General features: G+C 63.3%; 45 protein-coding genes and 1 riboswitch (1 of these 46 cut by a window edge). Of the genes, 20 read left to right on the top strand and 25 right to left on the bottom strand.

The genetic code is table 11. The features are described from left to right. Positions 1–106: 106 nt before the first annotated feature. Positions 107–322, bottom strand: a complete 216-nt coding sequence (locus ACF8GF_RS07015; protein WP_020193229.1) for a DUF2970 domain-containing protein — start codon at positions 320–322, stop codon at positions 107–109. A gap of 111 nt (positions 323–433) precedes the next feature. Further along, positions 434–4,141 carry a methionine synthase gene (metH, locus tag ACF8GF_RS07010; protein WP_010953333.1) on the bottom strand — a complete coding sequence of 1,236 codons (3,708 nt, stop codon included), beginning with the start codon at positions 4,139–4,141 and terminating at the stop codon, positions 434–436. Positions 4,142–4,323: 182 nt separating this feature from the next. On the opposite strand from metH, the gene ACF8GF_RS07005 reads away from it, so the two are divergent. The 5 genes from ACF8GF_RS07005 to ACF8GF_RS06985 all read left to right on the top strand — a co-directional run bounded on the left by ACF8GF_RS07005 (position 4,324) and on the right by ACF8GF_RS06985 (position 9,784). Then, a complete protein-coding gene (locus ACF8GF_RS07005) occupies positions 4,324–6,624 on the top strand; it encodes a fatty acid cis/trans isomerase (RefSeq protein ID WP_176683988.1) in 2,301 nt (766 codons plus the stop codon). 194 nt (positions 6,625–6,818) lie between these two features. After that, a complete protein-coding gene (locus ACF8GF_RS07000; protein ID WP_209964938.1) occupies positions 6,819–7,853 on the top strand; it encodes an acyltransferase in 1,035 nt (344 codons plus the stop codon). A 58-nt stretch (positions 7,854–7,911) separates the two neighbouring features. Continuing rightward, positions 7,912–8,496: a Fe-S biogenesis protein NfuA gene (gene nfuA, locus ACF8GF_RS06995; RefSeq protein ID WP_003250416.1), complete on the top strand. Its 585-nt coding sequence runs from the start codon at positions 7,912–7,914 to the stop codon at positions 8,494–8,496. 196 nt (positions 8,497–8,692) lie between these two features. After that, positions 8,693–9,301, top strand: coding sequence for an SCO family protein (locus ACF8GF_RS06990; RefSeq protein WP_176683900.1), 609 nt, complete (start codon positions 8,693–8,695; stop codon positions 9,299–9,301). Continuing rightward, the gene (locus ACF8GF_RS06985; protein ID WP_209964943.1) at positions 9,302–9,784 is read left to right on the top strand and encodes a copper chaperone PCu(A)C; all 483 of its coding nucleotides are present in this window, start codon (positions 9,302–9,304) and stop codon (positions 9,782–9,784) included. A 50-nt stretch (positions 9,785–9,834) separates the two neighbouring features. On the opposite strand, the gene ACF8GF_RS06980 is transcribed toward ACF8GF_RS06985, so the two are convergent. From ACF8GF_RS06980 to ACF8GF_RS06945, 8 genes are all read right to left on the bottom strand, one after another. Beyond that, a complete protein-coding gene (locus ACF8GF_RS06980; RefSeq protein WP_016393610.1) occupies positions 9,835–10,062 on the bottom strand; it encodes a hypothetical protein in 228 nt (75 codons plus the stop codon). A gap of 267 nt (positions 10,063–10,329) precedes the next feature. Beyond that, positions 10,330–11,175 carry an AraC family transcriptional regulator gene (locus tag ACF8GF_RS06975; protein ID WP_176683898.1) on the bottom strand — a complete coding sequence of 282 codons (846 nt, stop codon included), beginning with the start codon at positions 11,173–11,175 and terminating at the stop codon, positions 10,330–10,332. After that, positions 11,172–11,486, bottom strand: coding sequence for an AzlD domain-containing protein (locus tag ACF8GF_RS06970; protein ID WP_020193370.1), 315 nt, complete (start codon positions 11,484–11,486; stop codon positions 11,172–11,174). Before ACF8GF_RS06970 ends, ACF8GF_RS06975 begins: the two co-directional genes overlap by 4 nt. Then, positions 11,483–12,175: an AzlC family ABC transporter permease gene (locus ACF8GF_RS06965; protein ID WP_176683897.1), complete on the bottom strand. Its 693-nt coding sequence runs from the start codon at positions 12,173–12,175 to the stop codon at positions 11,483–11,485. The genes ACF8GF_RS06970 and ACF8GF_RS06965 overlap by 4 nt, the downstream gene beginning before the upstream one ends. A gap of 147 nt (positions 12,176–12,322) precedes the next feature. Beyond that, positions 12,323–13,018, bottom strand: coding sequence for a sel1 repeat family protein (locus ACF8GF_RS06960; RefSeq protein ID WP_176683896.1), 696 nt, complete (start codon positions 13,016–13,018; stop codon positions 12,323–12,325). 138 nt (positions 13,019–13,156) lie between these two features. After that, positions 13,157–14,239: a hypothetical protein gene (locus ACF8GF_RS06955; protein WP_176683895.1), complete on the bottom strand. Its 1,083-nt coding sequence runs from the start codon at positions 14,237–14,239 to the stop codon at positions 13,157–13,159. Between the two features lie 39 nt (positions 14,240–14,278). Continuing rightward, positions 14,279–14,905 (bottom strand): LysE family translocator, encoded by a 627-nt coding sequence (locus ACF8GF_RS06950; RefSeq protein ID WP_209964947.1) that lies wholly within the window; start codon positions 14,903–14,905, stop codon positions 14,279–14,281. Between the two features lie 2 nt (positions 14,906–14,907). Further along, a complete protein-coding gene (locus ACF8GF_RS06945) occupies positions 14,908–15,696 on the bottom strand; it encodes a YqcI/YcgG family protein (RefSeq protein WP_176683893.1) in 789 nt (262 codons plus the stop codon). A gap of 160 nt (positions 15,697–15,856) precedes the next feature. On the opposite strand from ACF8GF_RS06945, the gene ACF8GF_RS06940 reads away from it, so the two are divergent. Continuing rightward, the gene (locus ACF8GF_RS06940; protein ID WP_176683892.1) at positions 15,857–16,777 is read left to right on the top strand and encodes a LysR substrate-binding domain-containing protein; all 921 of its coding nucleotides are present in this window, start codon (positions 15,857–15,859) and stop codon (positions 16,775–16,777) included. Here the strand turns inward: ACF8GF_RS06940 and ACF8GF_RS06935 are convergent. Then, positions 16,758–17,654, bottom strand: a complete 897-nt coding sequence (locus tag ACF8GF_RS06935) for a LysR family transcriptional regulator (protein WP_176683987.1) — start codon at positions 17,652–17,654, stop codon at positions 16,758–16,760. The two genes, ACF8GF_RS06940 and ACF8GF_RS06935, sit on opposite strands and share 20 nt — an antisense overlap. Before the next feature lie 117 nt (positions 17,655–17,771). Here ACF8GF_RS06935 and ACF8GF_RS06930 point away from each other — a divergent pair, with 117 nt between their 5' ends. The 8 genes from ACF8GF_RS06930 (at position 17,772) to ACF8GF_RS06895 (ending at position 33,512) form a co-directional block, all read left to right on the top strand. Further along, the gene (locus ACF8GF_RS06930; RefSeq protein ID WP_176683891.1) at positions 17,772–18,962 is read left to right on the top strand and encodes an MFS transporter; all 1,191 of its coding nucleotides are present in this window, start codon (positions 17,772–17,774) and stop codon (positions 18,960–18,962) included. A 66-nt stretch (positions 18,963–19,028) separates the two neighbouring features. Then, the gene (locus tag ACF8GF_RS06925) at positions 19,029–21,389 is read left to right on the top strand and encodes a DNA polymerase II (RefSeq protein ID WP_392488667.1); all 2,361 of its coding nucleotides are present in this window, start codon (positions 19,029–19,031) and stop codon (positions 21,387–21,389) included. Positions 21,390–21,467: 78 nt separating this feature from the next. Next, a complete protein-coding gene (locus tag ACF8GF_RS06920; RefSeq protein WP_392488666.1) occupies positions 21,468–25,889 on the top strand; it encodes an NEL-type E3 ubiquitin ligase domain-containing protein in 4,422 nt (1,473 codons plus the stop codon). Between the two features lie 97 nt (positions 25,890–25,986). Beyond that, positions 25,987–30,480, top strand: a complete 4,494-nt coding sequence (locus ACF8GF_RS06915) for an NEL-type E3 ubiquitin ligase domain-containing protein (protein ID WP_176683888.1) — start codon at positions 25,987–25,989, stop codon at positions 30,478–30,480. A gap of 227 nt (positions 30,481–30,707) precedes the next feature. Beyond that, positions 30,708–31,250 (top strand): DUF4174 domain-containing protein, encoded by a 543-nt coding sequence (locus tag ACF8GF_RS06910; protein ID WP_176683887.1) that lies wholly within the window; start codon positions 30,708–30,710, stop codon positions 31,248–31,250. A gap of 174 nt (positions 31,251–31,424) precedes the next feature. Continuing rightward, positions 31,425–31,916: an EF-hand domain-containing protein gene (locus ACF8GF_RS06905; protein WP_233690510.1), complete on the top strand. Its 492-nt coding sequence runs from the start codon at positions 31,425–31,427 to the stop codon at positions 31,914–31,916. 74 nt (positions 31,917–31,990) lie between these two features. Beyond that, a complete protein-coding gene (locus tag ACF8GF_RS06900; protein ID WP_392488665.1) occupies positions 31,991–32,824 on the top strand; it encodes a DUF692 domain-containing protein in 834 nt (277 codons plus the stop codon). Continuing rightward, positions 32,817–33,512, top strand: coding sequence for a DUF2063 domain-containing protein (locus ACF8GF_RS06895; RefSeq protein ID WP_176683884.1), 696 nt, complete (start codon positions 32,817–32,819; stop codon positions 33,510–33,512). The genes ACF8GF_RS06900 and ACF8GF_RS06895 overlap by 8 nt, the downstream gene beginning before the upstream one ends. A 33-nt stretch (positions 33,513–33,545) precedes the next feature. Here ACF8GF_RS06895 and ACF8GF_RS06890 read toward each other — a convergent pair whose 3' ends face one another. The 4 genes from ACF8GF_RS06890 to ACF8GF_RS06875 form a co-directional block, all read right to left on the bottom strand. Further along, the gene (locus ACF8GF_RS06890) at positions 33,546–34,034 is read right to left on the bottom strand and encodes a DoxX family protein (RefSeq protein ID WP_176683883.1); all 489 of its coding nucleotides are present in this window, start codon (positions 34,032–34,034) and stop codon (positions 33,546–33,548) included. 14 nt (positions 34,035–34,048) lie between these two features. Further along, on the bottom strand, positions 34,049–34,666 hold the full coding sequence (locus ACF8GF_RS06885) for a ferric reductase-like transmembrane domain-containing protein (RefSeq protein ID WP_176683882.1): 618 nt from the start codon (positions 34,664–34,666) through the stop codon (positions 34,049–34,051). 169 nt (positions 34,667–34,835) lie between these two features. Beyond that, a complete protein-coding gene (locus tag ACF8GF_RS06880; RefSeq protein ID WP_392488664.1) occupies positions 34,836–36,122 on the bottom strand; it encodes an ATP-binding protein in 1,287 nt (428 codons plus the stop codon). Continuing rightward, positions 36,119–36,859: a response regulator gene (locus ACF8GF_RS06875; protein ID WP_003250463.1), complete on the bottom strand. Its 741-nt coding sequence runs from the start codon at positions 36,857–36,859 to the stop codon at positions 36,119–36,121. The genes ACF8GF_RS06880 and ACF8GF_RS06875 overlap by 4 nt, the downstream gene beginning before the upstream one ends. Positions 36,860–37,078: 219 nt before the next feature. Here ACF8GF_RS06875 and ACF8GF_RS06870 point away from each other — a divergent pair, with 219 nt between their 5' ends. Beyond that, positions 37,079–37,354, top strand: a complete 276-nt coding sequence (locus ACF8GF_RS06870; RefSeq protein ID WP_392488663.1) for a DUF2790 domain-containing protein — start codon at positions 37,079–37,081, stop codon at positions 37,352–37,354. 10 nt (positions 37,355–37,364) lie between these two features. After that, on the top strand, positions 37,365–37,880 hold the full coding sequence (locus ACF8GF_RS06865) for a thioredoxin family protein (RefSeq protein WP_176683986.1): 516 nt from the start codon (positions 37,365–37,367) through the stop codon (positions 37,878–37,880). Positions 37,881–37,998: 118 nt separating this feature from the next. Here the strand turns inward: ACF8GF_RS06865 and ACF8GF_RS06860 are convergent, their stop codons facing one another. Both ACF8GF_RS06860 and aroQ read right to left on the bottom strand, forming a co-directional pair. Then, positions 37,999–38,847, bottom strand: a complete 849-nt coding sequence (locus ACF8GF_RS06860; protein WP_209964964.1) for a shikimate dehydrogenase — start codon at positions 38,845–38,847, stop codon at positions 37,999–38,001. Then, entirely contained in the window at positions 38,844–39,293 is a 450-nt protein-coding gene (gene aroQ, locus ACF8GF_RS06855) for a type II 3-dehydroquinate dehydratase (RefSeq protein WP_014591603.1), read from the bottom strand. The genes ACF8GF_RS06860 and aroQ overlap by 4 nt, the downstream gene beginning before the upstream one ends. Positions 39,294–39,556: 263 nt before the next feature. On the opposite strand from aroQ, the gene ACF8GF_RS06850 reads away from it, so the two are divergent. From ACF8GF_RS06850 to ACF8GF_RS06840, 3 genes are read left to right on the top strand one after another with little or no spacing between them, the layout of a single operon-like run. Then, positions 39,557–40,810, top strand: coding sequence for a TolC family protein (locus tag ACF8GF_RS06850; RefSeq protein ID WP_176683879.1), 1,254 nt, complete (start codon positions 39,557–39,559; stop codon positions 40,808–40,810). Beyond that, positions 40,803–42,017: an efflux RND transporter periplasmic adaptor subunit gene (locus ACF8GF_RS06845; protein ID WP_392461804.1), complete on the top strand. Its 1,215-nt coding sequence runs from the start codon at positions 40,803–40,805 to the stop codon at positions 42,015–42,017. Before ACF8GF_RS06850 ends, ACF8GF_RS06845 begins: the two co-directional genes overlap by 8 nt. A gap of 16 nt (positions 42,018–42,033) precedes the next feature. Then, complete coding sequence (locus ACF8GF_RS06840) at positions 42,034–45,180, top strand: efflux RND transporter permease subunit (RefSeq protein WP_392488662.1); 3,147 nt, start codon at positions 42,034–42,036, stop codon at positions 45,178–45,180. 32 nt (positions 45,181–45,212) lie between these two features. Here ACF8GF_RS06840 and ACF8GF_RS06835 read toward each other — a convergent pair whose 3' ends face one another. From ACF8GF_RS06835 to ACF8GF_RS06820, 4 genes are all read right to left on the bottom strand, one after another. Next, on the bottom strand, positions 45,213–46,550 hold the full coding sequence (locus ACF8GF_RS06835) for an MFS transporter (RefSeq protein ID WP_392488661.1): 1,338 nt from the start codon (positions 46,548–46,550) through the stop codon (positions 45,213–45,215). A gap of 179 nt (positions 46,551–46,729) precedes the next feature. Continuing rightward, positions 46,730–47,506 carry a ParA family protein gene (locus tag ACF8GF_RS06830; RefSeq protein ID WP_176683875.1) on the bottom strand — a complete coding sequence of 259 codons (777 nt, stop codon included), beginning with the start codon at positions 47,504–47,506 and terminating at the stop codon, positions 46,730–46,732. Positions 47,507–47,666: 160 nt separating this feature from the next. Then, complete coding sequence (locus ACF8GF_RS06825) at positions 47,667–49,238, bottom strand: sensor domain-containing diguanylate cyclase (protein WP_176683874.1); 1,572 nt, start codon at positions 49,236–49,238, stop codon at positions 47,667–47,669. A 58-nt stretch (positions 49,239–49,296) separates the two neighbouring features. Then, positions 49,297–49,776 (bottom strand): hypothetical protein, encoded by a 480-nt coding sequence (locus tag ACF8GF_RS06820; protein WP_176683873.1) that lies wholly within the window; start codon positions 49,774–49,776, stop codon positions 49,297–49,299. A gap of 133 nt (positions 49,777–49,909) precedes the next feature. On the opposite strand from ACF8GF_RS06820, the gene ACF8GF_RS06815 reads away from it, so the two are divergent. Next, entirely contained in the window at positions 49,910–50,407 is a 498-nt protein-coding gene (locus tag ACF8GF_RS06815) for a GNAT family N-acetyltransferase (RefSeq protein WP_176683872.1), read from the top strand. 156 nt (positions 50,408–50,563) lie between these two features. Here ACF8GF_RS06815 and ACF8GF_RS06810 read toward each other — a convergent pair whose 3' ends face one another. From ACF8GF_RS06810 to ACF8GF_RS06795, 4 genes are read right to left on the bottom strand one after another with little or no spacing between them, the layout of a single operon-like run. Next, positions 50,564–50,998, bottom strand: a complete 435-nt coding sequence (locus tag ACF8GF_RS06810; protein ID WP_176683871.1) for a pseudoazurin — start codon at positions 50,996–50,998, stop codon at positions 50,564–50,566. A gap of 17 nt (positions 50,999–51,015) precedes the next feature. Continuing rightward, positions 51,016–51,804, bottom strand: a complete 789-nt coding sequence (locus tag ACF8GF_RS06805) for an ABC transporter ATP-binding protein (protein WP_176683985.1) — start codon at positions 51,802–51,804, stop codon at positions 51,016–51,018. 5 nt (positions 51,805–51,809) lie between these two features. Beyond that, positions 51,810–52,826: an iron ABC transporter permease gene (locus ACF8GF_RS06800; protein WP_176683870.1), complete on the bottom strand. Its 1,017-nt coding sequence runs from the start codon at positions 52,824–52,826 to the stop codon at positions 51,810–51,812. Beyond that, positions 52,826–53,836, bottom strand: coding sequence for an ABC transporter substrate-binding protein (locus tag ACF8GF_RS06795; RefSeq protein WP_392488660.1), 1,011 nt, complete (start codon positions 53,834–53,836; stop codon positions 52,826–52,828). Before ACF8GF_RS06795 ends, ACF8GF_RS06800 begins: the two co-directional genes overlap by 1 nt. A gap of 111 nt (positions 53,837–53,947) precedes the next feature. Next, a riboswitch (cobalamin riboswitch) is annotated at positions 53,948–54,034 on the bottom strand (it continues 112 nt past the right edge of the window).

Genomic DNA, 54,034 nt, shown 5'->3' with positions numbered 1-54,034 from the left:
TGGACACGCATCGGGGGTTGGACAGCGGATCGGTGATGGACACAGGTCGGTGGTTGGACACAGGCCGTCGTAGGAGCGGGTTTACCCGCGAAGAGGCCGGCACAGGTTAGCGGGTCAGGTGCAGGGCCAACTGCACCAGCCCGATCAATACCGCAATGAACACCAGGGTGAACAGCCCCCCCAGCGCAATGAAATGGCTGGCCTTGCCGTGGGTGAAGTCGCGTGCGCGGTTTTTGCCGCTTTGCACGCCGAAGGCGGCAGCGAGGATGCTGTGCAGCATCTGCCAGAAGGTCGGGGGTTTGCCCTGGCTGGAATCGTCCATGGTGGCTCCTGGGGAAATCAGAGGCAATCAGGGACAGTGTAGGCAATGGTTGCGAGGTTGCCTGTGCCGGCCTCTTCACGGGTATACCCGCGAAGAAGCCAGCGCAGTCGTTTAGCTGTCATACCCCAGGTTAGGCGCCAGCCAGCGCTCGCTCACGCTGATGTCCTGGCCTTTGCGCGCGCTGTAACGTTCGATCTGGTCCTTGTCGACCTTGCCGACGGCAAAATACTTCGCCTGCGGGTGGGCGAAGTACCAGCCGCTGACCGCCGCCGCCGGGAACATCGCGAAGTGCTCGGTGAGGTATACCCCGCTCGGCCCGGTTTCACCGATGGCAGTGCCATCGAGCAGGCGGAACAGGGTTTCCTTTTCGGTGTGGTCGGGGCAGGCCGGGTAGCCCGGAGCAGGGCGGATGCCGCTGTACTGTTCCTTGATCAGCGCCTCGTTGTCCAGGTGCTCGTCGCGGGCATAGCCCCAGTGCTCTTTACGCACCTGCTCGTGCAGCCATTCGGCACAGGCTTCGGCCAGGCGGTCGGCCAGGGCCTTGACCATGATCGAGCTGTAGTCGTCGCCCTTGTCCTGGTAAGCCTTGGCCACTTCCTCGGCACCGATGCCGGCGGTGGTGATGAAACCACCTACGTAGTCGGTAACGCCGCTGTCTTTCGGTGCGACGAAATCGGCCAGCGACCAGTTGGGCTTGCCGTCCGGCTTGATGGTCTGCTGGCGCAGGTGGTGCAGGGTGGCCAGTGCCTGGCCGTCTTCGCCGTAGACTTCGATGTCGTCATCGTCCACCTGGTTGGCCGGCCAGAAGCCGAATACCGCGCGGGCGCTGATCAGCTTCTCGTCGATCAGTTTGTCGAGCATCTCGCGGGCATCCTTGTACAGCGCCGTAGCGGCCTCGCCAACCACCTCGTCGGTGAGGATGCGCGGGAACTTGCCGGCCAGGTCCCAGGAGATGAAGAACGGGGTCCAGTCGATGTACTCGGCCAGGGTGCGTAAATCGATGTCCTCCAGCACCTTGACGCCGGTGAAGGAGGGCGCCGTTGGCTGGTAGCCGGCCCAGTCGTACTGCGGCTTGGCGGCGATCGCCTGGGCGTAGCTGAGGCGCTCGGTACGGGCGCTGCGGTTGGCGGTACGCTCGCGCACGTCCACATATTCCAGGCGGGTCTTCTCGACAAAGCCCGGCTTCAGTTCTTTGGACAGCAATTGGGTGGCCACGCCGACCGCGCGCGAAGCGTCGGTGACGTAGATGACTGCGTCGTTGCTGTACTTGGGCTCGATCTTGACCGCCGTGTGCGCCTTGGAGGTGGTGGCGCCACCGATCATCAGCGGCAGTTCGAAGCCCTGGCGCTGCATTTCGCGGGCAACGTGGACCATTTCGTCCAGCGACGGGGTAATCAGGCCGGACAGGCCGATGATGTCGCACTTCTGCTCGCGGGCCGTCTGCAGGATCTTCTCCGCCGGCACCATCACGCCAAGGTCGACGATGTCGTATCCGTTACAACCCAGCACCACGCCGACAATGTTCTTGCCGATGTCGTGCACGTCGCCTTTTACCGTGGCCATCAGGATCTTGCCCTTGGCTTCCGGTTTGTCGCCTTTCTCGGCTTCGATGAACGGGATCAGGTGAGCAACGGCCTGTTTCATCACCCGGGCTGACTTGACCACCTGCGGCAGGAACATCTTGCCCGCACCGAACAGGTCGCCGACCACGTTCATGCCGTTCATCAGCGGGCCTTCGATCACTTCGATGGGGCGCGCGCACTGCTGGCGGCATGCTTCGGTGTCTTCGACGATGAACGCGGTAATGCCTTTTACCAGCGCGTGCTCCAGGCGTTTCTCCACCGGCAGCGAGCGCCACTCTTCGTTTTCCACTTCCTTGGTTGCGCCGCCGCCCTTGTAGTCGTCGGCGATGGCCAGCAGTGCATCGGTGCCATGCGGGGTGCGGTTGAGCACCACATCCTCGACCTTCTCACGCAGCTGGGCCGGGATCTCGTCGTAGATCTCCAGCTGGCCGGCGTTGACGATACCCATGGTCAGGCCGTTCTGGATCGCGTGATACAGGAACACCGAGTGGATCGCCTCACGCACCGGGTTGTTACCACGGAACGAGAACGACACGTTGGACACACCGCCCGAGCTCAGGGCGTGGGGCAGGTGGTCGCGGATATAGGCACAGGCTTCGATGAAGTCGACGGCGTAGTTGTTGTGTTCTTCGATACCGGTGGCGACGGCGAAGATGTTCGGGTCGAAGATGATGTCTTCTGGCGGGAAGCCCACTTCGTTGACCAGGATGTCATAGCTGCGCTGGCAGATTTCCTTCTTGCGCGCTGCAGTGTCGGCCTGGCCGACTTCGTCGAAGGCCATGACCACCACGGCAGCACCATAGCGCTTGCACAGGCGGGCGTGGTGCTTGAACTGCTCGACGCCTTCCTTCATGGAAATGGAGTTGACGATGCCCTTGCCCTGGATGCACTTGAGACCGGCTTCGATCACTTCCCACTTGGACGAGTCGATCATGATCGGTACACGCGAGATGTCCGGTTCACCCGCGATCAGGTTGAGGAACCGGACCATGGCCGCCTGGGAGTCGAGCATCCCTTCGTCCATGTTGATGTCGATTACCTGGGCGCCGGCCTCGACCTGTTGCAGGGCGACTTCCAGGGCTTCGGTATAGTTCTCTTCGCGGATCAGCCGGGCGAACTTGGCGGAACCGGTGATATTGGTGCGCTCACCGACGTTGACGAACAGCGACTGGCGGTCGATGGTGAACGGCTCCAGGCCCGACAGGCGGCAGGCCTTGGCGATTTCCGGAATCTCGCGCGGCTTGTACTTGGCCACGGCTTCGGCAATGGCCTGGATATGCCCCGGCGTGGTACCGCAGCAGCCGCCAATGATGTTGAGGAAGCCGCTGGCAGCGAATTCCTCGACCACCGCAGCCATCTCGGCCGGGGTTTCGTCATACTCGCCAAAGGCGTTCGGCAGGCCGGCATTGGGGTGGGCGGACACATGGGTATCGGCCTTGGTCGCCAGCTCTTCCAGGTACGGGCGCAGGTCCTTGGCGCCCAGGGCGCAGTTCAGGCCCACGGAAATCGGCTTGGCGTGACGCACCGAGTTCCAGAACGCTTCGGTGGTCTGGCCCGACAGGGTACGGCCGGAGGCGTCGGTGATGGTACCGGAGATCATGATCGGCAGTTCGACGTTGTCGTCCTCGAACACTTGCTGCACGGCGAAGATCGCCGCCTTGGCGTTGAGGGTGTCGAAGATGGTCTCGATCAGGATCAGGTCGGCGCCGCCCTCGATCAGGCCGCGGGTGGCCTCGATGTAGTTTTCTACCAACTCGTCGAAGGTGACGTTGCGGAACCCGGGGTCATTGACGTCCGGGGAAATCGAGCAGGTCCGGCTGGTAGGGCCGAGCACGCCGGCGACGAAGCGCGGCTTGTCCGGCGTCTCCAGGGTCTTGGCATCGGCAACCTGGCGAGCGATGCGCGCGCCTTCGACGTTCAGTTCGTAAACCAGTGACTCCATGCCGTAGTCGGCCTGGGAAATCTGCGTGGCGTTGAAGGTGTTGGTTTCGAGAATATCGGCACCGGCATCCAGGTAGGCCTTCTCGATGGCGGCGATCACGTCCGGGCGGCTGAGCAGTAAAAGGTCGTTGTTTCCCTTCACATCGCTTGGCCAATCGGCAAAACGCGTGCCACGATAGTCGTGTTCCTCTAGACGGTAGCTTTGGATCATAGTACCCATGCCGCCGTCGAGGATCAGGATGCGCTCTTTGAGTGCGTTCTGGAGTGCTTGAAGACGAGCGCTGCGGTCGGACATAGGAACTACCTGGTCGGGCGAATAACAGAAGGTGCCGAATCATAACAAAGCTGCGCGGTTTTTAGGCATGTCGCCCATTTGCATGAAAACTGCTCATGTTGGACGGGCGCTGACAGCGCAAAGCACCCAGGATGACCAGGCAACAAATCGTGATGGCTTTCAAGAACCAGGACTTTCCGCACATGGTGCATCGTATCCTTGCCGGCGCCTTTGCCCTGCTCATCAGCGGCGCGGCATTCGGGCAGGCCCCCCAGTCGAGCCCGGCTATCTCCTACACCCGGGACATTCAACCGATCTTTACCGAGAAGTGCGTGGCCTGCCACGCCTGCAACGACGCCGCCTGCCAGCTGAAGCTGGAAAGCCCTGAAGGCGCTGTACGCGGGGCCAGCAAGGTCCCGGTGTACCAGGGCGAGCGGAGCAAGGCGGTGCCCACCACGCGGCTTTTCTACGACGCACACAGCGAAGAGCAATGGCGCAAGAAAGGCTTCTACTCGGTGCTCGACAACCAGGGCGGTCAGGCCGCGCTGATGGCGCGCATGCTGGAGTTGGGCCACAAGACCCCGCTTACGCCCAACGCCAAGCTGCCCGAAGAGATCGTCCTGGGCCTGAGCCGCAACAATATGTGCCCGTTGCCCCATGAGTTCGACGCCTATGCCGGCGCACATCCCAAGGAGGGCATGCCGCTGGCGGTGACCGGGCTGACCGACGACGAATACGCCACCATGCGCCGCTGGCTGGCGGCCGGTGCGCCGGTGGAGTATCAGCCGATCCAGCCGAGCGCGGCCGAAGCCAGGCAAATCGCAGAGTGGGAAGAACTGCTCAACCGCCCGGGTTCCACCGAGGCGCTGGTGGGTCGCTGGCTGTACGAGCACCTGTTCCTGGCGCACATCTACTTCGTTGGCGGCGAGCAGGGCCACTTCTTCCAGTGGGTGCGCTCGCGCACGCCAAGTGGCAAGCCGGTCGATATCATTGCCACCCGCCGCCCCAACGACCCACCGGGCACGGACTTCTACTACCGGTTGATCCCGGTGCAGGGTGTGATCGTGCACAAGACGCATATCACCTACCCGATGGGGCCTCAGAAACTCAAGCGCGTGAAGCAGCTGTTCTACGCCGGCGACTGGCATGCCACCGCGCTTCCGGGTTACGGCCCGCGCCACCGGTCCAACCCGTTTGAAACCTTCGAAGCGATCCCGGCAGTGGCGCGTTACCAGTTCATGCTGGATAACGCCGAGTACTTCGTGCGCACCTTCATCCGTGGCCCGGTGTGCCGCGGGCAGATTGCCACTGACGTGATCCGCGACAACTTCTGGGCGCTGTTCCAGGAGCCGGCCTTCGATCGCTACATCACCGATGCCGAGTACCGGGGCGAGGCCACGCCGTTGCTGGCCATGCCTGGCCAGATCGATGACGTGGGCAGTGTGCTGAGCCTGTGGCACGCCTATCGGGACAAGCGCAACGACTACGAGAAACTGCGCCGTGAAGCCTATGCCGAAATGCCGGCACCGAGATGGTCGACGCTGTGGGCCGGTAACGACAATGCGCTGCTGAGCATCTTCCGCCACTTCGACAGCGCATCGGTGACCAAGGGCCTGGTGGGTGATGTGCCGCTGACCGTGTGGCTGTTCGACTACCCGTTGTTCGAGCGCACGTATTACCAGTTGGCGGTCAACTTCGATGTGTATGGCAACGTTTCGCACCAGTTGCAGACGCGCCTGTACTTCGACCTGATCCGCAATGGTGCCGAGGTCAACTTCCTGCGCCTGATGCCGGCCGACCAGCGCAAGGCGATCCTTGGTGACTGGTACCAGAACAGTGGCAAGGTGAAAATGTGGATGGATTATGAAGACATCGACACCGACACCCCGAGTGGCATCAAGCTCGACCCGCGCAACCCCAAACGCGACTTTGGCCTGAAGCTGCTGCAGCGCACCGGCAGCCTGAATGCCGCGCCGGACCCGATCAATCGCTGCCAGGGCGCGTTCTGCTCACGGCCGCAGATCAGCGAAGAGTTCCGCAATGCCGAGCAGTCGCTCAGCCGGCTGGTGTCGCGCCCGGCGGCCGGGCTGAAGGTGATCAACCAGTTGCCCGAGGCGACCATGCTGCGTATCGAAGGGCAGGACGGCCAGCGTCAGGTGTACAGCCTGCTGCGCAACCGCGCGCACAGCAACGTGGCGTTCCTGCTGGGTGAGGCTTACCGCTACCAGCCGGGGCTGGATACCCTGACCCTGTACCCCGGTGTGCTCACCAGCTACCCGAACTTCATCTTCAACATCCCGACCAAGGATGTGCCGGAGTTCGTCGAGGACATGGAGTATGCGAAAGATGACGCGGCGAAGTTCGAGCGCATTGTCATGCGCTGGGGTGTGCGCCGCAGTCACCCAGCGTTCTGGCACTACTTCCACGATCTGAACAGCTATATCAAGGAGACCGAACCGGTCGAAGCGGGCGTGCTGGACATGAACCGCTACGAGAACCTCTGATCGGGTTGGCTGACTTTTCCGAGTACCTTGCGGTCGGAACGGGTGGGTGGTCTTGATCGATTGCAAAGGGGGCTGCTTTGCAGCCCTTCGCGGGTGAACCCGCTCCTACAACAGGTACGGCGCTGCCATCAAGGCTGGCGCCGGCTTCTGCACTCGATACGGGCCTCAATGCACCGCCAAGCGCAGGGTATTCCATGCTGTATTCGCTTCAGGCACTGCGGGCGTTCGCCGCCTGGGTGGTGGTCTGCCACCATTTCATGCAGATCTTCTTCGACTTCCACGCCACCGGCCCCATCGGCCAACTGCTTGCAGACCGCGGCGCCGTAGGTGTCGACATCTTCTTCGTCATCAGCGGGCTGGTCATCTACCTGTCGACCCGCGACAAAGCCATCGAACCGCGCCAGTTCCTGCTCAATCGGGCGCTGCGCATCGTCCCGGCCTACTGGTTCTACACCGCCCTGATGGCCATGTTGCTGCTGGCATTCAGCCAATGGATGCCACATCAGGCGTTTGCCTGGCCGCACCTGTTCCTGTCGCTGCTGTTCATTCCGGCGGAAAACCCCGGTGGTTATGGCCTGTACCCAACCCTGAACGTGGGCTGGACGCTGAACTTCGAGATGTTCTTCTACCTGCTGTTCGGCCTGGCCTTCCTGGTACGCCAACGGCATCACCTGCTGTTGGTGACTGCCGCACTGTTGCTGGTCAGTGAGGGGCTGGGGCGCATGGGCGTGGTCAGCCGCTTCTACAACAACGACATCATCTACGAGTTTCTGCTGGGCATCGGTGTGGGCGTACTGTATCGCCGCGGACTGATCCGGCAGGGCAGGGTGTTGCCGCTGGCGTTGTTGGGGATGGCGGGCCTGGCGATCTACTATCTGGACGCGTCCCAGCGCTTGCTGTACTGGGGGGTGCCGAGCGCGATGATCGTCCTGGCCTTCGTGGCCATGGAGCCGCTGTTCCAGGGCAATCGGCTGCTCAAGGCCCTTGGCGACTGTTCGTACTCGGTGTACCTGATTCATGTGCTGGTGCTGTATGCCGGTTGGTTCGCCACCCAGCGGCTACAGCTGAACCCGTTCCTGACATTTGCCCTGTGCGTGCCGTCCATTGGACTAATGTCGTGGTTCAGCTACCAGTGGCTGGAGCGTGGCCTGTACCGGCGAATGCAGGCCTGGCTGACGGCGCAACGGGGGCCGGCCCCGGAATATGCGCTTTCCCGAGTCAATTGCTAGGACTTTGTTCAAAGGCCGGGTTGGCGTACACTTGGCCGCAAGTCTGTGAGGAACCTACATGAGCGCTATAACCATTACCGACGCCGCCCATGACTACCTGGCCGATCTGCTCTCCAAGCAGAATACGCCCGGCATCGGCATTCGCATTTTCATCACCCAGCCGGGCACCCAGTACGCCGAAACGTGCATCGCCTACTGCAAGCCGGGCGAAGAGAAGCCTGACGACACCGCCGTGGGTCTGAAAAGCTTCACCGCGTACCTGGATGCAGTCAGCGTGCCGTTCCTGGAAGACGCGCTGGTCGACTACGCCACCGACCGCATGGGCGGCCAGCTGACCATCAAGGCGCCAAACGCCAAGGTGCCGATGGTCAACGAAGACAGCCCGATCAACGAGCGTATCAACTACTACCTGCAGACCGAGATCAACCCCGGCCTGGCCAGCCATGGTGGCCAGGTGAGCCTGGTGGACGTGGTCGATGACGGCATTGCCGTGCTGCAGTTCGGTGGGGGCTGCCAGGGTTGCGGTCAGGCCGATGTCACCCTGAAGGAAGGTATCGAGCGCACCCTGCTCGAGCGTATTCCGGAGCTGAAGGGCGTGCGCGACGTGACTGACCACAGCCAGAAAGAAAACGCCTACTACTGAGTTGAAGGCGGCTCCCTTAGCAACAAAGTGTTACGGTTTCAACCCCTGCGACAACAGGCCGCAGCCCGTATTCAAAGGGCTGCAGGCCATCCCCGCGTTGGTCGGGTAGAACCCCTCTGGGTGTCATGCCAGAATGCCCCGGTTTTTCGACCGGCCCGTCCCGAGGGCCGGCACCTTCCCTGTAAAGGATGGTTTCATGAATGATCTTTTGACCCGGCGTTCGGTTGTCGCCGGCATGGGCGTTCTCGGGCTTGGCCTGCTGGCAGGCTGCAGCCCGGCCCGGGGGCTCGAGTTCAAGTACGGCAAGAACATGAGCAACGAAATCCTCGGGCGCAAGTTCAGCCTCAAAGACCCGCAAGGTAACGTGCGCACCCTGTCGAGCTTCTACGGCAGCATGCCGATGGTCTTCTTCGGCTTCACCCAGTGCCCGGCCGTCTGCCCGACCACGCTGGCGCGTGCGGCGCAGATTCGCAAGCTGCTGAGGGGCCGCGACCGCGACCTGTTCCAGGTGGTGTTCATCACCCTGGACCCGGAGCGCGACACGCCCGAGGTGCTCGATGCCTACCTCAAGGCCTTCGACCCGACGTTCACCGCGCTGACCGGCACCCCCGAGGAAATTGCCGCCGTGGCCAAGGAGTTCAAGGTGTTCTACGAGAAGGTTCCGGCCGGAGACACCTACACCATTTCTCACTCGTCCACCAGCTACGTCTACGATACACGTGGCACCCTGCGCCTGAGCCTGGGCCATTCCTTGAACGCCAAGGAATGCGCCGAAGATCTGGTCACCCTGATGGAGATCTGCTGAATGTCGATGCAACCGATCAAACGCGGTTTGACTGCCCTGGTACTGATGGGGCTGGCGCTGCCGGCCCTGGCCCAGACCACCGTGAGTGATGCCTGGGTGCGTGCCAGCGTGCCGCACCAGCAGTCTACCGGTGCTTTCATGGTCCTGACTGCCAGCAGCGACAGCAAGCTGGTGGGCGTGGCTTCGCCCGTGGCCAAGACCGTGCAGGTGCACGAGATGACCATGAACGGTGACGTGATGGGCATGCGTGAGGTCAAGGCTGTCGAGTTGCCAGCCGGCAAGGCAGTGACCCTGGACCCGAATGGCCTGCATGTCATGCTGATGGGCCTGCACAATCAGGTGAAGGAAGGGGAGAAAGTGCCACTGACCCTGACCATCGAGGATGCCAAGGGCGCCAAGGAAACCCTGGAAGTTCAGGCACAAGTGCGTGCACTCAACGCCGAAGCGGGTGGTGGGCATGATCACATGCACATGAACCACTGACAGATCAAAGGGCCGCGTTCAGCGGCCCTTTTCTTTTTCAACTGTGCCTTTCAGCTACGAAAGCGCGGCAGCGGTCTGTCGAGGGTCAGCGACGTCAGGGTCTTTCGAACCTGGGCCTCATCGGCCTCCAGTGCCTTCAGGCTAGCGCGGATCTTGCCGGCGGCGGGCACATCGCCCTGCCGGTCGATCCAGTCGGCAATCTCCTTGCAGGCACTGCTCAGACAGGCCTGGCGCTGGGTCATCAGCGACAGAAGGGTGGTGAGCTCTCTTTCGGACATGGCAGGATCCTCCGTTCAGCCTTGTCAGTGTAGCAGAGGGTTGGCCAGGCCCTTGCGACCTTTACAAGGCGCGCTGCGGCAGCTGCCAGTGGCTGCTCCCGCGGCTCAGTCACAACTCGTTACTTATAAACAGCATGTTTAAAGTTGATGCTCGTTCCGTGCGAGGGATTCAAGGCTCGGGATCTGAAAGTGCCTGTTGAAGTGCTCAACTGCACAATCTGGTAGCTGCTGGCGGGTCTGCATGCTCGAGAGGGCGCTGCCGCCCTTTCACGCGCGTAGGGCAGAGTGAACGCAGGCTTGCCGATACGCCCCCGGGGTCACCCCATAGGCTTGCTTGAACTGCCGGCTCAAATGGCTCTGGTCAGCAAAGCCGAGGTCGAACGCCACTTGCGAAGCGGCCAGGCCGTGCTTCAGCATTTCGCGGGCGCGGGCCAGGCGGCGTTGCTTCAGCCAGGCATGGGGTGGCAGTCCGGTGGCCTGGCGGAACACCCGGGCGAAGTGGAACGGCGACAGGTTGACTGCTGCCGCCAGCGTTTCCAGTGAGGGCGGGTCGGCCAGTTGGCTTTCCAGCAGTTCGCGGGCGCGGGCTACGGCCAGGGGTTCGTGGCCAGGGGCCGAAGGCTCGGCGCACTGCCCGTGCCGCTGGACCAGGGCCAGCACCGCCTGGCGCCAGGCCGTCTGCTGCTGCAAGGCGCTGGCGCTGGCTTCGGACAACTGATGCAGCTGGCTGAAGGCGATGGCCAGGGCCGGGTCATGGATCACGCTGTCCTTGAAGCTGGGCATGCCGTGGCGGCCCAGTTCCAGTTCGTCAAGCACACCGGTCACCCGCTCGTGCTCGGGATAGAAGCCGCGATAACGCCAGCCGGCTTCATGGGCCGTAGCGCCGGTATGCAGTTCGTCGGGGTTGATCAGCACCATGCTGCCGACCGGTGCCAGGTGCTCGCTGCCGCGGTGCCAGAAGCGCTGGGCGCCCGACTCGATCACGGTGAATACATAGCCCTCGTGCACATGCGGGGCAAAGCGCTGCTGATAGTAGCGAGCGTGCAGCATCTCGACGTCGCCAAGGGCTGGCGCCTGCCAGAGGTGTGTCTGCTCGGGCAAGGGCATGCTCATGCCAGCCAGCTGCGCAGAAGGAAGAAGATCAACATGCTCACCAGCATGCTCAGCAATACGCTGCGGGTCAACAGCACCAGGGCGATGGCCACAAGGGAGCCCAGCAGGTAGGGGTTGAGCAGGCTCAGGTTGAGCTGGTGGTCAGCCATGAAGATGATCGGGCCGCAGATGGCGGTGAGCATGCCCGGCACGGCAAAGCCGAGAAACTGCCGGGCATTCGAGCTCAGGCGCAAGGGCAGGCGTGGCTCCAGGAACGCGTAGCGGTTGAGGAACACGATGGCACCCATGGCGAAAATCAGGATCCAGGTCATGCGCGGGCTCCGGCAAATTTCTGGCAGATGAACCCGGCGCTCATGCCCAGCAGGCCTGCGACCACCAGGGCGGTTTCCCAGTGCCAGTAGCTGAACAGCACCGAACAGAACAGCGACACGGCTACGCACACCACGGTGGCCAGGTTGCGTACCAGCGGCGCGATCAGGGCGACGAAAGTGGCGACAATGGAGAAATCAAGGCCGAATTGGTCCAGGTGTGGAATGTTCTGGCCCAGCAGTATGCCGGCCAGGGTGAACAGGTTCCAGGCGATGTAGAAGGTAAGGCCCACCCCCAGGGCATACCAGCGGTTGAATTGCTGCTGGTCGTACTGGCTGGTCAGGGCGAAGAATTCGTCGGTCAGCAGAAAGCCCAGGCCGAGCCGCCAGCGCAAAGGCTGGCTGGACAGCACTGGGCGCATCGACAGGCCATACAGTAGGTGCTGCGAGGTCAGCAGCAGGGTGGTGAGCAGGATAGATACCAGGTTGGCACCCCCTTTGAGCATGCCAATGGCCACCAACTGCGCGGCACCGGCGAAGACGATGGCTGACAGCCCTTGCCCTTGCCAGGCACTGAGGTTGGCCTCAATGGCCATGGAGCCGGCCAGCAGGCCCCAAGGGGCAACGGCCAGGGACAACGGGATAATGGCAATGGCGCCGTGAAGAAAGGCTTGGCGGGCGATGTGGGGCATGATGGCTGCATTACGGCTACGTGGCAGGCCAGCATGACAGACGGTGCAGGGGATGGCTTGAACGATCTTGCTGACCGACGTGTGTTCGCCCCAACCTCAGTGGCCACCTGACAACAGGGCCGCAAAGCGGCCCCGAATGAGCCTGGGTTATGGGCGGCTGGTCAGCAGCTGGTGCGCCGTTGCGCAGCCATTGATGTCTACGGCTTTCTGCAGCAGGCTCGTGCGGTGCTGTGGGTCGAGGTCGCCAAGCAGGCGGTACACCTCGGCCTGGTAGTCGCGCTGACGCCCCCACAACATTTCCAGGCCTTGTGGCCGGCTGCGGTTGCAGGCCAGGCGTGTGGCCGGTTGCGGGTAGTAGGGGGCGTACACGGTGGCCATGCTGGGGATGGCCTCCAGCGCTGTACGGTACTCGCTGCTGACGTTGTAGGGCCGGCACCAGGTGGCGATGGCTGGCGCCGGCGCGGCAAACCCCTGTTTGAGGCTGGCTTCGAGCAACGGGCAGGCGGCCTCCGGGATTTGCGCGGCGGGCAGGTACGTCATGTAGTACAACGCCAGGCGGTACTGTGCGACCGGGTGGCCAAGCGCTACCGATTTTTTCAGCAGGGCAACCGCTGTCGGCAAGGTGTGAGCCATGGCCTGGCCCTGGCGGCTAAGCTCAGGGTCACGCCCCACTGCTGTGCGCAGCGTGCTGGCAGCGTCGCTCTGGTCATCGGCCTGCTCCAGCAGCGGCAAGGCCTGCCGGTAGAGCAAGTCGGCATGAGGGTCGATGCGTACCTCCAGCGCTTGTGCGGCCAGCGGCATCAGCGCAGCCAATAGCGGGGGCAGGCGCCGCACAAGGCTCACAGGCAAACCCCATGGGAGGCCAGGTACGGAAGGACGGCTTCGGTGTTCATGGCGGTCAAGCGTGCGCCTCGGGCAAATCGTAACGACGACGTATTCTAGCCACCCAAGGGGGGTTGCCGAAAGACCACCCGGCAACTGTCAGACGAGCTTGATCGGCGTGACCTTGCGCTGCGCATGTTTTTCCTGGGCCAGCCCAAGCTTGGCGGTGATCACCTTGGCCAAGGCATTGTTGCCCAGATCGTTCAGGTGCAGGCGGTCGATGAACAGGTCGGCGCTGAACACTGGCGAGCTGTCGAGCATGCAGTTCATGTCGTAGCAGGGCACCGGGTCGGCCTGGCTTTTGATGCGGCGGAAAAATGCCGAATGCAACTGTCTGTCGAATGCGCCCTCCAGCAGCCGGTCGAAGTTCGCCGGTTGTTGCTGCAGCGCGGTCAGCATGGCTTGCTCGCCGGCGGGCAGAGTATCCCGGCACCAGGGCAGCAAGGGTTGCAGGATGAAGGTGAGCGTGGCGTGGCTGTCTGCCAGGAGGCGGTCCCATTGGCGCAAGGTACGGCCGATGTTGTCGGCGGCACGGGCCAGTCGTTTTTCCGGGGGCGACAGTGGCCAACTGACCGGAGCTGCGACCACGGGAGGGGCCAGCGCCTGGCCGATGCGCCGCCACAGCGACTGCCGACGGGGTGGTGCGCAGGGCTGCAGGCCTTCGCTGAAACTGTTGAGAAAGGCCTGGTAGGCCTTGGCGTGCTGCGGGTCGTTGGTCCCCGCGAGGACTTCGCGCAGGGCTTCGTGGGCCAGGCTGTTGAGGCCGCTGAGCACCACCACATGGCCAAGCTGGCCAAGGCGGTGCTGGTGGGTCAGGAACATCATCAATTCCTGGCTGGCATTGAGCCCGCAGCCGGCCAGGCTCAGCCACACTTCGCCCGTGAGCATCGACAGGTGCGAGGCCACGGTGTGTTCGTCGGAGCTGGCGCCGATGCCCAGGGCTGTGGAGCCGCCGACCAGCAGGTTGATGCGCGACGCACCACCGTGCTCGGCCGCTGAAAAGCGCTTGCCGGCGCAATGGCTGTAACGCAAGCCAAGGGCATCGGTGTTGATGGTGCCGGAGCGGTAGCCGGTTTCGTGCACATGCAGGGTATAGGGTGCACGGCGACTGCCCAGCAGGAGAAAACGCTGGTAGTCCTGCTGCAGCGGCGAAGGAGACGGGCGCGTGTCAGTCGTGGTCATGGTCTCTCCTTCGCTGATGCCGGGTGCTTAGCAGCAGGTTCAGGCCGCCAGTTCCTTGAGGTTGTACAGCAGGCCGCCGCCGGCGATCAGCAGCAGGGCGACGCCCGAGGCCAGGCTGATGAGGCGGTTGCTGCGCTGCGAAGCGATCTTGCCGATGGCGAAGATGTACAGGCTGAGCACGGCGAAATCGATGGCCACCCACAGTAGCGACAGCACCACCATGCTCTTGCCGAACGATTCGGTGATCTGGATGAACTGCGGGAAGAAAGCGATGAAGAAAATGATGTCTTTCGGGTTGGAAATGCCCACCATGAAGCCTTGCATCAGCCCGCCGCGCCCAGCCTTGGGGGCCTCGCTCGTCGCGTCTGACGCGGGTGCCTGCAGGGCGTCCCTCAGCGTGCCGATGGCAATGTAGCCGATGAACAGGCAGCCCAGCAGGCTCATGGTGCTGAGCCATGCCTTGTCGATGGCGGCGCTGGTGAGGATGATCCAGGCTGCCGCGCCGATCAGCACCAGTGATGCCCAGTTGGTGCCGACGGCGGTGAACATGGCCTTGCGCGAGCCGGAGGCGGCCGCAGTGTTGACGATCAGTGCCACCACCGGGCCGGGAGTGGCGATCAGTAGCAGCACGGTGAGGGCGTAGGTGGCGGTGAGTGCGGTATTCACGGTCAGTTCTCGATCAGTATGTCGGGTGTCGCCTGGTGTGCGGCATGGGCGTGGAACGGGCAGCGTGACGGGTTGAGCGAGCCTGTCTCCTGCAGTTGATACTGCTTCCACTCGTAGTTGTCGGTATCGCCGAAAAAGCCAAGGGTGTCGGGCACAACGCCGTCGTTGTAGTGATGCACGCGCTCGCGAATGCGCTCGCGGATGCGCTTGCCACTCTCGGTGTTGGCGTTGGCCACTTCGTCGAAGTTCTCCCGCGGGTTGATGACGAAGGTGATGTGCTGGCCCAGATTGCGGCTTTTCATCTGCTGATGGCCGGGGAAGTTCATGTTGATGAACAGCGGCATGCCGGCATAGCAGAACGACCAGCCGGTATCGTCGGGATCGGTCGGGATGCCTTGAGGCCAAGGGTGCGGGTCGCGCGCATGCACGCCGCGCAGTACCTTCCAGGCCAAGGCCTGCTGCTCGGCCAGGCTGCTGCCGGCTGCGGTTTCGAGAAACACCACCAAAGGGCTGCCGATGCGCTGCTTGGGGGCGATCGGTGCGACGGTGCGCACATAATTGGCCAGGCCCTGTGCGATATCATCAGCCAGTTGCTCGGCGCGGGCGAAGAGAATATGGCAGGTTTCGCCGTTTACCGCCTTGCGGCCGAACAGGCAGGGGAATTCGGGGTTGGCGAGAATACTGCGAAAGTGTTCTATGGTTTTGAACGTCCAATGTTGCATGTTGTAACCATGTTCAGTGGCGAGCTCCAGCGCATCCAGGCGATAGCAATTTCCATATCCCGTAAACATGATTTCCCCAGGCGTTGATTTAAGTGAACGTTCCAGTCACATGCAGGCAGGATCTTGGTTATGTTTGTTATTTACCTGCATTTTCCGAGACGCTCTTGACGTTGTAAAACGCGTGGAGTTATGACCTACTATTAGTCTTACTCATGCTCGGGACACCGCCATGTCGGAACGGATTCAGGCCTTGCACGCGTTGCGTGCCTTCGAGGTGGCCTCTCGCTATGGCTCATTCACCCGTGCGGCTGAAGAGCTGGCCCTGACTCAGGGCGCCGTCAGCCACCACATCAAGACCCTCGAAGCCCTGTTCGGCTGCGACCTGTTCGAGCGTCGGGGCCCCAAGCTGAGCCTGACCGAACACGGCCGTCTGCTGGCTCAAGAGCTGAAGGTCGGCTTCAAGATCATCGAAAATGCCTGCGCACTGCTGCGTCAGGATCGCTACGGCCTGCGCCTGAAGGCGCCTTCCACGCTTACGGTGCGCTGGCTGCTGCGGGCGCTGGATGCGTTCAAGAAGGTCGAGGACAACTGCAGTGTGCAACTGTCCAGCGTGTGGATGGATATCGACAGTGTGGACTTCTATTCCGAGCCCTACGATTGCGCCATTCTCCTGGCCAGCGGGCGTTTTCCCGCCGATATCGAGAGCTTCAAGCTCTTCGATGAATGGCTGATCCCGGTATGTCATCCGGATTACATGTCACAGGTGCAACCGCAACTGTCCGACCTGCCCCGATGCGAGTTCCTGCACCCGTCACCCGACCGGCGTGACTGGCGGCGTTGGCTGGCGCGAATGGATGCGCTGGACATCAGCATCGACCAGGGGCAGGTGTTCGATACCCTCGACCAGGGCATATCGGCCGCCCAGCAAGGCTTGGGTATTTCAGTGGTCGATCTGGTACTGGCCAGCACCGACCTGGCCGCCGGGCGCCTGGTCACGCCTTTCAAGCATGCCGTGGCCACCGGCGACGGTTACTACATGACCTGGCTCAAGGCCAGCCCAAAAGCGCGGCAGATGCACAAGCTGCGTGACTTCCTGCTCGGCCAGGTACCGCCGCTGGCCTACAAGGACATCAACTACCTGTACGGTTGAACACCCGATCGAGCATGAAATCGATGAATACCCGCAACTTTGGCGGCATCTGCCGCCCGGACGGCCACAGCAGGTAGAAGCTGCCGCGCCGTTCCATGAAGTCGTCGAGGACACTGACCAGTGAGCCATTGCCCAGTTCACGACCCACGTTGAAGTCCGGCAGACAGGTAATGCCGCGGTGGTTCAAGGCAAAGCAGACGCGTGTTTCGACGTGGTTGCAGACCATCGAGATGGGGATGTCATAGGTTTGCTCGGGGTGCTCCTGGCGCAGCGGCCAGGTTTCCAGCTTGCCGTTGCTGGGGAAGCGATAATGCAGGCAGGTATGCGCCGCCAGGTCGCGTGGGTGCAAGGGTGTGCCACGTTCGCGCAGGTACTCGGGCGAGGCTACCAGACGGTGCTGAAAGTGCCCCAGGAATTTGGCGCTGAGCCGAGAGTCCGCCGGCTGCCCGCCGCGCATCACCACATCGAAGCCTTCGCCGACGATATCCACCATGCGGTCGGAGAAGTCCAGGTCCAGTTCAACCTGTGGGTACAGGGCCATGAACTCGGCAAGTGCCGGCATTACCAGTCTGGTCACCTGCGGCATGCTCACCCGCAGGCGCCCGCGTGGGGTTTCGCTGGCCTGCGACAGCTCCTGCTCGGTAGCTTCGATTTCGGCAAGGATGCGCCGGCTGCGTTCGAGGAACATCGTGCCCTCGGCGGTGAGGGTGATGCTGCGCGTGCTGCGGTGGAACAGGCGCACGCCCAGGCGGCTTTCCAGGCGCGCCACGCGCTTGCCCACTGCCGAGGCACTGATCCCCAGTGACTGGCTGGCGGCAACGAAGCTGCGTGTTTCGGCCACCCGGTTGAAGACCACGAAACCGCTGAGGCTGTCCATGTCCCACTCCTGATTGCGGACGCTGATGTCCTGGGTGAGCGGCATTGTAACCGTCTTTTTCCGCAATGGCCTGGTCTTGCAGACTGTCCGCCTCGTTTCCCACTCAAGGCGTTTGCAATGTCCCAGACATCTTCCCCACCGTTGCTGGCCGCCAGCAACGAACGTCTGCCCGTTGGCGGGCTGCTGGCGCTGGCCATGACCGGTTTCATCGCCATTCTCAGCGAAACCCTGCCTGCGGGTCTGCTCGACCAGATTGCCGATGGTATGCACATCAGCCAGGCCATGGCTGGGCAATGGGTCACGGCGTATGCCTTGGGCTCGTTACTGACCGCCATCCCGTTGGTTACGTTGACCCAAGGCTGGTATCGGCGCCGGGCGCTGTTGCTGGCGATCATCGGCTTCGTGCTGTTCAACGGGCTGACGGCCTTGTCGAACTCCAACACGCTGACCCTGGTGCTGCGCTTTTTCACGGGGGCTGCGGCCGGCCTGGCATGGGGCCTGATCGCTGGCCATGCCCGGCGCATGGTGCCGGTACCGTTGCAGGGCCGGGCCATGGCGCTGGCCATGCTCGGGCAGCCGATTGCCTTGTCGCTCGGCTTGCCGATTGCGACCTGGCTGGGGGCAGGGTTGGGCTGGCGCGCGACGTTCGTGGTCGTCACGCTGGTGGCGTCGCTGCTGGTGGTATGGGTGTTGCGATCCGTACCGGACTACCCGGGGCAGGCTGCCGGCAAGCGCCCGGCGGCCATGCAGGTATTGCGCACGCCGGGGGTGTTGATCGTATTGCTGGTGATCCTCACCTGGATCCTTGGCCATAACATTCTCTACACCTATATCGTGCCGTTGCTGGCGGCAGCCGGCATGGCTGCGGACATTGGCCCTGTGCTGATGGTGTTCGGTCTGTCGGCGCTGGCCGGGATCGGCCTGGTAGGGCTGCTGGTCGACCGGCACCTGCGCAAGCTGGTGTTGCTGAGCCTGGCCGGTTTTGCCTTGGCCACGCTGGCATTGGGGCAGGCATCGTCGTGGCTTGTGTACTTGAGCATCGCCTTGTGGGGAATGACCTATGGTGGTGCCCCGACCCTGCTGCAGACAGCGTGCGCCGACGCCGCAGGCCCGGGTGGTGACGTAGCGCAGTCGATGCTGGTGACGGTGTGGAACTGCGCCATTGCCCTGGGCGGGATCATTGGCGGCTTGCTGCTGGCTGGGGCGGGCGTTGAGTGGTTTGGCGGGGTGGTGCTGGTGTTGATCGCCTTGGCCTGGCTGCTGGCCGTGGCCGGGCGCAGGAGCGGTTTTGTGGCGGGGTGGCGCTAAAACACTCATGCCAGGCACGACACAGGTAGAATAACGCCATCTACAGACAATCCAGAGGTCGACGCAGTGGAGTTGCAGCAGGGTTTTGTCCTGACCCGGCACTGGCACGATACGCCGGAAGGCACCTGCGTGGAGTTCTGGCTGGCCACCGATGCCGGGCCGCGGCTGTTGCGGCTGGCGGCGCAGGAGTCGGTGGCCTTCATTCCTCAGGCGCAGGCCGAGCATGCCCGTGTGCTGCTGGCCAACGAAACCGGGACCCAGCTCAAGCCACTGCGTCTGAAGGACTTCGAGCATCGCCCGATGCTCGGCCTCTATACCCGCCAGCATCGCCAATTGATGCAACTGGAGCAGCGTCTGCGTACGGCCGGTATCGACGTGTTCGAGGCCGATATCCGGCCGCCGGAGCGTTACCTCATGGAGCGCTTCATCACGGCGCCGGTGCAGTTCACTGGCCAGCCGGATGCGCAGGGCGTTTACCGGGAAGCCCAGCTCAGGCCGCTACCAGGCTATCGCCCGGCGCTGCGCCTGGTGTCGCTGGATATCGAGACCAGCGAGCGTGGTGAGCTGTACAGCATCGCGCTGGAGGGCTGTGGCCAGCGCCAGGTGTACATGCTCGGCCCGGCCAACGGCGATGCCAGCGGGCTTGACTTCGACCTGGAGTATTGCGCCGATCGCGCCGCCTTGATCACCCGGCTCAACCAGTGGATGGCCAGGCATGACCCGGACGCGATCATTGGCTGGAACCTGGTGCAGTTCGACCTGCGCCTGCTGCATGAGCACGCCAAGTCGTTGCAGGTGCCACTGGCCCTGGGGCGCAACGGTGCGGTCATGACCCTGCGCAGCCATGCCGGTGGCGGCCATGTCTTCGCCGATGCGCCGGGGCGGCTGCTGATCGATGGCATCGAGGCGCTGCGTTCGGCTACCTGGAGTTTTCCCTCGTTCAGCCTGGAGAACGTTGCCCAGACCCTGCTGGGTGAAGGCAAGTCCATCGACACGCCGTACCAACGCATGGACGAAATCAATCGCCGCTTCGCCGAAGACAAACCGGCCCTGGCGCGCTACAACCTGAAGGACTGCGAACTGGTCACGCGCATTTTCGCCCATACCCGGCTGCTCGACTTCCTGCTCGAACGTGCGTCGGTGACGGGGTTGGCCGTGGACCGCAGCGGTGGGTCGGTAGCCGCGTTCTGTCACTTGTACATTCCACAGATGCACCGCCTTGGCTTCGTCGCGCCCAGCCTTGGCAGCCGCCCAGACGAAGCCAGCCCCGGCGGCTTCGTCATGGATTCGCGGCCAGGGCTTTACGACTCGGTGCTGGTGCTGGACTACAAGAGCCTGTACCCGTCGATCATTCGTACCTTTCTGATCGACCCGGTAGGGCTGATCGAAGGCCTGCGTCAGCCTGACGACGCACATTCGGTCGAGGGCTTTCGCGGTGGGCGTTTTTCACGCACACAGCACTGCCTGCCAGCCATCGTCGAACGGGTGTGGCAGGGCAGGGAAGCGGCCAAGCGCGAGGGCAATGCGCCGCTGTCACAGGCCTTGAAGATCATCATGAATGCCTTCTACGGAGTGCTTGGCTCCAGCGGTTGCCGTTTCTTCGACCCGCGCCTGGCGTCGTCGATCACCATGCGCGGCCACCAGATCATGCGCCAGACCAGGTCCCTGATCGAGGCGTGCGGCTACGATGTGATCTACGGGGACACCGACTCCACCTTCGTCTGGCTCAAGGGCGCCCATGCCGAGGCAGACGCGGCGCGCATAGGCCGCGAACTGGTGGCAAAGGTCAACCAATGGTGGCAAGCCCATCTGCACGAGACCATGAACCTGCAGAGCGCCCTCGAGTTGCAGTTCGAGGTGCATTACCGGCGCTTTCTGATGCCCACCATCCGCGGTACCGACGAAGGCAGCAAGAAGCGCTATGCCGGCCTGGTGCAGCGGCCCGACGGTGATGAAGAAATGGTTTACAAGGGCCTGGAATCGGTGCGCACCGACTGGTCACCGCTGGCCCGGCAGTTCCAGCAGGAACTCTACGGCCGCGTGTTCCGCAGCGAGCCCTACCGTGATTACGTGCGCGAGTATGTGCGGCGCACGTTGGCGGGCGAGCAGGACGAACTGCTGGTTTATCGCAAGCGCCTGCGTCGCCCGCTGGCCGATTACCAGCGCAACGTGCCGCCGCATGTGCGTGCCGCACGCCTTGCCGACGACTACAACAAGCGTCTGCAGCGCCCTCTGCAGTATCAGCGAGGGGGCTGGATCAGCTATGTGATCACCACCGCCGGGCCTGAACCGCTGGAAAACCTGCAGGCACCGATCGACTACGATCACTACATCAGCCGTCAGCTAATGCCGGTGGCCGACGCCATCCTGCCCTTTGTCGGCGATGATTTCACGCGCCTTACCGACCATCAGTTACTGCTGTTCTGAACGGGTGGTAGATAGCTAGGCGTCAGCATGACGCAACAGTCTTCAGACTCGGTCCTCCATGTCGTCGCGGAGGCAGAGATGCAGAACAATAGCAGTCAACCATCGGCTGTGGTCGATACCCTTGCCATGGCACAAGCATGCCAGGATCACTACATCGCACAGCGGCTGCCGGCCTGGATGAAGCGGCTGAGCATGGCCGAATTCACCCTGCTGAGCGAGGCGCTGGCTGAACTGCTGGCCTGCCGCGCAGGCTTGTCGTCAGCGCTGGCGCGGCTACGCAACCTGAATGCATTTACCCAGCCCTTGCTGCAGCAGGCGCTCGGTGCCCACGGCGACCTTGACGTCGATCGCCTGTACTTTCGCCAGTGGTACACCTTTCCCTCACACACGATCCATTATGTAACCAGTCGGCTTCCGGTTGTCGGTAGCGACTACTACGACATTCCTCTGCTCGAAGCCGCTTTGAGCAATTTCACCGCGGAACAGCAGCGCGACCAGCCACAGGGCAATTGTCTGGTGAGCGTGCGCGGCGCAGAGCGTCGTGAACTGTCTGCAACGGGCTTCGCCAGGCTGTGTCGAGCGCTGGATCTTGGGCAGAAATACCAGGCGCATCTGGATTCGGTACTCCAGCCCGAAGTCAGGGGATTGCTGACACGCCGGCAACGCTACAGCATGCTGGTGGATGCCCTGCAAGCCAGGGCGCAGGGCGTATTGAGCGCAGACGAACTGCAGTGGGTGGTGGCGCTGTGCACCAAGGACACGCTCGGCAAGCTCGAAGGCGCATCGGTTCGCGTGCGACAGTTGGCGTTGTTCGGCTGCCGCTTGCAGGAGATCGTCGTGCTGGACGTGATCGACGCGGGCGTGTTGTTCAACACCAGCAAGCGCGTGCTGGTCTATGTGCCGGGTGACCCGCGCGGCCCCTGGAGCGTGCGCAGCGACCTGGAAGATTACGCCCGCCGGGTGCTTGGCAAACGCCTGCGCGAAGATGACTACCGGCGTTTCTTCAACCGCTTCGTGCGCCGGCGCGATAGCCAGCGATTCTTCTCGGCTGTCAGTGAGCGCCTCGATGACGTGCCCGGCTGGGCAACCCGGGACCTTGATGAGCAGACCTTTGCCTATCGCCTGCCACTGTTCGAACACCTTGCTGACGACTGGATTGCGCGGATCAAGGACGATGCTGCGGTCATCGCCCCGCCCGTGGCCTTGCTCGATCGCGAGGTCCAGGCCGAACACGCCCGCCGTTTGCGTGCTGAAGGCTGGACCCTGTTGGGTGTTGCAGGGTTCTTCGTTCCGGGCATCGGCGCGGTGTTGCTGGGGGTGATGGCCTGGGAACTGCTTGAGCAGACGTTCCAGGCTGTAGGGGACTGGCAGGACAACGAACGCAATGCGGCACTGGCGCACCTGCTGAATGTAGGCAAGGGGCTGCTGGCTGTCGGGGCAACCGTTGCCGTCGTTGCCACGGCCCGGCGCGCCTGGAGCGTGGTGGACAAGCTGGTACCCGCGCAGCTGGAAAACGGTGGGGAAAAACTGTGGAACGCAGACCTCAGCCCCTATCGCTGCGAAAGCCCGCCAGACACGGCGGAGCCGGACATGGAGGGTATGCACCGCCTGGGCGAGCGCCGCTGGATCAGCATGGACGGGCACTGGTATGAGATGACCTGGCACGACCACGATGAACAGTGGCAATTGCTCCCTTATCAGGGCTATGCGCCGCCGCTGCGTCACAATGGGGCCGGTGCCTGGCGGCTGTGGTGCGAGCAGCCCGCCGAGTGGGGCGACACACGTCAGTTGTTCCGCCGCCTGGGCGGGCCCTTCAGCGACCTTGACGATGCGCAGATCGACCGGTCGCTGGTGATCCATGGCCTCGATGATCAGCACCTGCGAGCTTGGCATGTGTATGGCCGACCGCCGGAGGCAGCGTTGGTCGATACCGTCACGCGCGTGCGGCTCGCTGGCAGGATTGGTACGTTGGTCAACCAGCTGCGCGAGGGCGGTGTAACTGCAGACCCGCAACTGCTGGAGCGGGTCATGCGCCTTCCACAAGCCGCCGGCAAGGACGGAGCAGCGTTAGCCGATGTGGCTTGGATCGGGCGACGAGAACTTCTACAGGCGGTGTACGAAGAGCAGAATCCCGACACGGAAACGGGCCGTCTCTTACGGCAGAATTTTGCCAGCCTGCACCGCTTGGCCGCGGATGAGGTGCTGCGCGATGCCAGCGAGGATGACCTGCAGCTTTTACGTGAGACGGGGCGTGTGCCGTTGCTGATGGCCGAGGCAGCAAGGTTGCAGGTTGCGCGAATCCGAATGGCGCGTGTGTATGAGGCGCTGTGCATCGATACGCCGCAAAACCTCGACCTGGCGCGTGTGGTCCTGAATCTGCTGGTGCATGTGCCGGGGGCTGGCGGGCCGGGGTGGCGATTGTACGACGGTGATGCCAGCGAGCCGTTACTGACGGTCGAGGGATCGACGCAGACGTTTGACTTGCTTCATCGTCATGGGTTGTTCCGCCTGCGTGCCCGAACGCACACGGTTGTCGGTGAGAGGGGCGAGTTGTTCGAGACCTTGGCCGCAGCCTATGACGACGCATCGCAAGCGGCCATCGGCCAAGGCCAGCCCTTTGTGCCTGCGCTGCGCCAGGCGCTGGCCAACGTGGCTTTCGACCAACGCCAGACCGTGGTGAACCTGCTCAGGCTGGAACAGCCGAGCGGCTCGTTTCTCGCGCCGCAACGTCTGGCTGATGGCCGGATTGGTTACCCCATGGCGGGCGGCAGGCTCTGGGGGGCGTCAGGGCGAAACAGGCCAAGGGCGCTTCAGGCCCGGTTGCGAGACCTGTACCCGGCCTTTACCGACGAACAGATCGGGCGCTGGTTGGCCTCAGGTGACGCGCAGGCCAGGTTATCTATGCTGGAGCAGCAATATGGGGTGCTCAAGAGACACTTGACCCAGTGGGCACGCAGTGCCTTGCTGTCACCAGAACTGGCCGCCCGGCGTGAGTTCAGAAAGGGGCTGATCAACTGCTGGCGCTGTCTTGTGCCGGAATTGCAAGGGCAAGCAGCACTGGAGGACGGGCGCTTCATGCTGACCCAGACCATCAGCCGCTTGCGCCAGCTGCCGGTCCTGCCCGCGCAAGTGGGCTTTCCCCACGTCTCGATCCTGGCCTTGCGCGCCATGCGCGTGGAGCACGTTCCGGACGAGTTTCTGCGGGCGTTTCCCAACTTGCGCAACCTGGAAATCACCAACTGCCGACTCACGCGTTTGCCATTGCCTCTGATGCTTGTCCAGAGGCTGGAGGTACTCGACTTGTCTGGTAACCAGATCACGCTCGACCAAGGCCAGGCGTTGGTCTTGGCAGATTGCCGGTCCCTGGTGTACCTGAACCTTTCGGACAACCCGTTGCGCAGGGCATTTTCCGTCCAGGCAATGATCGAGCTGAATGCCCTCTACCTGTCGAACACTCAGTTACCCGAGTGCCCCTACGGGCTGATGGACGCGCCAGAACTGCACACCCTGAACCTCAGCGACAACCGTATTTCTGAACTGCCCGAGGGTTTTCATCAGTCGCAGTTGTGGCGTTCGGGCAGGGTCGAGCTTTCCGGCAATCCGCTGGGGGCAGCATATGACGGGGTTTCAACCTGGCATTTGCTTGAGGCCAGTCGCGTGCCTTACCGGTTGCGCATTCTGGATGCGTTGCCTGGCGAACGTCGAGATGAAATGGCGGCACTGTGGGCCCATCTGGAGGCCGAGGAGCAATCGGAAGAGTTTTTCAATACCCTGTCGATGCTGACAGAATCCGGCGCCTTCAGTTTCTCATCGACTGCATCCGCGCTGGCGGCCCGTGTGTTCGACATGCTCCAGGCGATGTCTGAGCATGATGCCCTCAGGCAAGAGCTGTTCGAGCACGCAGCGGCGACCGGTTGCCAGGATAACGCCACCGCGCGTTTCGCCGACCTGGAACTGCGAGTGATGATATGGCGCACGAGGCACAGCGGATCTGCCCGGCCTGAACGGGCCTTGCTGAAGCTCGGTGCCCGGATGTGGCGGTTGGCGGTGCTTGAGCAAATTGCCGCTGAACATGCTTATCGGGTGGGGGCGGGTGCTGAATCGATCGAATTCGCCTTGGCCTATCGAATCGGCTTGCGCAAGTCTCTGGACTTGCCTGCCCAACCCGGTGAAATGCTTTATGCAGGGATCCCTGCCTTGAGTAATCAGGACCTTCTTCTGGCCCGTGAAAGGATCCTGGCGCGACAGACTCGGGAGGGCATTGCTGATTACCTGTCACGCCAGTGGTTCTGGCAGGACTACTTGCGCAAGGCCTCCGCGGTTCGCTTGCAAGTGCCCCAATCCATGCACGCTGAGCTGGAACGGCTGATGGCGCTGGGGAATCGGGACGAGGAAATCGCGCGGCTGCAGATCCGCAATCAGCAACGCGAGCATGCGGTGTTGCTGCAGTTGACGCTGGAGGCGCTGGACCGGAATACGGTGCAGCGTCCGCTCAGCTAGCGGGTTGGCGGTTGTCTGATTGCAGGCATTAGCTATATAGCGCCTGGCGGGGAGCAGGCAACCTAGTCTGGCCTCTTTTCATGAAGAGGCCCCCGCTATGGACACCACTTTGCCGTCAGATGCGCAGGCCGCCATCGATGCCTTCCAGGACGGCATCATCGGCAGGCGCCTTCCACCCTGGTTGCGTCATGCACCTGCTGAGCAACTGCCTGAGATCGGCAGGGCATTGTCAAACAGCCTTCGCTGCTGTGAGCAAGTGAACACGGTGCTGCGAGGTATCGAGGGCATCGACCGTTTCGTCGCATCAGCCCTGGGGAAGGCCCTCGACGAGCGTTACGGGCTTGGCCGTAACCCTTACTCGCTCAGGTTTCTGGAGGGCCGCCGGGAAGCTGTGATCAACAGTCAGCCGGTGGGCGCGCACCTGACGGCCGTGGTCTATGAAGAAAAGCCGCTGCTCGAAGTGGCATTGCGCAACTTCACGGCCGCCCAGGCGCAGGAAGGTGGCCAGCCGCGTGGTAACCGCCTGCTGCTTCCACGCCACGGCACGGTCAAACCCCCTACAAGCATCGAGTTTGCCGGACTGTGTCGTGAGCTGGACCTGGGTGAGTGCTATCAACGTCATCTGGATGCCATCCTCACGCCCGCTGGCAGTGCCGAGCGCCTGGTATCGCAGCTTGTAGATGCCACGCGCTATACCATGCTTGTGGACGCCTACAAAGCCAGGCAGGAGGGAACGCTGGATGCCAGCGAACTCAATGTGATGGTGGCTGTGTGCGAGAAGGGGGAGCTGCCGCGCTTGGCGGGCGACCTTGTGCTGGCCAGGCAACTTAAATTGCTGGGTTGCCAGATCGAGCAGGTGACCGTGTTCGTTGTCATTGAGCAGGGCGTCCTGTTCAACACGACGCGTCGGGTGTTGCTTTACGTGCCTGGGGACCCTTTTTCGCCTTGGCGCGCGTTCGAGAGCATCGACAAACTGAACCGCGAACTGGGCCGTTGCTTGCGAGACAAGGCCTATCAGCGTTTTTTCAGCCGCTTCGTGCTGCGGCGTGACAGCCAGGCTTTTTTCGCCCAGGTCGCGGAGCGCTTCGATGACCTGCCGAGCTGGGCCTTTCGCGATCTCGAACCGCGCTTGCAGGCTTACCCGCAGCCGTTGTTCATCAGCCTGGCACGGGCACGTATCCACCAGATCAAGGACGATGCGGCGATGATCGCGGTCCCTGTGGCCAGGCTGGATCGTGAGGTTCAGCGCCAGCATGACCTGCGCCTTGCAGCCGAAGGGTGGGCGCTGCTCAACCTGGCCAGCTTCTTTGTGCCTGGGGTTGGCCTGGCGCTGCTGGCCGTGACGGCCTTTGAACTGCTGGGTGAGGTCTACCATGGCGTCGAGGCCTGGCAGGAAGGCGATCGCCAGGAGGCGCTCGACCATTTGACCCATGTGGCGACAGACCTTGCCCTGCTTGCGACCACGGTAGCCGGGGTGGGTGTGGCTCGACGGGTTTGGGCACGCTCTGCGAAGGTCGATGCCATGGTGCCGGCGCGGCTGGAGGACGGCACTGAGAAACTCTGGCAACAAGACATGACCCCGTTTCAAATCCAGGCACCCGTTGCAGTCTCAAGCCCGGACGCCTTGGGTATTCGACGTCAGGACGGGCTGGCCTGGATCGAAATGGACGGGCATCACTATCGCGTGACAGAGGCGGGTGATGATCAATGGCAGTTGTATCCGGTCGACGGCCACGGACCGTTGCTGCGCCACAATGGCGCAGGTGCCTGGCGGGTGTGGAGCGAGCAACCGGCTCGGTGGACTGACAGATACCGCATGTTCCGGCGTTTGGGCGAACCCTTCAATGGGCTGAATGACGAACAGATCGATCAGGTTCTGCTGTTCCACGGCCTTGATGGCGACGACCTGCGTGGCCTGCATGTACACGCCCAGGCACCGAGCCCCGGGATGATCGACAGCGTGGCGCGGGTCAGGCTTGATCAACGCATCCGCAGCATGATTGGCCGTTTGCGCAGTGGCGAGCCGGTAGAAGATACAACAGTGCTCGATCACGCTCGGCGCCTGCCAGGCGCGAGTGGCCTGACAGATCGGGCATTGGCAGCGTTGGCATGGACGCAGCGCCGAACACTGCTGCAGCACCTTTTCGAAGCCTTGCAGCCCAGCGACACCCCTGGCAGCGCAGTGCTGCGCCGGGTCTTCCCGGGGCTGAGCGCGCGCACTGCGCAAGCACTGGTACAGGCCGCCAGCAGCGTGGATCGCATGCGGCTGCTGTCCAGCGGAAGGGTTGCACTGGGGCTGGCCGAGGCGGCAAGGGGCAGTGTGCTGGCTACCCGCCAGGCTCGCGTATTTGAAGCGTTGTACCTTGATACGCCGCAGCATGCAGACCTGGCACGGGTGGCCTTGGGCATGCTGCGGTATCTACCCGGAGGCGAACAAGGTGTGCGCTGGCGCCTGTACGAAGGCTGCCTGGGCGGGCCGATACTGGCGAAGACCGAGCAAGGGCCGCGGGCGTTCGATCTGGTGTACGTTAACGGCAGGTTTCAACTGCATGGCGGCCAGGGCACGGCGCTGGGTGAGGCAGGTGAGTTGTTTGACGTCATGGCGCCAGCCTATACCGAAGGGCAACGGCAGGCGATGGGGATCGGCGATCCATTCGCGCACAACCTCAGGGTGATGCTGGCGCGCGAAGCGGCACGCCATCGTGATGAGCTCAGTCGTTTGCTTGGCGCGGTACGCCCAGGTGCTGTCCGAGGGCCCATGCGCTTGGCCGATGGACGTATTGGCTACCCGCTGGGTGGTGGCGGAGTAAGTGGTTTTGCATCAAGGGGCAGTGCCCTGAGGGCAACGCTGCGCGATCTCTTTCCGTGGTTGAGTGATGAGCAGGTCGAGACCTTCGCCGATGACGCCAGGCGTTCAGGGCATCAGATTGAACACGTACTGGCTGACCTTCGCAATGAGTTCGCGGTGCTTCGCGCCACACTGAATACCTGGGTGGCACGAGGGCAGGGTGACGTCAGGGAAGATCGAGAGGCTTTACGCCAGACGTTGTTCAATTGCTGGCGGCGGTCGGTGGGCGTGGGGGAACTGCAGATCAATGCACAGGAAAACCTCCACGTCATGTTCTGCAATTTCAGATCGAGCGGCTTGCCCAACATACCCGCACAGGTCTGCTTCAGAGGTGTGACCAGCCTGTCGCTGCTGCACCTTGACCTTCTGGAGGTGCCCAGCAGCCTGCTGCTGGCCTTCCCTAACCTGCAAACCCTCGATCTGGGTGGGAACCTGTTGACGCGCCTTCCGCAGCCGTTGCTGCAGATAGCGCAGTTGCGGCATCTGAGCCTGACCAACAACCGGATCGTCCTGAACATTGCACAAACCGCCACACTGGCCAGTTGCACGAACCTGCAGTCTCTCGACCTGTCCCACAACCCTCTGGGGAGTAGGTTCACGTTGGCGGGTTTGGCTGAATTGCGTTGGCTGAACTTGCGCGACACACAGATCTCGCAGTTTCCACTGGGCGTGTTCGACAACGCTCAGTTGGTATCCGTTGACTTGCGGGATAACCGGATCAGGCACATTCCAGAGGGTTTCTACCAGTTGCCCGTGTGGCAGCGGCGGCGGTTCCGCTTGAATGCGAACCCCTTGGGCGAGGCCCAGACGTTACGCTTGCAGGCTTCGTTGAGTAGCGTCGATCCGGCCCTCGACGAGGAGCAAGTGCTTCTGCGGCTGCAGCACGCGCGTGAAGTATGGGGGGATGCCGTGGCTCCGGAGCATCGCGGCTTGATGCTTGCTGCCTGGGACTCGCTGGATTCAGGGCAGGACGCCGAGCGTTTTTTCCGTGTGCTTCGCCAGTTGTTGCTGTCCGAAGACTTTCGTGTCAATGCGCGTGCACTGGGCAATCGGGTCATGGCGGTATTGCAAGCGATGGCCATTACGCCAGAGCTGCGGCAGAACTTGCTGTCAGTGGCCAATGATGAGTGGGGGTGCCAGGACGGTGCAACCTGGTGCTTGAGCAACCTTGAACTGAATTTGCTGGTTTGGCAGGTCGAGCACGCGGCCCAGGGAGAAAGCGAACGCGCCTTGCTAGACCTGGGCAGACGTTTATGGCGCCAGGATGCAGTCGACAGGTTCGCTACCCGATGGGCGCTACAACATGGCAGGACGCTGGAAGGAAGCGAGGTGGGGCTGGCTTTCAGGGTCGGGCTGAGGGAGCGTCTCGACTTGCCGCTGCAGGTGGGAGAAATGAGCTTCCTGGCGATCTCAGGCGTCCTGGATGCGGACCTGGCAGAAGCAGAGGCTGCGGTGCGGGATGCAGAAACCCCGGAAGAGGTTGCCCGCTCCATGGTTGACCGTGAATTCTGGCAGGCGCACCTGGAGCGTTCTCATCCTGAGCGATTCGCTGCGGTCGACCTGCCGTTCAGAAGGCAGCTTGAAACGGTGCTTGACGATGAAGCGCTGAGCGAAGGGGCCAGGATCGACCAGGCGGATGCCATTCGCGATGCGCAGCGCGCTGCACGCAGAGGGCTGATGCTGGATATGACGGTTCAAGCGATGGAAGTGGGACCCAAGGGGCCATCGATCGATGTGCGTTGACGTGTGCTCAGGGCAAGGGGGGGCTGGCCCTGCCAAAGCGGCTTTGGGCTATGCTCAATCAAGCTGACAGCGGTTTGTACCAGCGCCGTAGTCCTGGCTTCGGGTGGCTCGGAAATCGACAGTTACTTTTGCACACCCCGTTCTGGAATGAAGTGGTTTAGGCTCCCTGTCGGATTTTTCTCCGTGATCTGTAGTCATTGGTATATCGAGACAATAAGGAGATACGCATGCTTGTCCGGTCACTGACCCTCGCAACCTTGCTTGCTGTTGCCGGCCCCCTGTTTGCCGCAGACAGTGATGCGCCTCTAGCCAAGGAACTGGGCAAGACCAGACCATTGGTGGTTATCGCTCCCAGCAGTGCCGACCCGACGTTGCGAGGGCTGAACAAGGCGCTCGAGGACCCGGCCACCCAGGCTGCGTTCAAGGAGCGCAACCTTGTCCTGTACAGCGTCGCCAACATGATGGGCAAGCGAGAGGACAAGAACCTTGAGCAGCAGACCACAATGGCCCTGATTCGGGAACTGAAGTTGGGCGCGAGCAAGGGGACCAAGGTGATTCTGGTGGGCAAGGACGGTGAGCGGCACATGCTCAAGGACGACGACAGCGGCGAGGTCATCGACCCGCAGGTGATCTTCAAGGCGGTCGATGAACTGCCTGCCAGTGAAAAGGCACTGGCGGCGCCCGAGCCCGTAGCGGCGACCCCGCAAGGCAAGGCCAAGGACAGCAAGCCGGCCAAGCCCGCAGCCCCGCCCAAACCGCTGGAAGACTGATCACACCTCATGGCCCCAAGGCACCTTGGGGCCAGTTGCCGGGTGTCGTGTATCGCACTGTATCTGCCTGTGCAGCAGACCTACTGCCATACAAAAGCACGCCTGACACGATACATCCCCGACAAACCGCAACGGCCTAATGGCTCCACTATTCAACCCCAGTGGAGCTGCATCATGACTCAAGCAAAAAACACCCTCGGCCTGCTCGGCGCCGCCCTGATCGGCAGCATGGCATTGAGCAGCAGTGCGTTCGCCGTCGAGCCGCTGGCCCAAGGTTACCAGCTGGCTTCGGCCAAAGTGGCCGGCGAGGGCAAGTGCGGTGAAGGCAAGTGCGGCGGCAGCGGCAAGGCTTCCCAAAGCGAAGGCAAGTGCGGTGAGGGTAAATGCGGCGCCGGCGCCAAGGCCGGGGCTGAGGGCAAGTGTGGTGAAGGCAAGTGTGGCGACGCCTCGTTCGCCAAAACCGACAGCAATCACGATGGCAAGGTCTCGCGCGATGAGTTTCTGGCGGTGGCCAAGGACCGTGCCCGTGATTTCGACACGATCGACCGCAACCATGACGGTTTCATCTCCGAGCAGGAAGCGGCGGACCACCTCAAGGCGATTTATCAGGCCAATGGCAAGGCCATGCCTGATGGCTTGTTCAGCCACCTGACCGGCAAGCCCTGACTTTCTACCCCATGAAACGCCACAACGCTCCTCCTGCTGGCCAGGTGGGGCGTTGTGCCTGTTGGAGAGCTTTTATGTTTCCTGCAATGTTGAACATCGGGCTAGGCCTGCGTCGCGGCCTGTTGCCGGAACTGCTGGCCATGGAGGCGGGTGCAGTGGACTTTCTCGAGTGTGTGCCGGAAAACTGGATTGCCGTGGGCGGCGCCTACGGCAAGGGCCTGGCCCAGCTGGCGGAGCGCTTTCCTGTCACCTGTCATGGGTTGTCTTTATCGCTGGGTGGCAGCGCGCCGCTGGACCGCCATTTTCTCGAGCAGACCCGGCAGTTTCTTGACCGGTATCAGGTGCGACTGTACAGCGAGCACCTGAGCTACTGCAGTGATGACGGGCACCTGTACGACCTGATGCCCATCCCGTTCACCGATGAAGCCGTACGCCATGTGGCTGCGCGCATACGCCAGGCTCAGGAGCAGCTGGAGCGGCGCATTGCCGTGGAGAACATCAGCTACTATGCCGCGCCGTATCAGGCGATGAGCGAACTCGACTTCATCCGGGCGGTGCTTGATGAAGCCGATTGTGACCTGCTGCTGGACGTCAACAACGTCTATGTCAACGCCTGCAACCAGGGTTACGACGCCCGGCAATTCCTTGCAGGCCTGCCCCAGGCGCGCGTGGCCGGGATGCACGTTGCCGGGCATTACGATGAAGCGCCGGACCTCAAAGTGGATACCCACGGGGCCGCCGTGAAGGAAGATGTCTGGACGCTGTACGCCACCGCTTGTGCGCGCTTCGGCGTACGGCCGACGGTGCTGGAGCGTGATTTCAACTACCCGCCCTTGGCCGAACTGTTGGCCGAGACGGCGCGTATGCGTGCTGTGCAATGCGCTGCCGGAGGGCAAGCAGATGAATGAGACCTTGCGTGCGCAGCAGTATGCCTTGGCCCGTCACCTGCGCGACCCGCAGCGCCATGCCCCGCCGCCCGGCGTCGAGGCCCGCCGCCTGAGGGTTTACCGCGAGTTGTTCTATGGCGCCATCGAAGGCTTGCTGGCTGGCAGCTTCCCGGTCATGCGCCAGGCGTTGGGCGAGCAGCGCTGGCATGCGCGAGTAGGTGATTTCTACGCCAGTTACCGTTGCCAGACGCCATTGTTTACCGAAATTGCCGAAACCTTCGTCGACTACTTGCAAGGTGTGGCGCTGGACACCCCTTGGCAGTTGGAGCTGGCGCATTATGAGTGGGTCGAGGCGCAGCTGTACCTGAGCGACGCCGAGGACCCGGCGCATGACCCTGATGGTGACCTGCTGGATGGGCAGCCGTTGTTGTCTTGTGTGGCGCGCGTGTTGGCCTATCGTTGGCCGGTGGACAGCATTGGCGTGGACTACCAGCCAACGGCTACCCCGGCGTCGCCAACCTTGCTGCTGGTTTATCGCGATGCCCGGTTGCAGGTGCGCTTTGCCCGGTTGGCCCCTATGGCGTACCGGTTGCTGGTGGAGCAGGGGACTGGAAGAGAGCGGCTGCAGGCATTGGGCGGGGATGTGCAGCAAGGGTTGGCATTGTTGCAGGCATTGCGCGAGCAGGGTGTCATTGTCGGAACCGTTTGAAGGCATTGGGGGCTGCGCAGCAGCCCCCGGTCCTCATCTGTCGAACCGCGTGCCAAGCCAATGATCGAGGCTAAGGCGCCCGGCGCCCTTGAGTAGCAGTGGCAGCAACGCTATCAGGTAGATCAGCGGCAACTTGTAATTGCCGAAGCCCTGGTCGGTAATGGCATAGCCTTGGGCCAGCTCCGCCAGGCCCGACCAGTGCGCCGGCCAGTGCACTGCCGCTATCGCTACAACGGTCACCACCATCAAACCCAATGATGCCAGCCGGGTACCCAAGCCCAGCAACAGCAGCAACGGCAGTACCAACTCGGCCCACATCGACAGCTGCCAGTTCAGCTCTGCGGGCAGCAGGTTGAAGGGGAACGGGAAGCTGGACTGCAGGTCGGCGAACCAGTTGCTGCCGTTGAATTTCTCCAGGCCGGATTCGAAAAACTCCCAGGCCAGAAATACCCGTAATGGCAAGTCGGCGCTCCAGCTGCCGATGCGATCAACGGTGGTCAGGGTACGGGTCAAGGTCGTCATGTGCGGTGCTCTCTTCAGGCAAGGGCGCGGGTGCTGCGGCGTTGTTTACGGGCCACTTTGGCGGTGAGCTTGACGGCGATGGCGCTGAACATCAGGGCGAACGCCAGCGGGTACCAGCCCCCCATGGGGATGCGTTTGTAGAACGACAGGCAGAACACTCCAGCCAGTACCCACATGCCGCTGCTGTGCAGCGCTTGCCAGGCACGACCGCCCAACAGCCGCATGGGGGCCTTGAACGAGGTGGCGGTGAGCAGCAGCAAGAACAGGTAGCCGACCGTACCGGGCAGGCTGGACGTGAGCGTGCGGCCTGCCCAGAACAGTTCGGGGAATTGCTGGGCGTAGCGATAAATCAGCACGCCATGCACGGTGTGGGAGAACGCGAATGCCAACCCCAGGTAGCGTCGCTCCTGAAGGATGCGGCGGCTTGAGGTGCCAGGCAGCAAGGTCACCAGCGACGAGGCCAGGAACGCCAGCAAGAACAGTGCGAACGAGCTGCGTGCGGTGGCACGAATGGCACTGCGCAAGCCGTCCGGGTCAGGTTGGCTGGCCAGGACCACGGCGCTCATCGCCAGGGTCAGGCCGGCAAGGGTGGCGAACAGCTTCCAGCCGGAGGGCAAGGTGAAGGCTTTCATGAGGGTCTCCCGGGGTGTGGTTGTGTGACCGGGAGTCTCTCGAGGCGGGGTATCTGCAGTGTGTCAGGGGGATGCAGTTGTGTATCTGTTTGTAGAGGCGACCTCGCTTTTTACAGGAGCGGCCCGATCGAGATCCAAGGCCGTTCCTGCCAACGATCGCAGATGCACTTCAGGTGAGTTCGATCTGCGCGCACAATCCGCCCTGTTCGCGGTTGCTCAATGTCAGCCGCCCCCCCATGGCCTGGATCAGCTGGTGGGCAATGGCCAGTCCCAAGCCGGTGCCACCCGTGCTGCGATTGCGTGAACCTTCTACCCGGTAGAACGGCTTGAGCACTTCATCCAGCTCGTCACCGGGTATCCCTGGCCCGTTGTCGAGCACGCGGATGATGGTGGTGCTGCCCTCGCAGGACACTTGCAGCTCGGCAGCACCTGCAAACTTCAGGGCGTTGTCGACCAGGTTCACCAGTACCCGACGCAGCGCATGCGGGCGGGTTTCCAGCAGGGTACCGCTGTTGCCGTGGCGTTCGACCTGGGCGCCGCTGTCCTGGTAGTCGAATACCAGGCTGTCGAGAAAGGCATCAAGGTTGACCCGGCATGTCGCTTCGGTGCTGCTGTCCATGCTGCGGGCATAAGCCACGCCTTCGCGCACCAGGTGTTCCATTTCATCCAGGTCGTTCCAGAACTTGTCCCTTTCGACCCCCTCATCCATCACTTCGACCCGCAACTTCATGCGAGTGATCGGGGTTTGCAGGTCGTGGGAAATGGCCGCCAGCAACTGCATGCGTTCCTTGAGGTGGGCAGCAATGCGCGCCTGCAGGGCGTTGAAGGCCACGGCAGCGTAGCGCACTTCGCGCGGGCCGCTTTCATCCAGTTGCACGCCGGGCTGGTCCGGGTCGAGGTTGTCCACTGCCTGGGCCAGACGGGTTAGCGGGCCGATGGCCAGGCGTACGGCCAGCCAAGTGCACAGCAACAGCACAGCGAGCTGAATCAGCAGCACCACGGGCAACCAACGGGCTACCGGGACTGGTGTTGGCGTTACGTCGATGGTCAGGGGCGCGCCGTCGGCCAGTTTCAGGTGTGCCTGGAAATGCGCATTGGGCCCAGGGATTTCCAGAAAGGTCAGGCGGTAGTCGCTGCCAATGGCCTTGACGATCGACGCGGCGGCCATCGGTGGGTCACTGCTCGGCATCGCTTCGCCGGCCAGGCCTTGGTCGAGGCGATAGCGATAGGTGCGCCGTTCCAGGCGCGGCAGCCAGGCGGCACGCTCGGCTGCGGGCAGGCGGTCAAGGATGGCAACCGAGGTCGCCACGTCCTGCTCGAGGTTGCTGAGCATCATCGAGCGGCTGCTGATATAGCGCTCATAGGCCTGCAGGCCAAACGACAGACCATAGGCCAACACCAGGCCGGTGAAGAAGATCAGTGCCAGGCGCGAGGCCAGGGTGCGTGGCCATTTCATGAGGGGGACTCGAGCAGTTGCACCGGCAGCGAGAACACGTAGCCCTCGCTGCGCACGGTCTTGATGCAGCTAGGCTCGCGGGCATCGTCACCCAGGCGCTGGCGCAGGCGGCTGACCAGCAAGTCGATGGAGCGGTCGAAGATGTCGGCTTCGCGGCCCTGGGTCAGGTTAAGCAACTGTTCGCGGCTGAGCACCCGCTGCGGGTGGTCGAGGAACACCCGCAGCAGGCGGTATTCGGCGCCGCTCAGGGCCACCAGGGTGCCTTCGCTGTCGAGCAGGTGGCGCGCGGTGGTGTCCAGGCGCCATTGACCGAAACCCAGCAGGCGGCTGCTTTCACTGATGGTCAGGTTGGGTGGCAGCATGCGTGTGCGGCGCAGCACAGCGTTGATGCGGGCGAGCAGTTCGCGGGCCGAGAACGGTTTGGTCAGGTAATCGTCGGCGCCCATTTCCAGGCCGATGATGCGGTCGGTTTCGTCATTACGGGCGGTCAGCATCAACACCGGCGTGTTGCGGTGCTTGCCGGCGCGCAACTCGCGGCACAACAGCAGACCGTCGTCGCCGGGCATCATGATGTCGAGCACGATCAGGTCGACGCTGTTGGCTTCGAGAAAGGCGCGCATCTGCCGGCCGTCGGCAACGATGCTGGTGCGCAGGCCGTTCTTCTTCAGGTAATTGCCGACCAGTTCGCGGATCTCGCGGTCGTCGTCGACGATCAAAATGTGATCGACGTGTTCCATGCGCTGGGTTCCTGTGCAAAGGGGGTTGGGCGCAGTGTACCGAGCGCGTTCGCCCTTGCCTGCGGGAGTTTGTATTGCAGTGTATCTGGCACGGGCAGGGATACAGCAGGAAGCACATCACAACGTTGGGCGACACATGCGGGATACCTGGCAGGCGTGAAATGGCTCTCGACCGGGGAGCAACACTCCCCACCCCCAAGAGTTACCAGGAGAGATGCCATGAACGTCAAGACTATCGCCAGCGCCAGCCTGTTCGCCGTGCTCAGCTTCGGCGCTATCGCTGCCCAGGCCGCCACTGCCCCGATGCAGGATGGCGGGGTCATGCAGTACCGCTACGGTGAGCCTCTGGATGTGAAGAAAGTGCTGTCGGTGCAGGATGATCAGAGCGACGCCTGCGGCCTGGTGAATACCCGAATGGACTACCTTGACTCCCATGGCCAGCGGCAGAGCGTGCAGTACCGCACCTACGCCACGGGCGGTTGCCATGACAACTGATCGCCGCCGGATGCTCAAGGCTGGCGGTTTTGCGCTGGCGCTGATGGGGCTTGGATTGGCTGGGCACCTGAAGGCCCGCGACAGCTACGGCGCCATGCCGTCGCTGTCCGGCGCCAGCCAGTGGTTGAATTCGGCGCCTCTGGATGCTTCGGGGCTCAAGGGCAAGGTGGTGCTGGTGGACTTCTGGACCTGGGACTGCATCAACTGCCGGCGCAGCCTGCCGCATGTGAATGAGTGGGCGCGGCGCTATGCCGATCAAGGGCTGGTAGTGGTGGGGGTGCATACGCCCGAGTACGACTACGAGCATGATGTGGGCACTTTGCGGGACAAGGTTGCCCGGTTGGGTATCGGGTATCCGGTGGCGGTAGATAACGACTACAAGGTGTGGAATGCCTGGGGCAACCAGTTCTGGCCGGCGCATTACTTTGTCGACCGCAAGGGGCAGGTGCGCCATGTGCACTTTGGCGAGGGGGATTATGGCGGGCAGGAACAGGTGATACAGGCTTTGCTGGATGAAAAAGAGTGATTCTCCTGTACCGGCCTCTTCGCGGGCATGCCCGCTCCCACAGGGAGCGTGCAATCAGTAACGTTTGCGCAGTACCTGTGGGAGCGGGCGTGCCCGCGAAGAAGCCAACACTTTTCTATCAGGTGAAACTGGCAAAGTGCGCCTGCATCCGCGCTGCATCCGCCTGCCGCCCGCTGAACAGCTCGAATGCCTTCACCGCCTGGAACACCGCCATGTTGCTGCCATCCAGCGTGCGGCAGCCCAGTGCCCGGGCTGCGCGCAGCAGTTCGGTCTCCAGCGGGAAGTAGATAATCTCGGCCACCCACAGGCGGGGATGCAGCAACTCCACCGGCAGTGGCGTGCCCGGTAGCTTGGCCATGCCCACTGGCGTGGTGTTGACCAGCCCGTCCGCCTCGGCCAGGGCTGTGGCCAAGTCGGTGCCAAGCACGGCGCGCCCTGCGCCGAAATGGCCGTTCAGGTTATCCACCAGCGCCTGCGCACGGGCTGCGTCCACTTCGAACAGCACCAGCCGCTCTACCCCTTCACCCAGCAGGGCGTGGGCCACGGCCGAGCCAGCGCCACCGGCACCCATCTGCACGACCTGGCGCCGTGCCACACCGGGCAGGCCACGGCGCAAGCCTTCGGCAAAGCCCAGGCAGTCGGTGTTGTGGCCGACGCGCTTGCCGTCCTTGAGCACCACGGTGTTTACCGCGCCGATACCACGGGCCTCGTCGGACAGTTCGTCGAGCAACGGCAGGATAGCCTGCTTGAACGGGTAGGTAATGTTCAGCCCGGTGAATCCGGTATGCTGCGCGGCTTCGAGCAGGCCGGGCAGGGCGCTGTCATCCAGTTGCAGCTGGTCGGCGTCGATCAGCCGGTACAGATAGCGCAGGGCTTGGGCGTCGCCTTCGTGTTCGTGCAGGGCCGGCGTACGTGACAGTTGGATGCCGCGGCCGATCAGGCCGGCGAGGATGGCTTGCTGGCTCATGCCGCACGCTCCTGCAACAACTCGGCGAAGTGGCTCAGCGCCATGCGGTAGCCGTGGCTGCCCAGGCCGCAGATGACACCGACGGCGATGGACGATACGAACGACAAGTGACGGAACGGCTCGCGTTTGTGCACGTTGGACAGGTGCACCTCGATCACCGGCAGTTCGCTGGCCACCAGGGCATCGCGGATGGCCACCGAGGTGTGCGTCCAGGCGCCGGGGTTGATCACGATGCCGGCGCAGCGGCCACGGGCAGCGTGGATCCAGTCGATCAGTTCGCCTTCGTGGTTGGTTTGGCGGAATTCGATTTCCAGGCCGTGGGCCTGGGCAGTGTCGGCACATCCCTGAGCCAGGTCAGCGAGGGTTTCGTGGCCGTACTGGGCAGGCTCGCGGGTGCCCAGCATGTTCAGGTTGGGGCCGTTGAGCACGAGAATAAGGGGCTTCATGACGGGCATCGCTTTGTTGTTGTTGAATGCACGTAGTTTTGTACTGACTGGTTAGTTCCGTCAATTGGACAAGATCGTCGCACCGGGAAAGTGGGCGATTATCGAACTTCTTGGGCGTTCACCGTCCTGTGCCCAGCAGCACAAGGCTGCGCCTGCAAAGCAACGCAGCGCGTCATTACAAAATTGTAATCTTGCCGCCACCGCCCCGATAACCGGCCCTTTCTACAGTCCCTCGCCAATGCTTCGCCGAGAGGACCTGTGTCGTGCCCATCCCCCGCAAGATCGCCTTGCTCTGCCTGTTGCTGGCCAGTGCCACCGGCGCCCAGGCCAGCCAGGCGCTGAGCCTGCCCCAGGCGCTTACCGCCGCTTTCGCCCAGAACCCGGAGCTGGCTGCAGCCGGCCGTGAAATTGGCATTGCCGATGGCGAACGGCGCCAGGCCGGGCTGATCCCCAACCCGGAGCTGGCCTGGGAGGTCGAGGACACCCGTCGCGACACCAGCACCACCACCGTCACCCTCAGCCAGCCGCTGGAACTGGGCGGGAAACGCGGCGCGCGTCTCGCCGTGGCGGGGGCCGGCCAGGCCATTGCCCAGCTCGACCTGGAGCGCCAGCGCAACGCCCTGCGGGCCGATGTGGTGCAGGCGTTCCACGCTGGCGTGCGTGCGCAGACCGCGCTGGAGCTGGCGCAGCAGTCGCAGGTATTGACTGAACGCGGCCTGCGGGTGGTGCAAGGGCGGGTTACGGCAGGCCAGTCATCACCGGTGGAGGCCACCCGTGCCCAGGTGCAACTGGCCCAGGCCCAGACCGAAGTGCGCCGCGCGAAAACCCAGCGCAGCGTGGCCTACCAGGCCTTGGCCCGGCTGATGGGCAGCCCGCTGGCAAGCTTCGACCGGTTACAGGCGGCCAACCTTTCGCCAGGCATCGCGCCGGGTGCCGACACCTTGCTTGAACAGGTCGAACAGACCGTCGAATGGCGCCTGGCCGCTGCCCAGGTCGAGCGCGGCGATGCGTCCCTGGGTTCGGAGAAAGCCCAGCGTATCCCCAACCTCACCGTCAGCCTTGGCAGCCAGTACAGCCGCGAAGACCGGGAGCGGGTGAACGTGGTTGGCCTGTCCATGCCGTTGCCGCTGTTCGACCGCAACCGGGGCAATGTCCTGGCGGCTGCGCGCCGTGCCGACCAGGCGCGCGACCTGCGCAATGCCGTGGAGCTGCGTCTGCGCAGTGAAACCCGTAGCGCCATCAGCCAGTGGGAGACGGCGATGCAGGACGTTGAAGCCTATGACCGCACCATCCTGCCGGCTGCGCAGCAGGCCGTGGACACCGCCACCCGCGGTTTTGAAATGGGCAAGTTCGCGTTCCTCGATGTACTCGACGCCCAGCGCACGCTGATCGAGGCGCGCGGGCTGTACCTCCAGGCGCTGGCCTCGGCGACCGACGCGCGCGCACACGTGGAGCGGATCTACGGCGATCTCGATGGCCTGAGCAACAAACCCGATAGCAGGAGCAACAATGACTAACTCACGCAAGCTAGCCCTTCTGGCCACCGCCATTGCGGCGCTTGGCCTCGCTGGCCTGGCCTGGACCGGCACCCTCGGCCAGGCGTCCAAGGCTCAAGCCCCCCATGACGACCATGGTCAAGACAGCCACGGCCACGCTGCAGAGCAGGCCGCCGAAGGCCATGCAGAGGAGGGGCATGGCGAAGAAGAAGGCCAGTTGCACCTGTCTATCGCCCAGATCGAAACGGCTGGCGTGCAACTGGCTGCCGCTGGCCCCCGTGAGTTGGGCACCGCCATCAGCTTCCCGGGTGAGATCCGCTTTGACGAGGACCGCACCGCACATGTGGTACCCCGCGTGCCGGGTGTGGTCGAAGCGGTGCAAGCCGAGCTGGGCCAGGCGGTCAGGCGCGGCCAGGTACTGGCGGTGATTGCCAGCCAGCAGATCTCCGACCTGCGCAGCGAACAGCAGGCCGCCCAGCGTCGTCTGGAACTGGCGCGATTGACCTTTCAGCGGGAGCAACAGCTGTGGCAGGAGCGAATCAGCGCCGAGCAGGATTACCTGCAGGCGCGCCAGGCCCTGCAGGAGGCCGAGATCGCTCTGGCCAATGCTCGGCAGAAGGTCGCGGCGGTGGGCCCGGCCGGTGCCGGCAACCGCTATGAACTGCGCGCACCCTTCGATGCGGTCGTCGTGGAAAAGCACCTGACCGTGGGGGAGGTGGTCGACGCGACCAGCAACGCGTTCACCCTGTCCGACCTGAGCCGGGTGTGGGCGACCTTCGCCGTGGCCCCTCGTGACCTGGACAAGGTGGTAACCGGCCGCGATGTCACGGTCAGTGCGCCGGACCTGGGCGCCCAGGTCCAGGGCAAGGTCAATTACGTCGGCAGCCTGCTCGGCGAGCAGAACCGCGCCGCCACTGTGCGCGCCACACTGGCCAACCCCAATGGCGCCTGGCGCCCCGGGCTGTTCGTCAATGTGGCGGTCAGCGTCGACCGCTTCGATGCCGCCGTGGCGGTGCCGGAAAGCGCCCTGCAAACCTGGGAGGCGCAGACCGTGGTGTTCGCCCGCACTGCGGAAGGCTTCGAGGCGCGCCCGGTGAAGACTGGTCGTCGCGATGCTGGCCAGGTGGAAATCACCAGCGGCCTGGCCGCCGGTACTCAGGTTGCGGCCGCCGGCAGCTTTGTCCTCAAGTCGGAACTGGGCAAGGGCTCGGCCGAGCACAGCCACTGATCACGGGGACACCTGCATGTTCGAACGCCTGATTCAATTTGCCATCGAGCAGCGCCTGGTGGTGATGCTGGCCGTGGTCCTGATGGCCGCGGTGGGTATCCACAGCTACCAGAAACTGCCGATCGATGCTGTGCCGGACATCACTAACGTCCAGGTGCAGATCAACACCGCCGCCCCCGGCTATTCGCCGCTGGAGACCGAGCAGCGCATCACCTTTGCCATCGAAACCGCCATGGCTGGCCTGCCAGGGCTCAAGCAGACCCGCTCGCTGTCGCGCTCGGGCCTGTCGCAAGTCACGGTCATTTTCGATGATGGCACCGATATCTTCTTCGCCCGCCAACTGGTCAACGAGCGCCTGCAGGTGGCCCGCGAGCAATTGCCTCAGGGCATCGAGGCGAGCATGGGGCCGATCTCCACCGGGTTGGGGGAAATTTTCCTGTGGACGGTGGAGGCCCAGGAGGGGGCGCTCAAGGAAGACGGCACACCGTACACCCCAACCGACCTGCGAGTGATTCAGGACTGGATCATCAAGCCGCAGCTGCGCAATGTGCCGGGTGTGGCCGAGGTCAACAGCATCGGTGGCCATGCCAAACAATACCTGATTGCACCAGAGCCCAAGCGCCTGGCGGCCTACAAGCTCACCCTCAACGACCTGATTGCAGCACTGGAGCGCAATAACGCCAACATTGGCGCTGGCTATATCGAGCGCAATGGCGAACAGTTGCTGATTCGCGCACCCGGCCAGGTGGCCTCGGCCGAAGACATCGCCAACATCGTTATTTCCAGCGTCGACGGCACGCCGATCCGCGTCAGCCATGTCGCCCAGGTTGGCCTGGGCCAAGAGCTGCGCTCGGGGGCTGCGACCGAAAACGGTCGGGAAGTTGTGTTGGGCACGGTGTTCATGCTGATTGGCGAGAACAGCCGTACGGTGTCGCAGGCGGTCGCTGCAAAACTGGTCGAGATCAATCGCAACCTGCCCAAGGGCGTGGTTGCAGTCACGGTATACGACCGCACCCACCTGGTGGAGAAAGCCATCGCCACGGTGAAGAAGAACCTGATCGAAGGTGCAATCCTGGTGATTGCCGTGCTGTTCCTGTTCCTCGGCAACATCCGTGCTGCGCTGATCACGGCCATGGTTATCCCGCTGTCGATGCTGTTCACCTTTACCGGCATGTTCAGCAACAAAGTCAGTGCCAACCTGATGAGCCTGGGCGCGCTGGACTTCGGCATCATCGTCGACGGCGCCGTGGTGATCGTGGAAAACGCCATCCGTCGCCTGGCCCATGCCCAGCAGCGCCACGGTCGCATGCTGACCCGCACCGAACGGTTCCATGAGGTGTTTGCCGCCGCCCGCGAAGCACGCCGGCCGCTGATCTATGGGCAGTTGATCATCATGGTGGTGTACCTGCCGATCTTTGCCTTGACCGGGGTCGAGGGCAAGATGTTCCACCCCATGGCCTTCACCGTGGTCATGGCCCTGTTGGGTGCGATGATCCTCTCGGTCACTTTCGTACCGGCGGCCATTGCCCTGTTCGTCACCGGCAAGGTCAAGGAGGAGGAAGGCATGGTGATGCGTACGGCACGTCAGCGCTATGCCCCAGTGCTGGCCTGGGTGCTGGGCCGGCGCAAACTGGCGTTTGCTGCTGCCGCTGCCCTGGTGCTGCTGTCCGGCGTGATGGCCAGCCGCATGGGCAGCGAGTTCATCCCCAGCCTCAGCGAGGGTGACTTCGCCCTGCAGGCCCTGCGTGTGCCGGGCACCAGCCTGTCGCAGTCGGTGGACATGCAGCAGCGCCTGGAGCAGGCGATCATGGCCCAGGTGCCCGAGGTGGAGCGGGTGTTTGCCCGCACCGGTACTGCCGAGATTGCCTCCGACCCGATGCCGCCGAACATTTCCGATGCCTACGTGATGCTGCGCCCACGCGAACAATGGGTTGACCCTGGCAAGCCACGGGATGAACTGATCGCCCAGGTGCAACGCGCCGCTGCCAGTGTGCCGGGCAGCAACTACGAGCTGTCGCAGCCCATTCAGTTGCGCTTCAACGAGCTGATTTCCGGGGTGCGCAGTGATGTGGCGGTGAAGCTGTTCGGTGACGATATGGAGGTGCTCAACCGCACTGCCGCGCAGATCGCCACCAGCCTGCAAGGGGTGCCAGGCGCGTCCGAGGTGAAGGTGGAGCAGACCACGGGCCTGCCGGTACTGACCATCGACATCGACCGTGACAAGGCCGCCCGTCATGGTCTGAATGTGGGTGATGTACAGGATGCCATCGCCATTGCCGTGGGTGGCCGCACCGCCGGTACGCTGTATGAAGGCGACCGCCGTTTCGACATGGTCGTGCGCCTGTCGGAGACCTTGCGTACCGATGTCGACGGGTTGGCCAGCCTGCTGATTCCCGTACCGGCCAGTGCTGCTGAGGGGGCCGGGCAAATCGGTTTCATCCCGCTGTCGCAGGTAGCCACGTTGAACCTGCAACTGGGCCCGAATCAGGTGAGCCGCGAGGATGGCAAGCGCGTGGTGGTGGTCAGTGCCAATGTGCGTGGACGTGACCTGGGCTCGTTTGTGCAAGAGGCCGAGCAGACCCTGATCGGCCAGGTGCAGGTGCCACCGGGGTACTGGACGCGTTGGGGAGGCCAGTTCGAGCAGTTGCAGTCGGCGGCCGAGCGCTTGCAGGTGGTGGTGCCGGTGGCCTTGCTGCTGGTCATGGCGCTGTTGCTGATGATGTTCAACAACCTCAGGGATGGCCTGTTGGTGTTCACCGGCATCCCCTTTGCCCTGACCGGCGGGGTGCTGGCGCTGTGGGCGCGTGATATTCCGCTGTCCATTTCTGCCGGGGTCGGGTTCATTGCATTGTCGGGAGTGGCAGTGCTGAACGGGCTGGTGATGATTGCCTTTATCCGCGGGCTGCGCGAGGAAGGGCGCACGCTGCGGGCGGCGGTCGAGGAGGGTGCGCTGACCCGATTGCGGCCGGTACTGATGACGGCGCTGGTGGCCTCGCTGGGGTTCATTCCGATGGCCTTGGCCACCGGGACCGGGGCGGAGGTGCAACGGCCACTGGCGACGGTGGTGATTGGCGGGATCTTGTCCTCTACAACGCTGACGTTGCTGGTGTTGCCGGCGTTGTATGAGTGGGCGTATCGGCGGGAAGAGCAGCAGGCAGGCTGAGCAGTCGGGGCTGCAAGGCAGCCCCGGAAATTTCAGACGGTCTTTCGGGCCCCGGCCTGCACACCGTCCATGCTCATGTCCTCATGCAAAGAAATCCGCGAAGTTTCCGGCAACGCCAAACCGCCCACCAACGCCACCAGCGCAATCACCACCAGGTAGAACGCCGGTGCCAGGCTGCTGCCGGTTTGGCCGATGAGCCAGGTTGCCACCAGCGGCGCAGTACCGCCAAATAGCGTGTAGGCCACGTTGTAGGTAATCGCCGAAGCGGTATAGCGGGTACGGGTAGGGAAGCTTTCCGACAGCAATGCTGCGGTAACCACGCCACTGCACAGCGCCCCCACCGCTAGCAGGATCACCCCCAGCAACGCACCCGACATCGAGCCAGAGCTGGCCAGCCAGTACGCCGGGAACACGCTAAGCATCATCCACAGGCAGGTAAAACCGATGGTCTTGCGCCGCCCCACCCGGTCCGAAAATGCCCCGGCCAGCGGGCAGCCGACGGCGGCGAACAGCAGGGCCACGGTGGTCACCAGCAGTGACTGCGCACGGGTCAGGTTGCCGACCAGTTGCAGGTAGGTGGCGAAGTAGGTGGTGAACATGTAGAACGACAACGCGGTCAGCGAAATGAACGCCCCCAGGTTGCGAATGACCCGGCCATGGTGGCGCAGGGTTTCCTTCAGCGGTGAGTGCTCGTGCTCCTTGCCCTGGGCGACGGCTTCGCGGAACGCCGGGGTTTCCTCCATGCGCCAGCGCAGGTACAGGCCGACCAGGCCCAGCGGTGCGGCAATCAGGAACGGAATGCGCCAGCCCCAGGCATTCATCGCCTCGGTCGACAGGCTGGCCTCCAGGCCATAAGCGATCACCGCTGCGCAGGCAAAGGCGGAAAAGGTCGACACAGGTACGAAGCTGCCATAAAAGGCGCGCTTGTCGTCAGGCGCGTGCTCCATCAGGTAGGCGCAGGCCCCGGCATATTCGCCGCCGGCAGAAAACCCCTGCAGGCAGCGGGCCAGGGTCAGCAGCGCCGGGGCTGCCAGGCCGATGCTGGCGTAGGTCGGCAGCAGGCCGATCAACGTGGTGGAGCCGGCCATCAGCAGGATGGTCAGCGACAGGATGCGCTTGCGACCCAGTCGGTCGCCCAAGGCACCGAAGACGATGCCGCCCAAGGGGCGCAGGGCGAAGGCCACGGCGAACACCGCGAAGGTTTTGAGCAAGGCCACGCTGGCGTCTTCGCTGGCAAAGAACTGGCTGGCGATCAGCGTGGCGAGAAAGCCGTACACGGCGAAGTCGAACCATTCGACGAAGTTGCCGATGGCCGAGGCGGCAATCACCCTGCGCAGGGTGGCGGGGGATACCTCATGATGTGCGGACATGCGGGAGCTCTCCGGTTTCCTTTGGCAGCCATGATGAAAGTGGCGCGGTAGGGCCGCGCCATCGTTATTGTGCTTGCCAGTAGATAGCCGGGCGCTGCAAGGCGCTTTGTCGAGGGCGACCTCGGTATACCTGATTCGACCGGTGCAGCAGGTTACAGCCGGAGTGCCCCAAAGGCCTGTCAGGCCGCACGCTCAAGCACATCCAGCAAATCGCCAAATTCCAGGGCCAGTTTATGCCGTGGCGCCAAATGCACCAATGGCACCGAGGCATGGTGCGATTCACGCATCTTGATCGAACTGCTCAGGTACACCGGCAGCACCGGCAGGCCTTCGTTGCGCAGTTGATCGACCAGGGTCTGGTGCAGTGCGGTGCGGCCGGCGAACTGATTGACCACCACACCTTCCACCTGCAGCGCGGGGTTGTGGTCCTGGCGCAGTTCTTCGACCTCGGCCATGACATTGTGCAGGGCCTGGCGCGAGAAACTGTCGCAGTCGAACGGGATCAACAGACGCTCGGCCGCCACCAGCGCGCTGAAGGTGTAAAAGTTCAGTGCGGGCGGGGTGTCGATGTAGATCCGCTCGTAGTCCTCGCCAAGCGCCACCAGCAACTTGCGCAGCTTGTTGATCTTGAACTTGCTCTCCAGCTTGCTTTGCAGGTCGCTGAGGTCAGGGCTGGCGGTGACCAGGTGCAGGTTGCTGTAGCGGGTTTCGGTGATTGCCACGCGGTGCTTCTTGCCGGCGGCAGTAACCGGCGACAAGGTCTGGCGGAAGAAGTCGGTGATGCCGGCAGGAATGGTGTCGTTGGCCAGCCCGGTCAGGTAGAAGGTGGCATTGGCCTGTGGGTCGAGGTCGACCAGCAAGGTCCGGTAGCCCTCGGCGGCACTGGCTGCGGCGAGGTTGCAGGCAATGCTGGATTTGCCGACGCCACCTTTCTGATTGAAAACCACACGACGCATGAGACGCTCATCCATGAAGTGAAAATGTCAGGTCGAGGTCAATCCTATGACTGAAACGCTGCAGTTTTATGACAGGAATTGTTACAAGCCACCGATTCATCGTTGCCTGTATCGGCATTTTCACGGGCAAGCCCGCCGCCATGGTTACAACACAAGGCGTTCAGGCAAAAGCGACCCGGTTGCGCCCCTCTTGCTTGGCCTGGTAAAGCGCCCGGTCAGCCTCGCCCAATGCGTTCATGGGCTCGCCGTGCGTCTCGCCATCCCAGTGCGTCACCCCCAGCGAAATTGTCACTGCCCCCACCGGTTCCACCGGCATATCCTGTACGGTCACACGCAACCGTTCAGCCACCGCGGCCGCCACGTTCAGGGGGGCCCCAGGCAGCAATATCAGGAACTCCTCGCCGCCGGTCCGACACAACAGGTCGCCCTCGCGGCAACAACGGCGCATGAGCTCCGCCAGGTGGCGCAGCACCTGGTCGCCCACTTCGTGTCCATGGCTGTCATTTACCCGTTTGAAATGGTCGATATCCAGCGCAATGACTGCAAACTCCCGGTTTTCAGCTTCCAGTAACGACAGGCTGAATTCCAGGCTGCGGCGGTTGCCCAGGCCGGTCAGCGGGTCGGTCTGGGCGTCCCGATTGAGCCGGCCGATGCGCTCTTGCAGCAAGTTCAGGCCGAACAGTAACGCGCGTTTGAGCTCTGCCGCCTCAAAGTACCAGGCCCGCACATGATGCAAATGTTCGGCGGTACCGGCGCGGTCCATCGTGCGGGCACTTGCGGCCAGTTTCCACAGCGGCCGGGCGATGGTGCGGGCCAGCCACCACAGCAGCAGGCTGCCAACCAGCGCCAAGGGCGCCGAACTGGCGACCACGTTCAGCACCAGATGGTTCAGCGGCGTCACCGTCTGCGCCAATGGCTGCTGCGCTACCACGCCCCAGCCGGCGCTGGGCACAGTGGCGAAGCCGGCGAGCATTTCCACGCCCAGGCTATTGGTCAGCTGCCGGGTACCGCTGTCCAGTGTCCCCAGCTGGTCGACCAGCGCATTGCCCTCCACCACCGTGCCTACCCGTTCGCTATTGGGGTGGTACAGCAGGCGTCGTTTGCGGTCGACCACATACAGGTACGAACCGTTCTTGTAGAAATGCTCACCCAGCAGGCTGTTGAGGATGTTGTGTTCACGCAGGTACAGGCTGCCACCCACATACCCCAGGTAGCGGCCGTTGTCGTCGAAAATGGGTTGCGACAGCACCACCATCAGGTTGTCGGCCGCCGACAGATAGGGTGTGGAAACCAGTGGACGGCGTTCGTGCAGGGCTTCCTGAGCACCGGGCGACTGCACGTGGGTGCCGAGCAGGTGGCGTAGCGGGGCGGGGGATACCGCCAGCAGTACACCGTTGGCATCGATCACGAAGGTGGAGTTGAAGGCCATGCTCTGGCCCAGTACGCGGTCGGTTTCCACCTGCAGCGCTGCGGTGTCGCTCAACTGCCGGCTTTGTACGCCGGCGCTGAACATCAGTTGCTGCAAGGCGTTGCCAATGAAGGTGTCGGTAATGCTGGCCAGCTTTCTCGCATACACCCGATTGGCTTCCAGGGCATTGTCTATCAGTAGCTGGCGCTGCACCCGATAGCTGGCGAAATAGCTGGCGCACAGCATGACCACTGCGGTCAGGGCGCAGAGCACCAGAATGAGTGTACGTAGATCCAGGCGCAATCCGTGCTTGGTGTGTGGCAATCCTGACCTCTGTGATCGTAAAGGGCTGCTGAACGGAAGTTACCTTGGCGGGCAGCGCTCAAGAGCCTGCCTTGTCCAGCGCATCAAGCTCATCTTCCACCTGTTGCATGCGCTGCTCGACCAAGGCCTGCACGTTCACATCGCGGGCGGTTTCGCGCATCAGGGCGGTGAGTTTTTCGCTCAAGCGTTTGCCGGCTTCGGTGTCTTCCAGGGCGCGCGCTTTGGCGGGGTCCTGGGTGGCGGCGACGATGGTTGCGAACTCGGCGTCGCTGAAGTTCTTTTCGCTGTACAGGCGGAACAGGTCCCGGCGTTGGTCCTCGACGGTGAGGTGCTTGCGCAGTACGTCCTGGATGGTCGCTTGCGACAACTGCGGGTGAGTGCGGCCCAGCAGCGCGGACATGCGCTCGATGTTGTGCGTGTAGGCGTCCTGCAGCGGCAGCTGGGCAAGGATCTGTTCTTCACGGGAGGGCTTCTGGTCGCAGGCGGCGAGTGCAGCAGCCAGCAACAGGGGTAACAGCAACTTCGGGAGGCGAGGCATGGTATGGCCTGGTCGGGCAGTGAAGGCTGCCGATTATACCGATGTCCGCCTTGCCGCGACGAGCCCTGTGATTTGCCTTGAGCGGCACGCTGCGGTAGAACCGTACGCTCCCAACCACACTGGCAACCGCCCAATGCCGAACTGGACCTTGCAACCCGTGGCGCGTGACGCCATTGCCGAAGTGCTGGCGTTTGTCGACAGTGCCCGCCGAGCGCTTTTTCCGATGCTCGCCAATGCACCCTTGCCGCGTGACCTGGCGCAGTTCGCTGACACTTACCTGGACGGCGCGGGCTGTTTTCTGGAAGCCCGTGAGGGTGGGCGGCTGGTCGCGGTGATAGGTTACTTGCCCTATGACCATCGCTTTGCCCAGCTTGATTACCGCGCTGAGCGGGTAGTCGAGGTGGTGCGGCTGTTCGTGTTGCCGGCCTACCGCAGGCATGGGCTGGCGGCTGCCTTGTTTGGCGCCTTGCGCGAACGGGCGATGCAAGCCGGCTTCGACTGCCTTTACTTGCATACTCATCCGTTTCTGCCGGGTGCCATCGCGTTCTGGGAGCGGCAAGGGTTTACGTTGGTGGATGTGGAGCAAGACCCGGTGTGGCAGACCACGCACATGCAGTTGCGATTACGCTGACCGCTGGGAACGTGCCTGTTGGCGATGAAGATCACGCCGCGCGTCACTGGGTCGAACACGTTGCGGTTGAGAAGGTTCCAGTTGCCATCCTCGGTAAAGCCATTGCTTTGCAACTGGGCGACGCCGGCCAGGGCGTGAGCGACCCGAATAGCTGGCTCATTGCCCAGCTTCGAGCTTTTGCAACTGTGCGGCAAAGCGGGCTTTGGCCCGCGCCGGCAAGCTGGCCGGCAATTCGGCGGCAGGCGCGTCACCGACCTGGATCACCATGACCATGCCCATGGCCACGTGCGGAATGCATTGGATACCGTACACGCCCGGCACGCTGAAGGTGTGCTCGAACGGCTGGTTCAGCCTGCTCTTGAACGGCTCGGCCCCGGTGGGTAGCAGGCCCGCCACGCTGGCGGCATTATGCCCGTTCTGGGTCGGCAGGAAGCGAACGCTGTCGCCGGGTGCAATGCGCAAGTGGTCGGGCTCGTAGACCATGGCACCGTCGCTGCCACGGTTGAGCATTTTCACTTCATGCACTTCGGCCAGTGCGGTCGGGGCATGCAGGGTGCTGGCGAGCAGCAGGGCGACAGGGCGCAACAGCATGGGCAGGGCTACCTGGTTCAGGGGGCGCGAAAGCGCAGGATGCGCGCGCCGTCGAAAGGGTCGGTGAGGTAGTGGGCGTGGACGCCGAAGGTGCTCAGCAGGCGCTTGGCGGTAAGCACTTCGAAGGGTTTGCCAAGGGCGACCAGGCGGCCCTTGTCGATGACCGCGACACGGTCGCAGGTCAGTGCCTGGTTGAGGTCATGCAGCGCTACCAAGGTGGTAACCGGCAGCGCCTGCACTTGTTGCAGCAGGCTCAGCTGATGCTGGATGTCCAGGTGGTTGGTCGGCTCGTCCAGCAGCAGCACCTGCGGCCGTTGGGCCAGCGCGCGGGCGATGTGTACACGCTGGCGCTCGCCACCGGACAGCGACCCCCACAGGCGCGTGCGCAGGTGCAGGGCGTCGAGGTCGGCCAGGGCTTGCTCGACGATGGCGCAGTCTTGCCGGGAGAACGGTGCCAGGGCCGAGAGCCACGGCGTGCGGCCCAAGGCAACCGCGTCGAACACACTGATCGCATCGAGGGTGTCGGCCTGTTGCTCGACCAGCGCCAGCGCTTGGGCAACACGGCGGCGGGGCATCTGTGCCAGTGGCTCACCCATGAGCTGCACGCTGCCGCAGGCCGGTTTGCGCAGCCCTGCCAGCAACTTCAGTAGCGAGGATTTGCCCGAGCCGTTAGGGCCGACGATGCCCAGGGTTTCACCGGCGACAACGCTGAGGTCGATATCGCTGAGCACGGTATTGCCGGCCAGTTGCAGCCCCAGCCCATGGCAGGCCAGCGGAGGGATGCGAACTGCTGTCATGGCGGTCATGGCGGTCATGGGCGCCCCCGACGGCTGACCAGAATCAGCGCGAATACCGGGGCACCGATCAGCGCCGTAACCACGCCCACCGGGATCACCTGGCCGGTGATCAGTGTGCGCGAAAGAATATCTGCCGCAATCAGGAACAGTGCACCGCCCAGTGCGCTGGCGGGCAACAGACGGCTGTGCCCGGGGCCGAGCAGAAGGCGCAGGGCATGGGGTATAACCAGCCCGACAAAACCGATGGCGCCGACAATGGACACCATCACCGCCGTCACCAGCGCTGCACAACTGATCAGCAGCAACTGGGTGCGCCGCACCGGGATGCCCAGCGAGGCGGCCGAATCGGTACCGAAGGTGAAGGCATCCAGCGCACGGCGGTGCCACAGGCACACCAGCAAACCGAAAATCGCCACCGGCACAGCCAGCCACACCGAAGGCCAGCGCACGCCGCTCAGGTTGCCCAGCAGCCAGAACAGGATACCGCGCGCCTGCTCGGCGGTGGCCGACTTGGTGATCAGGAAGGCGGTCAGTGCATTGAACAGTTGCGAGCCGGCGATACCGGCAAGGATGACTTGGGCATTGTTGCTGCTGGGGCCGGCCGCGCGGGCCAGCACCAGTACCAAGGCGAATGCGGCCACGGCACCGATGAAAGCCCCTGCGGACATGCTTAATGCCAGGCTACCCAGGCCCAGCAGGCCGACGAGTACCGCGCCGGTCGAGGCACCGGCAGACAGCCCCAGCAAGTAGGGCTCGGCCAGTGGGTTGCGCAACATCGCCTGCAGGATGACACCGCAGGTGGCCAGCCCGGCGCCACAAGCGGCTGCGACCAGGGTGCGGGTCAGGCGGTAGTTCCAGACGATGCCGGCGTCGATCGGGTCCACCGGGTAGGCGGCTTGCCACAGGTGGTTGGCCAGCACCTGGCCGACCACGCTGGGCGACAGGTTGGTTTCGCCGATGGCGGTGCCGGCCAGCAGGGCGGCCAACAGGGCGCCCAGGGCAACCGCGATGCAGGGTAACAGGCGGATCATCACGGGGCTGCTTTACCGCTGGCGAAGGCCGTGGAGAGCGTCTGCACGCCCCGGAACAGGCGGATGCCGGCCTGCATGGCGTCGGCGTCGAGGATAATGATGCGGTCGTGCTTTACCGCGTCCATGTTGCGGGTTACTGGATCACTGCGCAGGAATTCGAGTTTTTTCTGGTAGTCGTCGGCGGGGAAACGGCGGCGGTCCATGCGTGCGATGATCAGCCAGGTCGGATTGGCCTTGGCCAGGGTTTCCCAGCCAACGCTTGGCCATTCTTCGCTGGACTCGACCACGTTGCGCACACCGAGGGTGCGCAACATGAAGTCGGCGACACCCTGGCGGCCGGCCACATAGGGGGCGATGTCCAGGTCGGCGCTGGAGAACCAGAACAGCGCCGAAGTTGCCGACAGGTCCTTGCCGGCCAGTTGTGCCCTGGCGCTGTCGAGGCGCCCTTGCAACTCGGCGTTCAGTGCTGCGCCGCGGTCCTGAACGTCGAAGATCTCGGCCAGTTGGCTGACGCTCTTGTAGATGCTGTCTACCTGGAACGCTTGCAGGCGGGTGCCGTCTGCACCGACCAGGTTGTCCTTGCCCTCGCAGTCCGATGGCAGCACGTAGGTGGGGATCTTCAGTTCATCGAACTGCTCGCGGGTGGCGACCACGCCCTGGGCACCGACCATCCATTCGAACTGCACCGCGACCAGCTGCGGGCGCTTGCCGACCACCGCCTCGAAGCTGGGGTCGTTGTCGGCCAGACGCGGCACCTTGGCGTTCACCGCCTGGTATTCCGGCAATACGTTGTTGAACCACAGCGACGTGCCCGCCAGCTTGTCACCCAGCCCCAAGGCATAGAGCAGCTCGGTTCCGGCCTGGCCGATGGTGACGGCGCGCTGCGGTGCCTGGGCAAAAGTCTGCGGCTTGCCGCAGTTGTCGACCGTCAGCGGGTAGTGGGTAGCAGCGGCCTGGGCCAGGCCGGTGAGGCCTAGGCCCGCGAGCAGGGTGGCGAAACGGGGCAGCATGCTGGGCGATCTCCTATCGGACAGTTCTGGTGAGGAACGCACGGACAGGCATCGCCAAGCCCCCAGCGGGTGGCTGGGGCAACACGGATGGCCAATCCCGGACACCCCGCCGGTTGGTGAATGAAGGCCGGCAGGTCTCCTGACTGGTGCGTCACGGCCCGGATCCCGCCTTCCCGGGCGGTAGGCCCAGTGGCATCG

This window comes from Pseudomonas sp. yb_5, assembly GCF_043103865.1.
Classification (GTDB): domain Bacteria; phylum Pseudomonadota; class Gammaproteobacteria; order Pseudomonadales; family Pseudomonadaceae; genus Aquipseudomonas; species Aquipseudomonas putida_Y.
Note: the sequence above shows the minus strand (reverse complement) of the source record. Positions and strands in the feature narration are given on the sequence as shown.

What these genes read in the sequence shown, in the direction of transcription:
- ACF8GF_RS07015 (WP_020193229.1), bottom strand. Translation starts at nt 322, where the DNA reads ATGGACGATTCCAGCCAGGGCAAACCCCCGACCTTCTGGCAGATGCTG.
- metH (WP_010953333.1), bottom strand. Translation starts at nt 4,141, where the DNA reads ATGTCCGACCGCAGCGCTCGTCTTCAAGCACTCCAGAACGCACTCAAA.
- ACF8GF_RS07005 (WP_176683988.1), top strand. Translation starts at nt 4,324, where the DNA reads ATGGTGCATCGTATCCTTGCCGGCGCCTTTGCCCTGCTCATCAGCGGC.
- ACF8GF_RS07000 (WP_209964938.1), top strand. Translation starts at nt 6,819, where the DNA reads ATGCTGTATTCGCTTCAGGCACTGCGGGCGTTCGCCGCCTGGGTGGTG.
- nfuA (WP_003250416.1), top strand. Translation starts at nt 7,912, where the DNA reads ATGAGCGCTATAACCATTACCGACGCCGCCCATGACTACCTGGCCGAT.
- ACF8GF_RS06990 (WP_176683900.1), top strand. Translation starts at nt 8,693, where the DNA reads ATGAATGATCTTTTGACCCGGCGTTCGGTTGTCGCCGGCATGGGCGTT.
- ACF8GF_RS06985 (WP_209964943.1), top strand. Translation starts at nt 9,302, where the DNA reads ATGTCGATGCAACCGATCAAACGCGGTTTGACTGCCCTGGTACTGATG.
- ACF8GF_RS06980 (WP_016393610.1), bottom strand. Translation starts at nt 10,062, where the DNA reads ATGTCCGAAAGAGAGCTCACCACCCTTCTGTCGCTGATGACCCAGCGC.
- ACF8GF_RS06975 (WP_176683898.1), bottom strand. Translation starts at nt 11,175, where the DNA reads ATGAGCATGCCCTTGCCCGAGCAGACACACCTCTGGCAGGCGCCAGCC.
- ACF8GF_RS06970 (WP_020193370.1), bottom strand. Translation starts at nt 11,486, where the DNA reads ATGACCTGGATCCTGATTTTCGCCATGGGTGCCATCGTGTTCCTCAAC.
- ACF8GF_RS06965 (WP_176683897.1), bottom strand. Translation starts at nt 12,175, where the DNA reads ATGCCCCACATCGCCCGCCAAGCCTTTCTTCACGGCGCCATTGCCATT.
- ACF8GF_RS06955 (WP_176683895.1), bottom strand. Translation starts at nt 14,239, where the DNA reads ATGACCACGACTGACACGCGCCCGTCTCCTTCGCCGCTGCAGCAGGAC.
- ACF8GF_RS06945 (WP_176683893.1), bottom strand. Translation starts at nt 15,696, where the DNA reads ATGTTTACGGGATATGGAAATTGCTATCGCCTGGATGCGCTGGAGCTC.
- ACF8GF_RS06940 (WP_176683892.1), top strand. Translation starts at nt 15,857, where the DNA reads ATGTCGGAACGGATTCAGGCCTTGCACGCGTTGCGTGCCTTCGAGGTG.
- ACF8GF_RS06935 (WP_176683987.1), bottom strand. Translation starts at nt 17,654, where the DNA reads ATGGACAGCCTCAGCGGTTTCGTGGTCTTCAACCGGGTGGCCGAAACA.
- ACF8GF_RS06930 (WP_176683891.1), top strand. Translation starts at nt 17,772, where the DNA reads ATGTCCCAGACATCTTCCCCACCGTTGCTGGCCGCCAGCAACGAACGT.
- ACF8GF_RS06920 (WP_392488666.1), top strand. Translation starts at nt 21,468, where the DNA reads ATGCAGAACAATAGCAGTCAACCATCGGCTGTGGTCGATACCCTTGCC.
- ACF8GF_RS06915 (WP_176683888.1), top strand. Translation starts at nt 25,987, where the DNA reads ATGGACACCACTTTGCCGTCAGATGCGCAGGCCGCCATCGATGCCTTC.
- ACF8GF_RS06910 (WP_176683887.1), top strand. Translation starts at nt 30,708, where the DNA reads ATGCTTGTCCGGTCACTGACCCTCGCAACCTTGCTTGCTGTTGCCGGC.
- ACF8GF_RS06905 (WP_233690510.1), top strand. Translation starts at nt 31,425, where the DNA reads ATGACTCAAGCAAAAAACACCCTCGGCCTGCTCGGCGCCGCCCTGATC.
- ACF8GF_RS06900 (WP_392488665.1), top strand. Translation starts at nt 31,991, where the DNA reads ATGTTTCCTGCAATGTTGAACATCGGGCTAGGCCTGCGTCGCGGCCTG.
- ACF8GF_RS06895 (WP_176683884.1), top strand. Translation starts at nt 32,817, where the DNA reads ATGAATGAGACCTTGCGTGCGCAGCAGTATGCCTTGGCCCGTCACCTG.
- ACF8GF_RS06890 (WP_176683883.1), bottom strand. Translation starts at nt 34,034, where the DNA reads ATGACGACCTTGACCCGTACCCTGACCACCGTTGATCGCATCGGCAGC.
- ACF8GF_RS06885 (WP_176683882.1), bottom strand. Translation starts at nt 34,666, where the DNA reads ATGAAAGCCTTCACCTTGCCCTCCGGCTGGAAGCTGTTCGCCACCCTT.
- ACF8GF_RS06880 (WP_392488664.1), bottom strand. Translation starts at nt 36,122, where the DNA reads ATGAAATGGCCACGCACCCTGGCCTCGCGCCTGGCACTGATCTTCTTC.
- ACF8GF_RS06875 (WP_003250463.1), bottom strand. Translation starts at nt 36,859, where the DNA reads ATGGAACACGTCGATCACATTTTGATCGTCGACGACGACCGCGAGATC.
- ACF8GF_RS06870 (WP_392488663.1), top strand. Translation starts at nt 37,079, where the DNA reads ATGAACGTCAAGACTATCGCCAGCGCCAGCCTGTTCGCCGTGCTCAGC.
- ACF8GF_RS06865 (WP_176683986.1), top strand. Translation starts at nt 37,365, where the DNA reads ATGCTCAAGGCTGGCGGTTTTGCGCTGGCGCTGATGGGGCTTGGATTG.
- ACF8GF_RS06860 (WP_209964964.1), bottom strand. Translation starts at nt 38,847, where the DNA reads ATGAGCCAGCAAGCCATCCTCGCCGGCCTGATCGGCCGCGGCATCCAA.
- aroQ (WP_014591603.1), bottom strand. Translation starts at nt 39,293, where the DNA reads ATGAAGCCCCTTATTCTCGTGCTCAACGGCCCCAACCTGAACATGCTG.
- ACF8GF_RS06845 (WP_392461804.1), top strand. Translation starts at nt 40,803, where the DNA reads ATGACTAACTCACGCAAGCTAGCCCTTCTGGCCACCGCCATTGCGGCG.
- ACF8GF_RS06840 (WP_392488662.1), top strand. Translation starts at nt 42,034, where the DNA reads ATGTTCGAACGCCTGATTCAATTTGCCATCGAGCAGCGCCTGGTGGTG.
- ACF8GF_RS06835 (WP_392488661.1), bottom strand. Translation starts at nt 46,550, where the DNA reads ATGTCCGCACATCATGAGGTATCCCCCGCCACCCTGCGCAGGGTGATT.
- ACF8GF_RS06830 (WP_176683875.1), bottom strand. Translation starts at nt 47,506, where the DNA reads ATGCGTCGTGTGGTTTTCAATCAGAAAGGTGGCGTCGGCAAATCCAGC.
- ACF8GF_RS06820 (WP_176683873.1), bottom strand. Translation starts at nt 49,776, where the DNA reads ATGCCTCGCCTCCCGAAGTTGCTGTTACCCCTGTTGCTGGCTGCTGCA.
- ACF8GF_RS06815 (WP_176683872.1), top strand. Translation starts at nt 49,910, where the DNA reads ATGCCGAACTGGACCTTGCAACCCGTGGCGCGTGACGCCATTGCCGAA.
- ACF8GF_RS06810 (WP_176683871.1), bottom strand. Translation starts at nt 50,998, where the DNA reads ATGCTGTTGCGCCCTGTCGCCCTGCTGCTCGCCAGCACCCTGCATGCC.
- ACF8GF_RS06805 (WP_176683985.1), bottom strand. Translation starts at nt 51,804, where the DNA reads ATGACCGCCATGACAGCAGTTCGCATCCCTCCGCTGGCCTGCCATGGG.
- ACF8GF_RS06800 (WP_176683870.1), bottom strand. Translation starts at nt 52,826, where the DNA reads ATGATCCGCCTGTTACCCTGCATCGCGGTTGCCCTGGGCGCCCTGTTG.
- ACF8GF_RS06795 (WP_392488660.1), bottom strand. Translation starts at nt 53,836, where the DNA reads ATGCTGCCCCGTTTCGCCACCCTGCTCGCGGGCCTAGGCCTCACCGGC.